Annotated in this window: 49 protein-coding genes (2 of these 49 cut by a window edge); 19 read left to right on the top strand and 30 right to left on the bottom strand. The window is 65.8% G+C overall.

The genetic code is table 11. From position 1 onward, the window contains the following. The 4 genes from C7T96_RS00840 to C7T96_RS00825 form a co-directional block, all read right to left on the bottom strand. Window positions 1–237 carry the 5' end (the start) of an SH3 domain-containing protein gene (locus C7T96_RS00840; RefSeq protein ID WP_146149120.1) on the bottom strand. 690 nt of this gene lie to the left of the window's left edge, so 237 of the gene's 927 nt are visible here — the first part of the coding sequence; it begins with the start codon at window positions 235–237; its stop codon lies beyond the left edge, outside the window. A gap of 198 nt (window positions 238–435) precedes the next feature. Then, window positions 436–621, bottom strand: a complete 186-nt coding sequence (locus C7T96_RS00835) for a DUF3008 family protein (RefSeq protein WP_106569284.1) — start codon at window positions 619–621, stop codon at window positions 436–438. A 74-nt stretch (window positions 622–695) separates the two neighbouring features. Beyond that, window positions 696–1,484: a glutamate racemase gene (gene murI / locus C7T96_RS00830; RefSeq protein WP_106569283.1), complete on the bottom strand. Its 789-nt coding sequence runs from the start codon at window positions 1,482–1,484 to the stop codon at window positions 696–698. Beyond that, window positions 1,477–2,307 carry an RNA methyltransferase gene (locus C7T96_RS00825; RefSeq protein ID WP_106569925.1) on the bottom strand — a complete coding sequence of 277 codons (831 nt, stop codon included), beginning with the start codon at window positions 2,305–2,307 and terminating at the stop codon, window positions 1,477–1,479. The genes murI and C7T96_RS00825 overlap by 8 nt, the downstream gene beginning before the upstream one ends. 105 nt (window positions 2,308–2,412) lie before the next feature. On the opposite strand from C7T96_RS00825, the gene C7T96_RS00820 reads away from it, so the two are divergent. Continuing rightward, window positions 2,413–2,748: a TfoX/Sxy family protein gene (locus C7T96_RS00820; protein ID WP_106569282.1), complete on the top strand. Its 336-nt coding sequence runs from the start codon at window positions 2,413–2,415 to the stop codon at window positions 2,746–2,748. Between the two features lie 22 nt (window positions 2,749–2,770). Here C7T96_RS00820 and C7T96_RS00815 read toward each other — a convergent pair whose 3' ends face one another. Then, the gene (locus C7T96_RS00815) at window positions 2,771–3,676 is read right to left on the bottom strand and encodes an alpha/beta fold hydrolase (RefSeq protein WP_106569281.1); all 906 of its coding nucleotides are present in this window, start codon (window positions 3,674–3,676) and stop codon (window positions 2,771–2,773) included. 167 nt (window positions 3,677–3,843) lie between these two features. Here C7T96_RS00815 and C7T96_RS00810 point away from each other — a divergent pair, with 167 nt between their 5' ends. Then, window positions 3,844–5,055 carry an NADP-dependent isocitrate dehydrogenase gene (locus tag C7T96_RS00810; RefSeq protein ID WP_106569280.1) on the top strand — a complete coding sequence of 404 codons (1,212 nt, stop codon included), beginning with the start codon at window positions 3,844–3,846 and terminating at the stop codon, window positions 5,053–5,055. A 3-nt stretch (window positions 5,056–5,058) separates the two neighbouring features. Then, window positions 5,059–5,700, top strand: a complete 642-nt coding sequence (locus tag C7T96_RS00805; RefSeq protein WP_106569279.1) for a glutathione S-transferase family protein — start codon at window positions 5,059–5,061, stop codon at window positions 5,698–5,700. Between the two features lie 105 nt (window positions 5,701–5,805). Here C7T96_RS00805 and alaS read toward each other — a convergent pair whose 3' ends face one another. The 3 genes from alaS to C7T96_RS00790 all read right to left on the bottom strand — a co-directional run bounded on the left by alaS (window position 5,806) and on the right by C7T96_RS00790 (window position 11,572). Continuing rightward, a complete protein-coding gene (gene alaS / locus C7T96_RS00800; protein ID WP_106569278.1) occupies window positions 5,806–8,463 on the bottom strand; it encodes an alanine--tRNA ligase in 2,658 nt (885 codons plus the stop codon). Window positions 8,464–8,708: 245 nt separating this feature from the next. Continuing rightward, window positions 8,709–9,794 carry a recombinase RecA gene (gene recA, locus C7T96_RS00795; RefSeq protein ID WP_106569277.1) on the bottom strand — a complete coding sequence of 362 codons (1,086 nt, stop codon included), beginning with the start codon at window positions 9,792–9,794 and terminating at the stop codon, window positions 8,709–8,711. 884 nt (window positions 9,795–10,678) lie between these two features. Beyond that, window positions 10,679–11,572: an IS1595 family transposase gene (locus tag C7T96_RS00790; protein WP_106569276.1), complete on the bottom strand. Its 894-nt coding sequence runs from the start codon at window positions 11,570–11,572 to the stop codon at window positions 10,679–10,681. Window positions 11,573–11,780: 208 nt separating this feature from the next. Here C7T96_RS00790 and C7T96_RS00785 point away from each other — a divergent pair, with 208 nt between their 5' ends. Further along, window positions 11,781–12,755 (top strand): PfkB family carbohydrate kinase, encoded by a 975-nt coding sequence (locus C7T96_RS00785; protein ID WP_106569275.1) that lies wholly within the window; start codon window positions 11,781–11,783, stop codon window positions 12,753–12,755. Continuing rightward, a complete protein-coding gene (locus C7T96_RS00780) occupies window positions 12,752–13,675 on the top strand; it encodes a pseudouridine-5'-phosphate glycosidase (protein WP_106569274.1) in 924 nt (307 codons plus the stop codon). Before C7T96_RS00785 ends, C7T96_RS00780 begins: the two co-directional genes overlap by 4 nt. Window positions 13,676–13,681: 6 nt before the next feature. On the opposite strand, the gene C7T96_RS00775 is transcribed toward C7T96_RS00780, so the two are convergent. Beyond that, window positions 13,682–16,264 (bottom strand): PAS domain-containing sensor histidine kinase, encoded by a 2,583-nt coding sequence (locus C7T96_RS00775; protein ID WP_106569273.1) that lies wholly within the window; start codon window positions 16,262–16,264, stop codon window positions 13,682–13,684. A 291-nt stretch (window positions 16,265–16,555) separates the two neighbouring features. On the opposite strand from C7T96_RS00775, the gene C7T96_RS00770 reads away from it, so the two are divergent. Then, the gene (locus C7T96_RS00770) at window positions 16,556–17,356 is read left to right on the top strand and encodes a flagellar biosynthetic protein FliO (RefSeq protein ID WP_106569924.1); all 801 of its coding nucleotides are present in this window, start codon (window positions 16,556–16,558) and stop codon (window positions 17,354–17,356) included. Between the two features lie 126 nt (window positions 17,357–17,482). Here C7T96_RS00770 and dksA read toward each other — a convergent pair whose 3' ends face one another. Beyond that, entirely contained in the window at window positions 17,483–17,899 is a 417-nt protein-coding gene (gene dksA, locus C7T96_RS00765) for an RNA polymerase-binding protein DksA (RefSeq protein WP_106569272.1), read from the bottom strand. A 222-nt stretch (window positions 17,900–18,121) separates the two neighbouring features. Here dksA and C7T96_RS00760 point away from each other — a divergent pair, with 222 nt between their 5' ends. From C7T96_RS00760 to C7T96_RS00745, 4 genes are all read left to right on the top strand, one after another. Then, on the top strand, window positions 18,122–18,631 hold the full coding sequence (locus C7T96_RS00760; protein WP_158264277.1) for a histidine phosphatase family protein: 510 nt from the start codon (window positions 18,122–18,124) through the stop codon (window positions 18,629–18,631). A gap of 85 nt (window positions 18,632–18,716) precedes the next feature. Continuing rightward, a complete protein-coding gene (locus C7T96_RS00755; protein WP_106569270.1) occupies window positions 18,717–20,180 on the top strand; it encodes a YcjX family protein in 1,464 nt (487 codons plus the stop codon). After that, entirely contained in the window at window positions 20,177–21,271 is a 1,095-nt protein-coding gene (locus C7T96_RS00750; RefSeq protein WP_106569269.1) for a TIGR01620 family protein, read from the top strand. Before C7T96_RS00755 ends, C7T96_RS00750 begins: the two co-directional genes overlap by 4 nt. Before the next feature lie 139 nt (window positions 21,272–21,410). Further along, on the top strand, window positions 21,411–21,950 hold the full coding sequence (locus C7T96_RS00745) for a hypothetical protein (protein ID WP_106569268.1): 540 nt from the start codon (window positions 21,411–21,413) through the stop codon (window positions 21,948–21,950). Between the two features lie 103 nt (window positions 21,951–22,053). On the opposite strand, the gene folK is transcribed toward C7T96_RS00745, so the two are convergent. The 3 genes from folK to folP are packed head-to-tail and all read right to left on the bottom strand — an operon-like array spanning window position 22,054 to window position 23,786. Continuing rightward, on the bottom strand, window positions 22,054–22,569 hold the full coding sequence (gene folK / locus C7T96_RS00740) for a 2-amino-4-hydroxy-6-hydroxymethyldihydropteridine diphosphokinase (RefSeq protein ID WP_106569267.1): 516 nt from the start codon (window positions 22,567–22,569) through the stop codon (window positions 22,054–22,056). After that, on the bottom strand, window positions 22,553–22,912 hold the full coding sequence (gene folB, locus C7T96_RS00735; protein WP_106569266.1) for a dihydroneopterin aldolase: 360 nt from the start codon (window positions 22,910–22,912) through the stop codon (window positions 22,553–22,555). Before folB ends, folK begins: the two co-directional genes overlap by 17 nt. 10 nt (window positions 22,913–22,922) lie before the next feature. Beyond that, on the bottom strand, window positions 22,923–23,786 hold the full coding sequence (gene folP, locus C7T96_RS00730) for a dihydropteroate synthase (RefSeq protein ID WP_106569265.1): 864 nt from the start codon (window positions 23,784–23,786) through the stop codon (window positions 22,923–22,925). A 110-nt stretch (window positions 23,787–23,896) separates the two neighbouring features. Here folP and C7T96_RS00725 point away from each other — a divergent pair, with 110 nt between their 5' ends. Next, entirely contained in the window at window positions 23,897–24,511 is a 615-nt protein-coding gene (locus C7T96_RS00725) for a DUF922 domain-containing protein (protein WP_106569264.1), read from the top strand. A 25-nt stretch (window positions 24,512–24,536) separates the two neighbouring features. Here C7T96_RS00725 and C7T96_RS00720 read toward each other — a convergent pair whose 3' ends face one another. From C7T96_RS00720 to C7T96_RS00710, 3 genes are all read right to left on the bottom strand, one after another. Then, a complete protein-coding gene (locus C7T96_RS00720) occupies window positions 24,537–25,556 on the bottom strand; it encodes an NAD(P)/FAD-dependent oxidoreductase (RefSeq protein WP_106569263.1) in 1,020 nt (339 codons plus the stop codon). A gap of 162 nt (window positions 25,557–25,718) precedes the next feature. Next, window positions 25,719–26,039 (bottom strand): 2Fe-2S iron-sulfur cluster-binding protein, encoded by a 321-nt coding sequence (locus C7T96_RS00715; RefSeq protein ID WP_106569262.1) that lies wholly within the window; start codon window positions 26,037–26,039, stop codon window positions 25,719–25,721. A 124-nt stretch (window positions 26,040–26,163) separates the two neighbouring features. After that, a complete protein-coding gene (locus C7T96_RS00710; RefSeq protein ID WP_106569261.1) occupies window positions 26,164–26,538 on the bottom strand; it encodes an Hpt domain-containing protein in 375 nt (124 codons plus the stop codon). Between the two features lie 272 nt (window positions 26,539–26,810). Between C7T96_RS00710 and C7T96_RS00705 the strand changes: the two genes are divergently transcribed. Both C7T96_RS00705 and C7T96_RS00700 read left to right on the top strand, forming a co-directional pair. Then, window positions 26,811–32,804, top strand: a complete 5,994-nt coding sequence (locus C7T96_RS00705) for a kinesin (RefSeq protein ID WP_106569260.1) — start codon at window positions 26,811–26,813, stop codon at window positions 32,802–32,804. Window positions 32,805–32,878: 74 nt separating this feature from the next. Next, window positions 32,879–33,670, top strand: a complete 792-nt coding sequence (locus tag C7T96_RS00700) for a pyrroline-5-carboxylate reductase dimerization domain-containing protein (RefSeq protein WP_106569259.1) — start codon at window positions 32,879–32,881, stop codon at window positions 33,668–33,670. Window positions 33,671–33,795: 125 nt separating this feature from the next. Here the strand turns inward: C7T96_RS00700 and C7T96_RS00695 are convergent, their stop codons facing one another. The 4 genes from C7T96_RS00695 to C7T96_RS00680 form a co-directional block, all read right to left on the bottom strand. Next, window positions 33,796–34,419: an ABC-type transport auxiliary lipoprotein family protein gene (locus C7T96_RS00695; RefSeq protein WP_106569258.1), complete on the bottom strand. Its 624-nt coding sequence runs from the start codon at window positions 34,417–34,419 to the stop codon at window positions 33,796–33,798. Window positions 34,420–34,483: 64 nt separating this feature from the next. After that, entirely contained in the window at window positions 34,484–36,007 is a 1,524-nt protein-coding gene (locus C7T96_RS00690; RefSeq protein WP_106569257.1) for an MlaD family protein, read from the bottom strand. Continuing rightward, window positions 36,007–36,870, bottom strand: coding sequence for an ABC transporter ATP-binding protein (locus C7T96_RS00685; protein ID WP_106569256.1), 864 nt, complete (start codon window positions 36,868–36,870; stop codon window positions 36,007–36,009). The genes C7T96_RS00690 and C7T96_RS00685 overlap by 1 nt, the downstream gene beginning before the upstream one ends. Before the next feature lie 4 nt (window positions 36,871–36,874). Then, complete coding sequence (locus C7T96_RS00680; RefSeq protein ID WP_106569255.1) at window positions 36,875–38,062, bottom strand: ABC transporter permease; 1,188 nt, start codon at window positions 38,060–38,062, stop codon at window positions 36,875–36,877. 86 nt (window positions 38,063–38,148) lie between these two features. Between C7T96_RS00680 and dgcA the strand changes: the two genes are divergently transcribed. After that, window positions 38,149–39,132 (top strand): N-acetyl-D-Glu racemase DgcA, encoded by a 984-nt coding sequence (dgcA, locus tag C7T96_RS00675; RefSeq protein ID WP_106569254.1) that lies wholly within the window; start codon window positions 38,149–38,151, stop codon window positions 39,130–39,132. 38 nt (window positions 39,133–39,170) lie between these two features. On the opposite strand, the gene C7T96_RS00670 is transcribed toward dgcA, so the two are convergent. Then, window positions 39,171–39,989 (bottom strand): UDP-2,3-diacylglucosamine diphosphatase, encoded by an 819-nt coding sequence (locus C7T96_RS00670; RefSeq protein WP_106569253.1) that lies wholly within the window; start codon window positions 39,987–39,989, stop codon window positions 39,171–39,173. Window positions 39,990–40,139: 150 nt separating this feature from the next. Between C7T96_RS00670 and C7T96_RS00665 the strand changes: the two genes are divergently transcribed. The 4 genes from C7T96_RS00665 to C7T96_RS00650 all read left to right on the top strand — a co-directional run bounded on the left by C7T96_RS00665 (window position 40,140) and on the right by C7T96_RS00650 (window position 45,599). Beyond that, window positions 40,140–40,919 carry an SDR family oxidoreductase gene (locus C7T96_RS00665; RefSeq protein ID WP_106569252.1) on the top strand — a complete coding sequence of 260 codons (780 nt, stop codon included), beginning with the start codon at window positions 40,140–40,142 and terminating at the stop codon, window positions 40,917–40,919. Window positions 40,920–40,960: 41 nt separating this feature from the next. Then, complete coding sequence (locus C7T96_RS00660) at window positions 40,961–41,803, top strand: fumarylacetoacetate hydrolase family protein (RefSeq protein WP_106569251.1); 843 nt, start codon at window positions 40,961–40,963, stop codon at window positions 41,801–41,803. A 186-nt stretch (window positions 41,804–41,989) separates the two neighbouring features. After that, window positions 41,990–44,293, top strand: coding sequence for an NADP-dependent malic enzyme (locus C7T96_RS00655; protein WP_106569250.1), 2,304 nt, complete (start codon window positions 41,990–41,992; stop codon window positions 44,291–44,293). Window positions 44,294–44,399: 106 nt separating this feature from the next. Continuing rightward, window positions 44,400–45,599, top strand: a complete 1,200-nt coding sequence (locus C7T96_RS00650; RefSeq protein WP_158264276.1) for a DUF2865 domain-containing protein — start codon at window positions 44,400–44,402, stop codon at window positions 45,597–45,599. Here the strand turns inward: C7T96_RS00650 and gltX are convergent. From gltX to C7T96_RS00605, 9 genes are all read right to left on the bottom strand, one after another. Beyond that, window positions 45,517–46,890, bottom strand: coding sequence for a glutamate--tRNA ligase (gene gltX, locus C7T96_RS00645; protein ID WP_106569248.1), 1,374 nt, complete (start codon window positions 46,888–46,890; stop codon window positions 45,517–45,519). The genes C7T96_RS00650 and gltX overlap by 83 nt on opposite strands. Next, on the bottom strand, window positions 46,887–48,131 hold the full coding sequence (locus tag C7T96_RS00640; protein ID WP_106569247.1) for an MFS transporter: 1,245 nt from the start codon (window positions 48,129–48,131) through the stop codon (window positions 46,887–46,889). The genes gltX and C7T96_RS00640 overlap by 4 nt, the downstream gene beginning before the upstream one ends. Before the next feature lie 233 nt (window positions 48,132–48,364). Continuing rightward, a complete protein-coding gene (locus C7T96_RS00635) occupies window positions 48,365–50,032 on the bottom strand; it encodes an NAD+ synthase (protein WP_245414030.1) in 1,668 nt (555 codons plus the stop codon). A 58-nt stretch (window positions 50,033–50,090) separates the two neighbouring features. Next, window positions 50,091–50,804 (bottom strand): DNA-3-methyladenine glycosylase I, encoded by a 714-nt coding sequence (locus C7T96_RS00630; protein ID WP_106569245.1) that lies wholly within the window; start codon window positions 50,802–50,804, stop codon window positions 50,091–50,093. A 126-nt stretch (window positions 50,805–50,930) separates the two neighbouring features. Further along, window positions 50,931–51,518, bottom strand: a complete 588-nt coding sequence (locus tag C7T96_RS00625; protein WP_106569244.1) for a hemerythrin domain-containing protein — start codon at window positions 51,516–51,518, stop codon at window positions 50,931–50,933. Between the two features lie 60 nt (window positions 51,519–51,578). Next, window positions 51,579–52,397 (bottom strand): class III extradiol ring-cleavage dioxygenase, encoded by an 819-nt coding sequence (locus tag C7T96_RS00620; RefSeq protein ID WP_106569243.1) that lies wholly within the window; start codon window positions 52,395–52,397, stop codon window positions 51,579–51,581. Window positions 52,398–52,526: 129 nt separating this feature from the next. Beyond that, window positions 52,527–54,212, bottom strand: coding sequence for a hypothetical protein (locus tag C7T96_RS00615; RefSeq protein ID WP_158264275.1), 1,686 nt, complete (start codon window positions 54,210–54,212; stop codon window positions 52,527–52,529). 117 nt (window positions 54,213–54,329) lie between these two features. Then, the gene (locus C7T96_RS00610) at window positions 54,330–55,709 is read right to left on the bottom strand and encodes a 3-deoxy-7-phosphoheptulonate synthase class II (protein ID WP_106569241.1); all 1,380 of its coding nucleotides are present in this window, start codon (window positions 55,707–55,709) and stop codon (window positions 54,330–54,332) included. A 136-nt stretch (window positions 55,710–55,845) separates the two neighbouring features. Further along, window positions 55,846–56,457 (bottom strand): gamma-glutamylcyclotransferase family protein, encoded by a 612-nt coding sequence (locus tag C7T96_RS00605; protein WP_245414029.1) that lies wholly within the window; start codon window positions 56,455–56,457, stop codon window positions 55,846–55,848. A 129-nt stretch (window positions 56,458–56,586) separates the two neighbouring features. On the opposite strand from C7T96_RS00605, the gene C7T96_RS00600 reads away from it, so the two are divergent. Beyond that, window positions 56,587–57,340, top strand: the 5' portion of a protein-coding gene (locus C7T96_RS00600) for an alpha/beta hydrolase (RefSeq protein ID WP_106569240.1). 236 nt of this gene lie beyond the right edge of the window; 754 of the gene's 990 nt are visible here — the first part of the coding sequence; its start codon is at window positions 56,587–56,589; its stop codon lies off the right edge, out of view.

Here is a 57,340-nt window from a genome sequence, read left to right as displayed (position 1 = left end):
CAGCGCCAATTTTCCGGGATAGGCGCCCGTATCGGCCGATGTCGGCTCGCCCGACATCGCGATAATGCCGACGGCAAGCCCGGCCCCGATCAAAACGGTGGCAAACAGCGCCGGCAGCGCAAGCCCTTTTTGCCCGCCAAATACGGGCTGGGACTGGAAAACGGTAATCGGTTCGTCAAAGGGAGACGGCGCGATAGGCCCGCCCCTGTCGGTGTCGTTCAAAGTGTAACGCGTCACTCTCCGGCCTCCACGCGAGATTCGCTCCGCTTACGCGGCGATCATCGTGCGCCCCCGCCAGTCTGGCATTTGCTCGCATCTGGTTGCGAGACGATCACGGTCCGATCCGCCGAACGGTCCGAACCGATAATCACTATCGACACAGAATGTGGCATTGATTTGATCATGCCAGGCCCGGTCGGGCCGAAGGCGACGCGTTCAGTCGCCTTTCTTGTCCGGAAGGCCCTTGCGGGCTGTCGAGGCGAGGTCTTCCAGCTCGGCTTCGCTCATCGTCTCGAACATCTCCTTCGACGCTCCGACCAGTTCGTCGGGCGCCATGTCGCCGCGTTTGGCGGCCAGTGCGGCCCCCGCCGCCTTCTGCTGTGCCTTCGATGTCGCCGGCATGGTATGTCTCCTTATGCTTGCGCAAGGACAATGCCCGCATCGCCCGCCCGGTTCCCGAAGCGGCTGGAAACGCCTTAGATCAGCGCCAGTCCGAAACCCTGGATCAGCCGGCGGATCGCCGGGTCCGGTTTGGCGGCGGTAAAGACGGCAGGGTCGGGCCCGGCCGGGACCCCGTTGCCCTCGCCGGGGCCCAGCAGCGAAACGGCGCGCCGGGCGATCGCCTCGGCCGGGTCGATCCAGTCGACCGGCCAAGGCGCGGTCTTGCGCATGCGGTTTGCCAGAAACGGGTAATGCGTGCAGGCGAGCACGACGATGTCGGTGCGCCGCCCGTCCATGTCCACGAAACAGGGCGCGATTTCGGCCCGCACGGCCTCCTCGTCGACAAAACCCTGCCGCAGATAGGTTTCGGCCAGCGCCGCGAGCCCGACGCTGCCGACGAGCCGGACGTGGCATCGCGAGGCCCATTGGGTGATCAGGTCGCGGGTATATTGGCGCTTGACCGTACCGGGCGTGGCCAGCACCGAAACCAGGCCCGAGCGCGTGCGCTCCGCCGCCGGCTTGATCGCCGGCACGGTGCCGACGAAGCGGCGTCCGGGATAGGCTTTGCGCAGGGCCTCGATCGCCAGCGTTGAGGCGGTATTGCAGGCAATAACCGAAATTTCGGGGTCGAATTTGGCCAAAAGTCGGCCGAACAAGCCGATAATATGGGTTTTCAGCGCCCGTTCCTCCCAATTTCCGTAGGGAAACGCCGCGTCGTCGGCGACATAGACGAAACGCCGGTCGGGCATCAGCACACGCGCCTCGCGCAGCACCGTCAGCCCGCCAATGCCGGAATCGAAGACCAGAACCGGCCGTTCAGCCATCCTCGCCCTCGCTCTTCGCCCCGCGTGTCCGGCGCGCCGGCGCGCCGCCGCCGCGCGGCTCGGTCGGCGAATATCTTTCAAGCGAGGAGATGACGCCGCGCAACAGCTTGATTTCGGCATCGGTGAAGGCTGGCCGGGTCAGGACGGAACGCAGGTTCGACACCATTTTGGGCCGCTTTTCCGCCGGCCGGAAATAGCCGCGCGCCGCCAGCGCCTCTTCCAGATGATCGAGGAAACTGTGCAGGGTGCGTTTTTGCGCCGGCTCCATCTGCGGGCCTGAAAACGCGGTCTGCGCCTCGCTGGCCAGGCCCGACTTCATCCATTCATACGACATCAGCAGCACCGCCTGGGCGATGTTGAGCGACGAAAAGGCCGGGTTGACCGGAAAGGTGACGATCTCGTCGGCCAGCGACACTTCCTCGTTCGACAAGCCAAATTTCTCGCGGCCGAACAAGATGCCGGTCCGCTGGCCGGCACGAAAGCGCGTTCGCAGGAACCGCGCGGCTTCCACCGGCGCGCGCACCGGCTTGAAGCCGTCGCGTGCCCTGGCCGTGGTGGCGTAGACGAAGCCGAGATCGGCAATCGCATCCTCGGTGGTGGCATGAACCGTGGTGCGCTCGATGACGTGGTCGGCCCGGCTCGCCGCCGCCCGCGCCTTGTCGCTCGGCCATCCGTCGCGCGGGTTGACCAGCCGCAGCTCCGCCAGGCCGAAATTGGCCATGGCGCGGGCCACCATGCCGATATTCTCGCCGAGCTGCGGCTCGACCAGGATGACGGCCGGCCCCTCGGCGATCAGCGGCCTGTCGCGATTGTCGTCGGCCATCGTCCCGGGCCCCGTTCGTGGATCAGAAAAATCGGTCAAATTGCGCGCGCGCAGCGTCCCTGCCATATTCGTCCGGCAAAGAGAAGCGTTTCGAGGAGGCCTGTCATGACAACGGTCCTCGCCGAGCGGGTGCGCGCCCTGATCGCCGACGATCCCAATACCGGCGAGATCCGCATGTTCGGCGGTATCTGCTTCACCTTGAACGGCCACATGCTGTGCGGAACGATGAAGGGCGGCGACGCCATGTTCCGGGTCGGTTCCGCGCAGGAGGCCGATGCCCTGTCGCGGCCCGGCGCCCGGCCGATGGATTTCACCGGGCGCCCGATGCGCGGCTTTGTCATCGTGTCGCAGGCCGGGCTTGCCGACGACCGGATGATCGGCGAGTGGATCGCGATCGCGACGCGTTTTGTCGGCGCGCTGCCGCCCAAGCCGAAAAAATAGCCGCATCCGGCCGCGGCCGGGCTCAGGCGGCGTCCGCCGCCAGAAACTCCGCGATCGCGCCGGCCACCCAGCCGGGCCTTTCGTGCAGGATCCAGTGGCCGCAATCCGCCGCGCGCCGGATTGTGGCGGCCTCGGCGTAACGGGCCAGCCCGTCGAGGCAGGCCGGTCTCAACGCCTCGTCCGCCTCGCCCCAGAGCACCAGATGCGGCATGCCGACCCGCATCGCCTCGTCGGGCAGGGACAGGATCGGGCTGTCGGGCGCCGGCGCGCCCGGTTCCGGCACGATGATCGGCGAGGCCCGATACCAGTTGAGCATCGCCGTCATCGCGCCCGGCTGCGACCAGGCGGCGATATAGCCGCGTTCCTCAGCCGACGTCATCCAGTGCGTGGTGGAAAAGCCGGCGATCATCTTCAAGGTGCGGCGATAATTGTCGGCCGCCATCCGCGCCTCCGCGCCGGGCGCGCGCAAGGTGTTGATATACTGGCTTGCCGCGCGCTGACCCTCATCCTCGAAGATCGCCCGCTGGAAGGCTGCCGGATGAACGCCGTTGGCGATCACCAGATGGCTGAGCCGCTCGGGCCGAAAAAAGGCGTAGGCATAGGCGACCGACGCCCCCCAGTCATGGCCGGCAAGCACGAATCGCCGCGTCGGCGACAGCGCGGCGGCCAGCCGGTCGAGATCGGCCACCATGTTGCGCACCCGGTAGGCCTCCACGCCTTCGGGCTTGGACGACAGGTTGAAACCGCGCTGGTCGGGGGCGACGAGATGATAATGCGCCGCCAGTTCGCCCATCACGTCGCGCCAGGCAGCCCAATATTCGGGAAAGCCGTGCAGGCAAACGATCAGCGGCCGGCCGCGCACGCCCATTTCGGCGCAATGCAGCCGGATATCGCCGGCGTCGAACTCGAAAAACCGTGTCTGACCCACCCTGGCCTCCGCTTGACGGACCAACGCAGGGTGGCCGCGCGTGCAGGCAATGGCAAGTTAGACTTTGGCGCGTTTGCGCGGGCGCAGGCGCTTTGATATAGGGGCCGCGACCCCTTTCCGATACGGGCGGCCGACCGGCCGCCGATCCCAGAAAACGAGGACTTTCCATGGCGAAGATCAAGGTGGACAACCCCGTCGTCGAACTTGACGGCGACGAGATGACCCGCATCATCTGGCAGTTCATCAAGGAAAAGCTGATCCACCCCTATCTCGACATCGATCTGAAATATTTCGATCTCGGGATCGAGCATCGCGACGCCACCGACGACCAGGTGACGGTCGACGCGGCCAATGCGATCAAGCAATACGGCGTCGGCGTCAAATGCGCCACCATCACGCCCGATGAGGCGCGCGTGGAAGAATTCGACCTCAAGCGCATGTATCGCTCGCCCAACGGCACGATCCGCAACATTCTCGGCGGCGTCATCTTCCGCGAGCCGATCATCGCCAAGAACGTGCCGCGCCTGGTGCCGGGCTGGACCAAGCCGGTCATCGTCGGCCGTCATGCGTTCGGCGACCAGTACCGCGCCACCGATTTCAAGTTCCCCAGCAAGGGCAAGCTGACGATCAAGTTCGTCGGCGACGACGGAGAGGTGATCGAGCACGAGGTCTTCGACGCGCCCTCCTCCGGCATCGCCATGGCGATGTACAATCTCGACGATTCGATCCGCGATTTCGCCCGCGCCTCGCTCAATTACGGCCTGCAGCGCGGCTACCCGGTCTATCTTTCGACCAAGAACACAATTTTGAAAGTCTATGACGGGCGTTTCAAGGATCTGTTCCAGGAGGTCTACGAGGCGGAGTTCGAGCAAAAGTTCAAGGATGCCAAGATCTGGTACGAGCACCGGCTGATCGACGACATGGTCGCCGCCAATCTGAAATGGTCGGGCGGTTATGTGTGGGCGTGCAAGAACTATGACGGCGACGTGCAGTCCGACACCGTGGCGCAGGGTTTTGGCTCGCTCGGCCTGATGACCTCGGTGCTGATGACCCCGGACGGCCAAACGGTCGAGGCGGAAGCCGCGCACGGCACGGTCACCCGCCACTATCGCCAGCACCAGAAGGGCGAGGAGACTTCGACCAACTCGATCGCCTCGATCTTCGCCTGGACGCGCGGGCTCGCCCATCGCGCCAAGCTCGACGACAACGCCAAACTGGCCGATTTCGCCGCGACGCTGGAAAAGGTCTGCGTGCAGACGGTCGAAGCCGGCTTCATGACCAAGGACCTGGCGCTGCTGATCGGCCCCGACCAGCCCTGGCTGTCGACCACCGGCTTCCTCGACAAGATCGACGAGAACCTGCAAAAGGCCATGGCCTAACCCTTGGCCGGCAAGCCGCACCTGTTCGGCGCCGACTACAGCGTCTATGTGCGCATAGCGCGGCTTGCCCTTCTCGAAAAAGGCGTCGACCACGAGCTGGTGCCGGTCGACATTTTCGCCGACGGCGGCGTGGCCGACTGGTATCTGGCCCACCACCCGTTCCGGCGCATTCCCGCCTTCGAGCATGGCGATCTGCGCCTGTTCGAGACCGCGGCGATCACCCGCTATGTCGACGAGGCGTTTTCCGGGCCGCCACTCCAGCCGCAGGATGCCGCCCGGCGAGCGGTGATGAACCAGATCATCGGCCTGCTCGACGCCTACGCCTATCGCGCCCTGGTATGGGGTGTTTACGTCGAGCGGGTTTCAAAACCCCAACAAGGAAAAATGCCCGACGAGGCGCTGATCGCGGCCTCACTGGAAACGGCGCGCACCTGCTTGTCGACCCTGACGCGGCTTCAGGACGGCCACGCCTTTCTCACCGGCGATGCGCCGAGCCTGGCCGATCTGCACGCCGCGCCGATCCTGGCCTATTTCACCCTGGCACCGGAGGGCGCCGCGCTGCTGGCCGATTATCCCGCGCTGGGTCGCTGGTGGACTGGCCTGACGGCCAGGCCCGCCTTTCGGGCCACCGAACCGACAGGCTGAGCGTCGCCGGCCGCCGGGGTTCCCGGACGTAACTGGCCCCCGTTCACCACCTGACCCGGTCCCCGCATGCGCTGGCCGCGCTCGAAAACACCGGATCGGGCCGGCTCAGCCGGCCATCGCCGCCTTGACCGCCTCGATCGCCGCCTGCGCCTTCGCGCCGTCGGGCCCGCCGGCCTGGGCCATGTCCGGCCGGCCGCCGCCGCCCTTGCCGCCGAGCGCGGCCGAGGCGACGCGCACCAGATCGACGGCGCTGAAGCGCGACGTCTGGTCTTCGGTGACGCCGACCACCACGCTCGCCTTGCCGTCCTCGCCCGTGCCGACGAAAACCACCACGCCCGAGCCGAGCGCGGTCTTGCCCTCGTCGGCCAGCGGCTTCAGCTCCTTCGGCGAAACGCCCTCCACCACACGGCCGATGAACCCGGTTCCGGCGACGCTTTCGGTTTCGCTTTCGGCCTGACCGCCGCCGCCGAGCGCGAGTTTCTTGCGCGCTTCGGCCAATTCGCGCTCGAGCCGGCGGCGCTCGTCGAGCAGGCTGTCCACCCGGGCCTCGACATCGGCCGGGGCCACTTTCAGCGCCGCCGCCACCGCCTTCAGCCGGCGTTCCTGGGTATCGAGATGGTGCCTGGCCGCCTCGCCGGTCAGCGCCTCGATGCGGCGCACGCCGGCGGCGACCGCGCCCTCCGACACGACGCGCACCAGCCCGATATCGCCGGTCGCCGCGACATGGGTGCCGCCGCACAATTCCACCGAATAGGTTTTTCCGGCTTTGTCGCCTTGGAGCGCGGTGCCCATCGACACCACGCGGACCTCGTCGCCGTATTTTTCGCCGAACAGCGCCATCGCGCCCTCGGCGATCGCGTCGTCGACCGCCATCAGCCGCGTGGTCACCGGCGCGTTCTGCACGACGATTTCATTGGCCATGCGCTCGATGCGCTCGATCTCGTCGGGCGAAATCGGCTTGGGATGCGAAAAGTCGAAACGCAACCGCTCCGGCGCCACCAGCGATCCCTTTTGCGCCACATGCGTGCCCAGCACCTCGCGCAGCGCCTCGTGGATGAGATGGGTGGCGGAATGATTGGCCCGGAGATGGGCGCGGCGGGCGTGATCGACATTGAGATGCACGATAGCGCCCGGCGCGACGGTGCCTCGCGCGACCCGGCCGACATGCACGATCAGCCCGTCGACCTTCTTTTGCGTGTCGGTAATTTCGATCTCGAACCCCTCGCCGGCAATCCGGCCGGTATCGCCGAGCTGGCCGCCGGATTCGCCGTAAAACGGCGTCTGGTTGACGACCACGGCGATCTCGTCGCCAGCCGCAGCCGCCTCGACGCGGGCGCCTTCGCGCACCAGCGCCCTTACAACGCCTTCCGCGCCCTCGCTGGCATAGCCCAGAAACTCGCTCGCCCCGACCTCCTCCTTGATCTGGAACCAGACCGTTTCGGTCGCCGCCTCGCCGGAACCGGACCACGAGGCGCGCGCCTCCGCCTTCTGGCGCTCCATGGCCGCGTTGAAGCCGTCGAGATCGACCGAAATGCCGCGCTGGCGCAACGCGTCCTGGGTCAGATCGAGCGGAAATCCATAGGTATCGTAGAGCTTGAACGCGGTTTCGCCGTCGAGCCGGTCGCCGTCGCCAAAACTGTCGGTCGCCTCCGACAGCAGCGTCAGGCCGCGCGCCAGCGTCTTGCGAAACCGAGTTTCCTCCAGCCTGAGCGTTTCGGTAATCAGCGCCTCGCCGCGCACCAGTTCGGGATAGGCCTGGCCCATCTCGCGGGTGAGCGCCGGCACCAGCTTCCACATCAGCGGATCGGCCGCGCCCAGAAGCTGGGCATGGCGCATGGCGCGGCGCATGATGCGGCGCAACACGTAGCCGCGACCCTCGTTCGACGGCAGCACGCCGTCGGCGATCAGAAAGCTCGCCGCGCGCAGATGATCGGCGATCACGCGATGGCTGGCCCGCGCCTTGCCCTCGGCCGGCACCCCGGTCGCCTCGACGGCGGCCGCGATCAATGCCCTGAACAGGTCGATGTCGTAATTGTCGTGCTTGCCCTGCAGCACGGCGGCCACCCGCTCCAGCCCCATGCCGGTGTCGATCGACGGACGCGGCAAGTCGACGCGCTCGTCCGCCGCCACCTGCTCGAACTGCATGAAGACCAGGTTCCAGATCTCGATGAAACGGTCGCCGTCCTCGTCGGGGCTGCCGGGCGGACCGCCGGGGATCGCCTCGCCGTGGTCGAAAAAAATCTCCGAACACGGACCGCACGGACCGGTATCGCCCATCGCCCAGAAATTGTCGCTGGTGGGGATGCGGATGATGCGCTCGTCCGGCAGGCCGGCGATCTTCTTCCACAGGTCGAAGGCCTGGTCGTCGGTGTGGTAGACGGTGACCAGGAGCCGGTCCTTGGCGAGCCCGAATTCCTTGGTGATCAGCGTCCAGGCGAGTTCGATGGCGACATCCTTGAAATAGTCGCCGAACGAGAAATTGCCGAGCATCTCGAAAAACGTGTGATGGCGCGCGGTATAGCCGACATTGTCGAGATCGTTGTGCTTGCCGCCGGCGCGCACGCATTTCTGCGCCGTCACCGCGCGGCTGTAGGGCCGCTGCTCGACGCCGGTAAAGACGTTCTTGAACTGGACCATGCCGGCATTGGTAAACATCAGCGTCGGGTCGTTGCGCGGCACCAGCGGCCCCGACGCCACGATCTCGTGTCCGTTCTTTTTGAAGAAATCGAGAAAAGCCGACCGTATCGCGTTGACGCCGCTCATGGATGTGCCTTCTTGAAAGCCGCCGGAAAACCCGGAATTTGCGAACCGGCTTCTTATCGCCCGCCCGGATGGCTGTCCAGAAACCGTTTTGCAGCCGGCCTTGCCGCCCCCCTCCCCGGCGCGCAATGGGCGGCCAGACGCCCGGCCGCCGCCATCCCACGCACAGGCCAGAAAAAGGCCGCCCCTGCCTGAGCCCGGGCGGCCTGTCGTCACGAACGGCCGGGGTCGCTCGGACCCCGGAAAAACTACATTTCCGCGGCGTCGCCGCCCTCGTCCTCGGGGCGGCCCTCGTCGAGGAATTTCTCCGCGATCAGACCGGCATTCTGGCGCAAAGCCAGCTCGATCTCGTCGGCCGTTTCGGGATTGTCGCGCAAAAACTGCTTGGCGTTTTCGCGACCCTGGCCGAGCCGCTGCGAATTGTAGGAGAACCAGGCGCCGGACTTCTCCACGATGCCCGACTTCACCCCGAGATCGATCAGTTCGCCGGTCTTCGACACGCCCTCGCCGTACATGATGTCGAACTCGACCTGCTTGAAGGGCGGCGCGAGCTTGTTTTTCACCACCTTGACCCGGGTCTGGTTGCCGGTGACCTCGTCGCGATCCTTGACCGCGCCGATGCGGCGAATGTCAAGCCGGACCGAGGCGTAGAATTTCAGCGCATTGCCGCCGGTTGTGGTTTCGGGCGAGCCGAACATGACGCCGATCTTCATGCGGATCTGGTTGATGAACACAACCATGGTGTTGGAGCGCGAGATCGAGGCGGTCAGCTTGCGCAGCGCCTGACTCATCAGCCGCGCCTGCAGGCCCGGCAGCGAATCGCCCATCTCGCCCTCGATCTCGGCGCGCGGCGTCAGGGCGGCGACCGAATCGACCACCAGCACATCGATCGCGCCCGAGCGCACCAGCGTGTCGCAGATCTCCAGCGCCTGCTCGCCGGTGTCGGGCTGCGAAATCAAAAGATTTTCCAGGTCGACGCCGAGCTTGCGGGCATAGACCGGATCGAGCGCGTGCTCGGCGTCGACGAAGGCGCAAATGCCGCCTTTGCGCTGCGCCTCGGCCACCGTGTGCAGCGCCAGCGTCGTCTTGCCCGAGCTTTCCGGTCCGTAAATCTCGATGATGCGGCCCTTGGGCAGGCCGCCGACGCCGAGCGCGATATCGAGCCCGAGCGAGCCGGTCGACACCGTCTCGATCTCGACCACCTGCTCGTTGCGGCCCAGCCGCATGATCGAGCCTTTGCCGAACGCGCGCTCGATCTGCGAAAGCGCCGCATCCAGAGCCTTGGATTTATCCACCGAATTGTCCTCAACCAGCCGCAATGAGTTCTGAGCCATGATACATTACCCTTCGATCGTCAATGAAGCCCGGTCGCTTCTTATTCCTGATTGATTTGTACCCGTTTTGTTCCATTTATGCAAGTTTGTAGATTTTATTTAAAATCAAAGCTTTGAGGGTTATGTTCTTTTTTCGTTCGGGATTCCACCACAGCGGATGTGCCCCGTTCAGACATGTAAAGAAGGTGGATGACGATGGCATTGAGTCGATTCATGATTGACGAATCTGGATTTAGGCGAGGTTCTCAGGCATCGTATGAAGTATGCCTGTTGACATCGCTCTTGGCTCAGGAGAGCCGTCTGTCGCGCTTCCGCTAATGGGGCTTTTCCGTCTGCTACTTCCGCCTGTTTTTGTTTTTGGAAGCCCCGTCCAGCGATCTAAGAATGAAACATGTTCATATTGGCATGTCCCGATTGGGATACGGCGCCGTTTTAAGATCGGACCAGGAGTTTTCCCGCGCGCAGGCGTTTTTCTTGATCGGTATGAGGGGCGAACGGTCGTTGAACGGATAAAATTAAGTTGGGGTGATGCGGTTTTTTCTGACACAGGCGACACGGCAACTTTGATGTCCGACGAGGGGCCTATCCTTGTACCGGTAGCAATTCGTCATGAGGGTGATGATAGAAACGGCTACCTTGTTGACATTAGGCATGTCAGGGGGCGCGAAAAACCATACCCGATACCCCCCGATAGGAAAAAAGTTAAATTTAAGATTAGAGTAAAGCGAGGGAATAAATCTATAAGTAGCCCTCACTTTTATATTTTGAGAGTTCCTGAGGGGGCGAGCAACGGACATTTCGTATGCGAAATTGAATATCAGGGGGATGGAGCGCAATGACGGCTGGCGCCTATGACCGCTTCGACCGTCTCCTAAAGGCTATGCTCACGCGTCCGCCTTTGGTCCGGGACGGGGGAAAGACTGCAAAAGCAGGTCCAGCATCAAATGCGGCTGCTTCCGAAGGTTCTGGCGGAACTCGAATTCCCAAAGATAGGTCTGGAGCCACTTCTTCGACACCGAAACGTAAGTCCCGCACATAGACCGCTTAACGTGCGACCAGAACGCTTCGATGTTGTTGGTGTGAACCTCGCCTGACACGTATTGCTTTTCAGCATGGTTGATTGTGCCGTGCTGATAGCCAAGTTCCGACAGCTCACGGAAGGCACCGGCTTCATCGGTAGCGATGCGCGAACCGGGGCGAACCCATTTGAAGATTGCGGGCAGGACGTGACGGCGGCCCTTACCGGGAAGAACGCGGGTAACGACTTCGCCGCCGCGTTCGATGATGCCAAGCACTACTGACTTGTCATCTTCGCCGCGCTTGTCATAGCCACCGAAGAAGGCCTTGTCGGCCTCGACAATGCCGCTACCGGGGCCGCCGAGGCTGTTGTCGCCATCGACATAGCCCATGTACTGGCGGATCAGGTTGCACATGCGCCAAGCGGTCTTGTACGTCACGCCGATGGTGCGCTGGACTTCCTTGGCGGACACGCCGTTGCGGGAAGTCGTGAACATGAACATGACGTGGAACCAGTCCCGCAGGGATGTGCGGGTGTTTTCGAACGGCGTCCCTGCAGTCGGATAGACCTGATAGCCGCAGAAATCGCATTCGTAGCAGCGGCGCGACCTCACGCGATGGAAGTTGGCGAGCCTGCCGCACTTGGCGCATTCGTGGCGCTTTCCGTAGCGGGTAGCCATCAGATGATCGAGGCACGAATCATCGTCGGGGAACTGTGCGAGGAAATCTTTGAGTGTCGGGGCTTTGGGTTTCTTGCTCATGCTCCGAATATAGGGATTCGCCCTACATGTTTCAAGGGGATACATTCGCACCACAGCGGATGTATCCCCTCTCCCACGGTTTTGCGGCCCCGTCCGAGGGTCGGCGGGGCCGATTCGGCCGGCCCCGTTGCCAGCGCAAATCCCGGCCGGTAATGTCGCCACGCCGGCCGCGCGCCGGCCCGTCTTTTCTTCCCAGTCCGGCGCCACGATGCCTTCAGCTTCCCGCACAATCCTTGCCGTCGGCGGCGCCCATATCGACCGGCGCGGCCGGGTCGCAGGCCCGTTCGTGCCCGGAGCCTCCAATCCCGGCACGATGCGCGAGGAGGTCGGCGGCGGCGTCTTCAACGCCGCACGCGTCATGGCCGGCCGCGGCGCCCGTGTCGCGCTGATGTCGGCGCGCGGCGGCGATGCGGCCGGCGAAGCCGTGGCGGCCGCGATCGCGGCTGCCGGCATCGCGGATCTGTCGGCCGTCTATCTCGACCGCACGACGGCCAGCTACACTGCGATCCTCGACGCCGACGGCGACGTGGTCGCCGCGCTCGCCGACATGGCGCTTTACGACGCCGCCTTCGACAGGCAATTACGCCGCTCGGGCGCACGCGCGGCCGTGGCGGACGCCGACGCGGTTTTGTGCGACGCCAACCTTTCGACCGCCGCGCTCGACCGGCTCGCCGGCCTTGCCGGCGCCAGCCCGCTTTACGCGATCGCGATCTCGCCGGCCAAGGTCGGCCGCCTGGCCCCGGTCGCCGACCGGCTGGCCGGCCTGTTCATGAACCGGCGCGAGGCGGCGGCGCTGACGGCGACCGCGGCGACCGCGCCGCCGCAGGCGCTGGTCGCGGCCCTGCGCACGGCCGGCCTTGCACGCGCGGTGGTGACGGCCGGCGGCGGCGAACTCATCGCCTTCGACGACGAGGCGTTCTACCGCCTGACGCCGCCGCCGCCGCGCCGGATTGCCGACGTCACCGGCGCCGGCGACGCCCTTGCCGGCACGATGGTCGAGAGCCTGACGGCGAAAATTCCGTTCGCCGAGGCCTTGCGCCGGGGCGTTGCCGCCGCCGTGCTGTGCCTGGAAAGTGCCGCTGCGATTGCCGATCACGACGACCAAACCTTCGCACAGACGCTGGCGCGCGTGCCGGCGCCCGCTTTCCTTCCCCTCCCGCAAGACAGAACGGTTTGCCCATGATCCCGCATAGCGCCCAGGCCCTCGTCGACATCGCCCAACCGGTGGCGGACGCGCTCGCCGCCCGCAAGCCGGTGGTCGCGCTCGAAAGCACCATCATCACCCACGGCATGCCCTATCCGCAGAACGACGAGATGGCGGCCAATGTCGAAGCCATCATCGAAGCCGAGGGCGCGGTGCCGGCCACGATCGCCGTCATCGACGGGCGGCTCAAGATCGGCCTCTCGCCGCAGGAGCGCACCACGCTCGCCAAGACCGGCGACGCGATGAAGCTGTCGCGCGCCGACCTCGCCTTTGCCGTGAGCCAGCGCCGGACCGGCGGCACCACGGTCGCCGCCACCATGATCGGCGCGGCCCTGGCCGGCATCACGGTGTTCGCCACCGGCGGCATCGGCGGCGTGCACAAGGGCGCCGAGACCAGTTTCGACATCTCCGCCGATCTCGACGAGCTCGCCCGCACACCGGTCATCGTGGTCTCGGCCGGCGCCAAGGCGATCCTCGACATCGACAAGACGCTGGAAGTGCTGGAAAGCCGCGGCGTGCCGGTGGTCGCCTATGGCAGCGACACGATGCCGGCCTTCTGGTCGCGCCGCTCGCCGCATCCCGCACCGCTGCGGCTCGACACGCCGGAGGCGATCGCGCGGTTTTTTAAGACCCGCGGCGCGCTCGGGCTCGGCGGCGGCATGCTGGTCGCCAATCCGGTTCCGGCCGAACACGAGATCCCGGCAGACGAGATGGCGGGGTTCATCGCCGCCGCCCAAGAGGCCGCCGAAGCCGAAAGGGTGTCGGGCAAGGCCGTCACCCCGTTCCTGCTCGAACGCATCCTGAAACTGACCGACGGACGCAGCCTGGCCACCAATATCGCGCTGGTGGAGAATAACGCCCGGCTGGCCGCGCGCATCGCCGCGGCGCGTGCCGGATAGCCGGCCTCACTCGCCGTTTTCCAGCATCTCCTTGACCACGGTCGCCAACTGCTTGAGCGAAAACGGTTTCGGCAAAAAGCCGAACTTGGCTTCCTCGGGCAGGTTCTTGGCAAACGCGTCCTCGGCATAGCCGGAAACGAAGATGAAACGGATGTCGGGCTGCAGCTTGAGCAGTTCGCCAAGCAGCGTCGGCCCGTCCATTTCCGGCATCACCACGTCGGACACGACGATGTCGACCTTGCCGTCCAGTTCCTTGAAGATCTCCAGCGCCTCGAGGCCCGAGGTCGCCTCGTGCACGGTGTAGCCGCGCGAGGTGAGCGCGCGCATGCCGCCCATGCGCACGGCGTCCTCGTCCTCCACCAACAGCACCGTTGCCGTTCCGGAAAGGTCCTTTTGCGGGACGGCCGCGGCCGGGGCGTCCGCCGTCTTTTCGGCCGCGGCTGCCTCGGCCGTGCCATCCGCGCTGACCTCGACATGGCGCGGCAGGAAGATGCGGAACGTCGTGCCGTCTCCCTCCTGCGAATCGCAGAAGATGAAACCGCCGGTCTGCTTGATGATGCCGTAGACCATCGACAGGCCGAGCCCGGTGCCCTTGCCGACCTCCTTGGTGGTGAAGAACGGCTCGAAAATCTTCTTCAGCGCGTCGGCGGGGATACCGGTGCCGGTGTCCTCGACCTCGACCAGCACATAGTCCGCCGGCGCGAGCTCGCGATAGGGCAGCCCCGCGCAGTCCTCGGTCGCGCAATTGCGGGTGCGCACCGTCAGTTCGCCGCCGTCGGGCATGGCGTCGCGGGCGTTGACGGTGAGATTGACGATCACCTGCTCGAACTGGCCGAGATCGACGCGCACCGGCCACAGGTCGCGGCCATGCTCTATCTTGAGCTTGATCTCGTTGCCGATCAGCCGTGCCAACAGCATGCGCAAATCGGCCAACACGTCGGTCAGGCTCATCACTTCCGGCCGCAGCGTCTGGCGCCGCGAAAACGCCAAAAGCTGCCGCACCAGCGAGGCGGCGCGGTTGGCGTTCTGCTTGATGTTCATGATGTCGGGAAAAGACGGGTCCGATGGGCGGTGATTGGTCAGCAGCAGATCCGAGGCCATGATGATGGCCGTCAGCACGTTGTTGAAATCATGCGCGATACCGCCGGCGAGCTGACCGACCGCCTGCATTTTCTGGCCCTGGGCCATCTGCGCCTCGAGCGCCTTCTGCTCGGTGGTCTCCACGGCGTAGACGATCGCCGCCTCCTCCGCATCCTCGCCCGCATCGGCCACGGCGTTGACGTAAAAGCGCATGTGGCGCTCGTCGTCGCCGGGCAGAACGGTGTCGATGGGGGCGATATCGGCCTGGCGCAGCTTGGCCTTTTCCAGCGCGGCGGCAAAGGCCGAACGGTCGCGCTCGTGGATGACGGTTTCCAGACGCAGCTTGCGTTCGACCGAGGCGCGGTCGACGACCGATCCGAACAACGACAGGAAGGGCGCGTTGGTGCGCAGGATGCGGCCCTTGCCGTCGACGCCGGCGATCGCCATCGGGGTGGAGTTGAAGAAACGCGTGAAGCGCACCTCCGAGGCGCGCAAATCGGCGGTCGCGTCCTCGCCCTTCGCGCGATTGAGCACGATGGTGCGGCTCGCGCCGGGCACGCCGTCGCGACTGGCCATGGTCTTGTGCATGAAACGCACCGGCAGCGCCTCGCCGCCGCCCGTCAACAAATCGAGATCGATGACGGCATTGCGCACCGAGCCCGGCTCCGCCTTCACCGAGCGGATCAGCGCCATGCCGTCGCCGGCGACGATTTCCGGCAAGGTGACGGATCCGGGCGTGAAACTGGCCAGGTCGATGCCCAGCCATTCGGCAAGCGTGGCGTTGACATAGGTCACGCGGTCGTCAGCGTCGGTGGAAAAGAACCCGGCGGGGGCGTGGTCGAGATGGTCGATCGCCTGCTGGAGGTCGAGAAAGAAGCGTTCCTGTTCGGCACGCTCGGCAGAAATATCCTCGATCTGCCAGGACAACAAAGGCTGGCGCTGGGTCGGCGCGGCAAAGCTGCGCGCCCTGGCGCGATACCAGCGCGCACCCGGCTCCGAGCCCGGCCTTATCGACTGCGACATGCGGAACTCGCCCTCGCCGCTCTGCCCGTCGCGCAGCGCCGAGGCGATGCGTTCCACCACCGGCGCGGCATCGGGATTGTCGGACAGCAACCCCTCCACAGAACGCACGTCGGCGGCCGAACTGGCGCCGGTCAGATCGGCATAGGCGCGGTTGGCGTAGCAGACCCGCCCCTTCAGGTCGCTGACGATAAGCCCTTGCGGCATAGAATCGACATAGGCCTTGGCCAGTTCGTCGCCGCTGGAGCGCGGCGCGATCTGCACGAAGCCGATCGCGGTGGCGAACAGATAGCCGATGCCGATCATCGCTAGCACGCCGAGCATGCCGAGCAGAAACGGATCGCCGAAACGGTCGCGCATGAGCACGAACAAGAAGGCGGCGCAAATCAGGACAACGATGAAGACGACCAGACGGGCAATGGTGCCCGGGCGCGCATTCTGGTCGACGATCGGGTCGGGATAGCCCTTCCCCCGGCCTTCTCCTGCCATTGCCGCTCCGTCCTGCCCGATTCCTGTCGATTGAACCCGACCGGTATGAATCACATTCTGCGCGCAGGCGAAAGCCCGTCCGCCCGCTTGCCGGCAAATTCCGGCCTCGCAGGGCGGCTTTGCCCGTCTGCAATGCGGGCGCGGCGTTGCGCGCGGCGCCGAAGTTGGACTGCCGCGTGCCGGCACCCCCGCCGGCGGCCGATATCTGCCGCAAACGGCGCCCGAGACGTTTCCATTTACACATGAAACGTTTTAGTGTTCGCCACCAAAACGCGGGGAAAGGAATCGGCAATGACGGCATGGCTGGAAGGGATGATCGGACCTCAATACGCACCGCTGGTCGGATGGGTCCTGTTGGCCCTCGTCATCATCGTCATCGTGCTGATCGCCCTGCGCCTTCTGCGCGGCATAACGGCGGGGACCTTCATCGCCGGTGGGCGCAACCGCAAGGCCAGGCTCGCCGTCATGGACGCCACCGCGATCGACACGCGCCGCCGCCTGGTGCTGGTGCGGCGCGACGACGTGGAACACCTCATCCTGATCGGCGGCACGAGCGACATCGTCGTCGAACAAGATATCCGCATGATCCACAAGGCCTCGCGGTCGATCACCGACGAGGCCGAAGCGCCGGCGCGCCAGGCCCCGCCGCAGCAACCGCAGCCGGCGCCGGGCAAGGCAGACGCGGCCCTGACCCGGCCGTTTTCAAGCTTGCGGAGCCCGGAACGCCCCGCTCACCCGGCGCGCCCCGCAGCACCGCCGCCTGCCCGACCGGCATCCCCGCCGCCCGCAGCGCCGGCCGCCAAACAGGCTCCCGCCTGGCGCCAGCCGGAGCCTGCCGCCGCTCCCAGGCCCCAGCCGGCGCCGGTTCGCCCCGCAACGCCGGCACCGGCCGCGCCCGTTGCGGCGCCGGCGCCCAAACCGACCCCCAAACCGGCACCGGCCCCGCACGACGACAGCGACCTTGACGACGCGCTGCTGCGCGAACTCAACCAGTCGCTGAGCGCGGACGCTCCGAAAGCACGGGCCAAGGACGGCTCGCTCGACGACGAAATGTCAAAACTGCTCGGCGAGCTTTCACGCGACGACAAATAGAGTTCGCAAACGGCGAGCGCGCGCCGCGGCCGGCCGCTCGAAGCCCGCCCGGCAGACCGTCAAACGAACATGAAAAAAGACGGCCTCGTCAGCCGCCTCATTCCATCCTGCCGCCTGAAGGCCGGTTCAATCGTCGCGATAGACTTTTTCGCGCCGCTCGTGCCGCTCCTGCGCCTCGATCGACAAGGTCGCGATCGGCCGCGCGTCGAGACGCTTGAGCGAGATCGGTTCGCCGGTTTCCTCGCAATAGCCGTAGGTGCCGTCATCGATGCGCTGCAGGGCCGCGTCGATCTTGGAGATCAGCTTGCGCTGGCGGTCGCGAGCGCGCAATTCGATCGCCCGGTCGGTTTCCGACGACGCGCGGTCGGCGAGATCGGGATGGTTGGCGTTTTCCTGCTGCAGCGATTCCAGGGTCTCGCGTGCTTCCCGCAGAATATCGTTCTTCCAGGAGATCAGCTTGGTCCTGAAATAGGTCTTTTGCCGCTCGTTCATGAACGGCTCGTCCTCGGAAGGGACGTAGTTCTGTTCTTTGGTTCCACTCATTCGAGTCACCCCGCACAATGAACCGGCGCTTATATATTCGGGCGAATTTGACGGCACAAGCACAAAGGTCGGAGAAATCACGTCTTTGTCAGAGCCGATTACAGCCTGCCGGCGCCGGGAGGACACGGTACCGGCGCACGCGGCGATATTGCGCCGGCCATGGCGGATGCCTTAGGAACGGGATCGGATACGGTGCGTGTGGCGCCGGACGGGGAGACCACGATGAGCCGCCTCTTTCTGCTGCGCCACGCCAAAGCGGCCTGGGCCGAACCGGGCGGGCGCGATTACGACCGCGCCCTGACCGAGGACGGCCGTGACCAGGCCGTCGCGATCGGCGCGGCGATGCGCGCGGGCGGTCACGTGCCGAGCGTCGTCGTATGCTCGCCGGCACGCCGGGCGCTCGAGACCTGGCAGGGCGTGGCCACGGCGCTTGGGTACAAGCCCGGCCAGGCCCTGATGTCAGGCTCCCTCTACGGGTCGGATCCCGGCGCCTATCTGACCATCATGCGCAACAATGGCGACGCCGACGCGCTTTTGATCATCGGCCACAATCCGATGATCGAGGAACTGGCCTTCGCCTTTGCCCGGCACGGCGACGAGGAGGCCCGCCAGCGCCTGGCTCGCGGCTTTCCGACTGCCGGGCTGGCGGTGTTTTCCTTCGCCAAGCCGCTGTTCGAGGCATCGGCCGCCGACGCGCGGCTCGACGCCTTCCTGACGCCCGAGCGGGCATGAGCGCGCGCCGGGCCGCCGCTCCATTCCAATTCGCAGCCGCGCCGCCTATATCGATGAGGTTTGAGCCCAACCGCACGGAGGCGATTTGGCGTCCCTGACAACCTATGCAGACGAGGCGCTGATCGCGCTCGACACGCTCGCCAGCCGCGCCGCCGGCATCGTTTCCCCGACTATCAGGCTCGGCGTGACCGGCCTGTCGCGAGCCGGCAAGACGGTCTTCATTTCCTCGCTGGTGCACAATCTGATCCATGGCGGGAGACTGCCGCTGTTCGAGGCGCAGAAAACCGGGCGCATCGCGCGTGCCTTTCTGGAGGAACAGCCCGACGACGCCGTGCCGCGCTTCCAGTACGAGGAGCATATCGACGCCCTGGTGAAGGAGCGCCGCTGGCCCGAATCGACCCGCGCGATCTCGGAACTGCGCCTGACGATCGCTTATGAATCGGCCTCGGCCTGGGGACGCATGTTCTCGCGCGGCCAATTGTCGGTCGATATTGTCGACTATCCCGGCGAATGGCTGCTCGACCTGCCGCTGCTCGGCAAGAATTACGCCGCTTTCTGCCGCGAATCGCGCGAACTGGCCACGCTGCCGGTGCGCGCCGATCTCGCCGCCGACTGGCTGGCCGCGGCGAACGCGGTCGATCCGAATGCCGATGCCGACGAGATGACGGCCAAGGCGCTGGCCGACCGTTTCGCCGCCTATCTGAGAGCCTGCAAGGAAGACAGCCGCGCGCTCTCCACCCTGCCGCCCGGCCGCCTGCTGATGCCTGGCGACCTCGACGGCTCGCCGGCGCTCACCTTCGCGCCGCTGCCGCAGGAAAAGACCGGCCGCACCCGCCCCGGCTCGCTCTACGCGATGATGGAGCGCCGGTTCGAGGCCTACAAGACCCATGTCGTCAAACCGTTCTTTCGCGAGCACATCACCCGGCTCGACCGGCAGATCGTGCTGGTCGACGCGCTGCAGGCGCTCAATGCCGGACCGGCCGCGCTCGCCGACCTCGAGCGCGCGCTGACCGACATCCTGTCCTGCTTCCGGCCGGGGCGCGGCAATCTCGTCACCGACCTGCTGACGCGCCGTATCGACCGTATCCTGGTCGCCGCCACCAAGGCGGACCACCTGCACCACGAAACCCACGACCGGCTGCAGGCGATCGTACGCCGGCTCGCCGACCGGGCCGTGGCCAGGGCTCGGCTGACCGGTGCCGAGATCGACGCCGTCGCCATGGCCGCCTTGCGAGCGACCCGCGAAGGCACGGTCCGGCAGGGACGCGAGGATTTGCCGGTGATCATCGGCACGCCGCTGGCCGGCGAGACCATCGGCAAGGAAACATTCGACGGCGAGAGCGAAACCGCGGTCTTTCCCGGCGACCTGCCGGACGATATCGGCCCGTTGTTCGACGCGGCGGCCGACACGACACCGGTCGAGGCGTTGCGCTTCGTGCGTTTCCGCCCCCCGCGCCTGGAGCGCTCCGCCGACGGTCTGTCGCTGGTCCTGCCGCATATCCGGCTCGACCGGGCCCTGCAATTCCTGCTCGGAGACCGGCTGGCATGAACACAAAGCGCACACCCGCCGCCTTCCGCCTGCCGGCGCACGAGGCCTCCTCCAAGCCGGCCACGGCGACCAAGACGGCCGACGCGCCCGCAGACCGAAAACCGCGCCGGCCGCGCGCCGTGCGCGGCGACGATCTGGTCGCCGTCAAGCCGGACGAAAACGACTATTTCGAAGATGGCGCCGATGCCGAGCTGCGGCCGCTGCCGCCCGCCCCGCGTCGCTCACGCCTCGCCGCACTGTTTTTAGGCGCCACCGGCATCCTGATATCGCTCGCCGTCGGCCTATGGGTCGACCGCCTGGTGCGCGAGCTGTTCGCCCGCGCCGACTGGCTCGGCTGGACGGCGATCGGCCTGACCGCGCTCGCCGGCGCCGCGCTCGTCGCGATCCTGATGCGCGAAGTTCTGGCCTTGATGCGGCTGGCCTCGGTCGAGCGCATGCGCAGACGCGCCGACGACGTCGTGGCGCGCGCCGACGCCAAGGCGGCACGCGATCTGACCGACGACCTTTCCGGCTTTCTTGCCGCCAAGCCCGAAACCGCCGCTGGCCGCACCGCGCTCGAGGCATTGCGCGACGACGTCATCGACGCGCCGGACCTGATCGCGCTGGCCGAGACCGAATTGCTGGGCCCGCTCGACGGGCGCGCGCGCCAACTGGTGCTTGACGCAGGAAAGCGCGTGTCGCTGGTCACCGCCGTCAGCCCGCGGGCGCTGGTCGACCTTGCCTACGTGCTTTACGAAACCGCCCGGCTGGTACGCCGGATCGCCGATCTCTACGGCGGGCGACCGGGCACGCTCGGTTTCTTGCGCCTGACCCGCTCCGTGCTTGCCCATCTCGCCGTGACCGGTTCGATCGCCGCCGGCGACAGTCTCGTCCAGCAGCTTGTGGGCCACGGCCTAGCCGCGCGCCTGTCGGCCAAGCTCGGCGAAGGCGTGGTCAACGGCATGATGACGGTCAGGATCGGCATCGCGGCGATGGAGGCGGCCAGGCCCCTGCCCTTCCGCGCGCAAAAGCGCCCCGGCCTTGGCGATTTTCTGTCCGCGCTGACCCGGCTGGTCGGCGATAAGGCGCAAAACCAGCCGCCGTCGTCATGACACGCTGCCAAATCGGTGCTTGAAAGATGGCCGCGAGTTGCGCATTCTGCGACAAAGGCGCGCGGCCTAGACAAAGCATTAACCATTCTGGGGCAAGGATCGGCTGTCGCGTCCAGTATTCCGGTGACCGGGTAGCCAGATGAATCGTGTTCTTCGCACACTCTTGCCGTCGGCAGCCGCGGCATTGTTTCTTTCCCAAGCCACGGCGCTTGCCGCGGATCGCGATCATACGTTCTTCCAGTCGGTGCGCGGCGAATGGGTCGGCCCCGGCGAGATCGTCGCCGGCAAATACAAAGGCACGAAATTCACCTGCACCCTCACCGGCACCGCCCATTCCGGCAAGGTCGGGATGACGCTCGGCGGAAGTTGCCGGGTGGGCGTGTTTTCGCAAAAAATGTCGGCTTCGATCGTGCGCCACGGCAAGGGCTATCGGGGCACGTTTCTTGACGGCGCCAGCGGCAAGGGCCTCGACATAGTCGGCGGCAACGTCAATGGCTCGCGCGCCGTGATGTCGCTCAACCGCGACAAGCTCAACGGCGCCATGCTGGCCCGGATGAAGGGCGACGACGCCATGAACGTCACCGTGTCGGTGCGCGTGAACAAGGAACTCGTGCCGGTCATCGGCATGAATCTGAAGCGGGTCGACGCCACCGCGGTCGGAGCCGTGTCGCGCAGATAGGGTCGATCGGGTAAACCGGGTCCTTCAGTCGAGAAAACCGGGTTCCGGCGTGTTGTCGCCGGCCGGCACCACTCCGCAACAAGCCGTCGTCCAGGAAGCGTTTTCAGCCTTTCCACCAGGCATCGCCTGCTTCGGCGACACTGATGCCGGAGGTATCCGCCCGGGTGAGATAATGGTCGAGGCCGAGCCCCTCGACGGTCAGGTCCGGCGCGATTTCCCGTAAAGGAATCAACACGAAGGCGCGTTGCAGCATGCGCGGATGCGGGAGTTCGAGCCCGTCTTCGCAAAGCGTCGTGGCGCCATGGCAGAGCACGTCGACATCGATCACCCGCGGACCGCCGGGTATGGTGCGCACGCGTTTCAATTCCCGCTCGGCCCCCAGACACAGTTCAAGCAGGGCGCGCGGGGAAAGCGTGGTGCGAATTTCGGCCACGCAATTGAGAAAATCCGGTTGCGCCACCACGCCCCAGGGCGGCGTACGATAGACCGAGGAAACCGCCACCACGCGTGTCGACATATCCGCGTCGACGATACGCAGCGCCGCCGCCATCGCCGTCAGCGGGTCGCCAATATTGCCACCCAGCCCGAGAAAGGCGCGGACCTCATTGCGGCCAGACAAGCGTCACCTCCACATGGTCGAGCACACCCGGCACCGGCGCGTTGGGCTTCCTGACGGTGATTTCGGCCCGCTTGATCTGCGGAAAGCGCGCGCAAAGCTGGCGGGCGACATCGCGCGCCAGCGCCTCGATCAGGAAGCGGCGTTTTCCGGTCACGATCGCCTCGATCACCTGAAACGCCTCGCCGTAATCGACCGTGGCGCCGATATCGTCCTCGTCGAGCGGCTTTTGCGGGTCGACGGTCAGGGCGGCGTCGACATAAAAGCGCTGCCCCAGCATCTCCTCGGCGTCATGTACGCCGTGGCGCGCGAAAAAAGCGCAATTTTTCAGCCGGATGACATACATGTCGGCGCTCTCAGCGTTGCGGGCGGGCGGCCAGCATAGCATCCGCCATCTTCAGCGCATCCACATTGATTGCGACGTCGTGCACCCGAAAAACCGCCGCGCCCTTCATGCGCAGAAAAACGCTGGTCGCAGCCGTTCCCGCCCCCCGCGCGCCGGGCTCGCGGCCGGTGACGTGGCCGATGAAACGCTTGCGCGACGTGCCGGCGAGCAAAGGCCGCCCAAGCGCGTGCAGTTCGCCGAAACGCGCGGCAAGCTCCAGATTGACCGCCGCCGTTTCCTTGCCGAAGCCGAAACCGGGATCGAGCACGATGCGCTCCGCGCCGAGCCCGGCCGAACGCGCGAGGGCAAGCGAGCGCTGCAGGAAGACACGCTGGTCGTCGATGACGTCGGCTTCGAGCGCGCGATCGCGGCTGTTATGCATCAGCACCGCGCCGGCTCCGGTCTCAACGATTGCGGCCGCCATGTCAGGATCGCGTTGCAAGGCCCAGATATCGTTGACGATATGCGCGCCGGCTGCGATCGCCTTGCGCGCCGTTTCCGCACGATAGGTGTCGATTGAAATCAACACATCGGAGCGGCGCGCCAGAGCCTCGATCACAGGCAGAACGCGCGCTTGCTCCGCTTCGGCATCGACCGCACCGGCACCCGGCCTGGTCGATTCCCCGCCAATGTCGACGATCGCGGCCCCTTGCGCCTCCATCGCCAGCGCCGCCTCGAGCGCCGCATCGCGGTTTGCGAACAGCCCGCCGTCGGAAAAACTGTCCGGCGTGACGTTGACGATGCCCATGACCACCGCCTTGGGGCCGAGCGTGAGGCCGCGGTCGTGGGCGAGCGGCCAAAAAACCGGTTCCGTCGTTATCGCGTCCTCGGTCATCGTCCTTGCTCTCCGGGCCCGGCAGCGCCTGCGGCTCACCGGCTTTTTAGTTGCGCCGCCTGCCGGTCTGGCGCATGGTCGTGCCTTGGCCTTAACCGGGATCGGCCGCGATGAGAAGGTCCGTCTTCGTCCTGACGATACTGCTTGCCGGCACGACCGCGGCGGCGGCCCAGACCGTGTCGCGCAGCTACAGCTATTTTTCGATCGGCGGGCGCACGCTCGAGGAGATCGATAGCGAACTGTCCAAGCGCGGCCCCCAGGTCCAAAGCACCGGCCAACGCCATCCCGGCGCCACGCGGATGAAGTTTTCCACCAAGCTGACCCATGCCAGCACCGATCGTTGGTGCGCGGTCGACAAGGTCAGCGTCTCGGTCACGGCCCGCATCATCCTGCCGCGCTGGGTCCAGCGGCGGCGCGCCGACGGCGACACCCGGCTGATCTGGGACACGCTGTCGGCCGACATTAAGCGGCACGAGGAATTCCATGTCCAGATCGCCAAGCGACACGCGCGCGAGCTCGAACAGCGGCTGCGGCGCATCGACCGTCGCCGCGACTGCGCCGCGCTCAAGGAGAAGGTCGACCGCGTGACTGCCTATGTCATGCAAAAGCACGACGAGGCCCAGGAACGATTCGACCGTGTCGAGGGCAAGACCTTCGAGGACCGGATGATGCGACTTCTGACCTATCGCCTGCAGCAAATGGAAAAGCGCCGGCGATCGAAATAGGCCGCCGCAGTCCGGAGCCGGAGCCTCAGGTCACGCCGAGCTTTTTCTGCAGACTTGTCGACGAGGTCGTGTACTGGAAGACCACGCGTTCGCCGGGGTTGCAGATGCGCTTGGCGGCCTGCGTCATCAGCGCCGCCTCGTGGAAACCCGACAGGATCAGCTTAAGCTTGCCCGGATACCAGTTGATGTCGCCGATGGCGAAAATGCCGGGCTCGGAGGTTTCGAACTTCTCGGTGTCGACCGGGATCAGGTTCTCGTGCAGATTGAGCCCCCAATCGGCGATCGGCCCCAGTTTCATCGTCAGGCCGAAGAACGGCAGCATGCGCGTGCAGGCGATCTCGACATCGCCGTCCGGCCCCTTGATCACGGCGGCCTTCAACAGGCCGCCCTCGCCGATCAGTTCCTTGACCTGGCCGACCTGAAAATCGAGCGCCTTCGTCTCCTGCAGCGCATACATCTTGTTGACGCTGTCCGGCGCGGCGCGGAATTCCGGACGCCGATGCACCAAAGTCAGCGTTTTGGCGACCGGTTGCAGGTTGAGCGTCCAGTCGAGCGCCGAATCGCCGCCCCCCACGATCAGCAGGTCGTGGCCGCGAAACTCCTCCATCCGCCGCACGGAATAAAACACGCTCTTGCCCTCAAACGCCTCGATGCCGGGAATCGGCGGGCGCTTGGGCTGAAACGATCCGCCGCCGGCCGCGATGACCACGACCTTGGCCTCGAAAATCTCGTTTTCGTCGGTGGTGACGCGAAAACCGCCCTCTTCCAGTCGTTCCAGGCCGGTGACCATGCGGTTGAAGGTGAAGCCGGGCTTGAAAGGCGCGATCTGCTCCATCAATTTGTCGACCAGTTCCTGGGCCGAAATGACCGGCCAGGCGGGAATGTCGTAGATCGGCTTTTCGGGATAGAGCTCGGCGCACTGGCCGCCCGGACGGTCGAGAATGTCGATCAGATGGCACTTCATGTCGAGCAGACCCAGCTCGAACACGGCGAACAGGCCGACGGGCCCCGCGCCGATGATGAGAACGTCGGTTTTTGTGGTCATAATTGGTCTCGCGCTCCGGCCGCTGGGATCGACGGCACGCTAAAGCCGTTCGGCCCGCGAGGAAAGCCGTTCCCGCTGCGGGGCGAACTCATTTTTCCGCACGGGCCAAAGCTCGCGCGACGGCGGAGGCAATGCGAGCGAAAGCGGGAAAAGTGCCGATGCTCAGGCCTGACGTTCCGGCACCGTCACGACCAGCCCGTCGAGTTCGGACCGCACCGTGATCTGGCACGATAGCCGCGAATTCGGGCGCACGTCATAGGCGAAGTCGAGCATGTCTTCTTCCATCGCCTCGGGCTCGCCGACCGTTTCGGTCCAGGCCTCGTCGACATAGACGTGGCAGGTGGCGCAGGCGCAGGCGCCCCCGCACTCGGCCTCGATGCCTGGAACTGCGTTCTTGATGGCGTTTTCCATCACGGTCGAACCGTCTTCGGCGTCGACAACGAACTGCGTTCCGTCATGCGCGATATAGGTGATCTTGGTCATGCAGGCGATCCCGACAGGAAGTGACCTGCCGACTTAACCGCTTGACCGCATGTGTCAACCACGCCGTGCTCGCATCGTGGCTCGACCCTGCCTATTCCCGCCGGCCGGGCGGCGGCAACGCGGCTCAGCGACTGATCGCAGCGACGAAATCGCGCACGTCCTCGATCGCCCTGGCAAGCCTGTCGACGGCGCGCTTGTCGTCCGGATCGGTCTCCAGCGCGTCGGCCAGCTCGGCCACGATGAAGGCGCCGACGCCGCGCGCCGAGCCTTTCAGGCCATGCGCGAGAAACCGACGCTGCGCGGCGTCGGAGCGGCCGATCTGCTCGCGCACGCTCTGGGCCTGCTGGACGAACATCGACAACACGTCCTGCTCGAGCGCCCTGTCGCCCATCGTCTGCCTGGCCAGATGCACCAGATCGACCGGCCGGCGCCGCGAGGGAACGCATGTCTCGCCGCCCGGCATCGCAAACGGCACAACCTCTACGCTCGGATACGCCATACTCTTCACCCGTTCTGTCCCAACACCCCAAACCCTAATTCACGGGCGTGGATAACGGGTTAATCGAAACTGCCGCTTTGTGACCGATTTTGGGCCAAAACCGTGAAGGCGCGTTAACCCTATGTTTAAACTTTTAGGTATGCGCACAAATGCGTGTTTTCTTTACCCCTGTGTGCCACTACGATACGCCCAGCAGAATTGTGTGGCGTATACGGGGCGTAGCGTGCGGACGCGAGGCGGATCCGCACGTTGAATAACAGGGTACCAGCGGCATGGCGCGTAAAACAACGACGACCAAGAAGCTTGAAAGCGATGTCGAAAAGGATCTCGCCGACTCTCTCGAATTCGACCTGAACGACCAGGAAATCGATCTTTCGGCTTCGATGGCCGAGCTGGAGGCCCAGATTTCGGCCGCCGCCGAGGAACTGGCGCGGGAAGGCCGCGGCGACGAAAAGCCCGCGAAGGCCGACACCGCGCCGAAACCCGAGGAAAAGCCGGCCCCTGCTGCCAAGGCCGAGGCGGAAGCCGTGCCCGCGGCTGCACAAAAATCCCGAGCCGATCTGCGTCCCGCCACGCCCGAGACCGCCGCGAACGCGGCGCGCCCGTCCTTTTCGCCGGCCAATGACGACCGCCAGAAAAACTACACCAGCATGCTGGCCACCCTCAACCGGCGGCCGTCGGGTACCGTGTACTGGATGGCTGCGACGCTGTCGGTGCTGTGGATCGCGGCCGGGCTGGCGCTCGGGCACTATCTGTTCGCCCCCGCTATCTGGCAGGTGCGCAGTTTCGACCAATTGCTGGCCACGCCCGGCGCCATCGCGATCGCCGCCGGCATCGTCGTTCCGGTGCTGCTGTTCTGGGCCTTCGCGGCGATGGTGCGCCGCGCCCAGGAAATGCGCCTGGCCGCCCAATCGATGACCGAAGTCGCCTTCCGCCTGGTCGACCCCGAGGCCCTGTCCCAGGAACGCATCATGACGGTCAGCCAGGCCGTGCGGCGCGAGGTTCAGGCGATGGGCGAAGGGATCGAGCGCACCCTGGCGCGCGCGGTCGAGCTGGAAACGCTGGTTCATACGGAGGTCAATGAACTCGAGAACGCCTATTCCGAAAATGAAAGGCGTATCAGGCTATTGGTCGACGGTCTTGGAACGGAACGCGAAGCCGTCATCAGCCATGCCGAGCGGGTGCGAGCCTCGATCGCCGGCGCGCACGAACTGATCCGCGACGAGCTCAACAGCGCCAGCGACCTGATCCAGGACACGGTTTCCAACGCCTCCGGCACGCTCAATTCCACCATAGCCAACGCCGGCGAGACGCTACTCGCGCAGATCGGCGAGCGCGGCGACACGCTGCAGGGCGCGATCGACGAGCGCGTCGAAACCATCGCCAGCCGCATTTCGGTGTCCGGCGAAGCGTTCGCGAGCCTGCTCGACGAGCGGATCGTGTCGTTGACCGAAAAGACCGAGACGGCGGCGCGCTCGCTGTCGGACCTGCTCGACGAGCGCACCAGCGGCATGGTTTCGCTGCTGGGCGCGTCCACCGAAACCCTGACGCGCGAATTCGACGGGCGCCTGCAGGAGATCGAGCGCACGCTGGCCGAGCGCGGCCAGTCGCTGATCAGCGAATTCGAGACCAGGGCCCAGGCGGTCGACACCGGCGCCGAAAAGCTGAACGCCGCGCTCGAGGCGCGCGCGCGCCAGATCAACGAAACCCTGGCCGAGCGCTCGCGCGAGCTCGCCGACGCCTTCCGCACCGGCCGCGACGAAATCTCGACCGCCGTCGACGAGGGCAAGGCGCGCGTCGGCAGCCAGATGTCCGAGCTCGTTCAGTCGACCGCGACCATGCTCGACGATCGCGCCGCCGCCTTCGGCGAGAAGCTGGAGGCCGGCCGCAACCGCATGTCGGAACTGCTGGAGGCGGATCTGCAACGCCTGCAGAGCGAGCGCACGAGCATCGACGATGTCGTGTCCGGCTATGTCGACAAGCTGGCCGAAGGCCGCACGCAGCTCACCGCCGCGCTCGATTCCGACCTGCAGCACCTGGCCGAGGCCCGCACCGAGATCGACGGCGTGGTCGCCGGTCATATCGGCAAGATCGCCGAAGGCCGCAAGCTGTTCCGCCAGGCGCTCGACGACGATCTGTCCCACCTGTCGCAGACCCGCACCGAAATCGACGGTGTCGTCTCCGGCCATCTGGAAAAGCTCCAGCAGGGCCGCGCCGAGATCACCCGCGCGCTCGACGAGGATATCGCCCGCGTCGAGCAGACGGTCGCCACCCAGATCGACAAGCTGTCGGAAAACCGCACCTTCTTCCGCCAGGCGCTCGACGACGATCTCCAGCACCTGTCTCAGGCGCGCGCGGAGATCGACGGTGTCGTGTCCGGCCATCTGGAACAGATCCAGCAGGGCCGCAGCGAGATCACCCGCGCGCTCGACGAGGATATCGCCCGCGTTGAAGGCGTGGTTGCCTCCCAGATCGACAGGCTGTCGGAAAACCGCACCGTGCTGACGCAGGCCTTCGAAGGCGAGGCCGAGCGGATGGGCGCCCTGGTCACGGGTCAGCTCGAACGGCTGAACGACGGCCGCGAGCGGCTGACCCAGGCGCTGGAGGCCGATCTGCTGCAGCTCACCGAGGCCCGCGCCGAGATCGACGGCGTGGTCGTCAGCCATATCGGCAAACTCGCCGAAGGCCGCAAACTGTTCCGTCAGGCGCTTGATGACGATCTCGGCCGGCTGGCCGACACGCGCGCCGAAATCGATTCGGTGGTTTCGCAACATGTCGACAGGCTGGTCGAGGGCCGCGGCGCCCTCACCCAGGCGCTGCAGGACGACCTGTCCGGCATCGAATCGGTGGTCCAGACCCAGATCGACAGGCTGGCCGAGCACCGCAACGCGATCACCGACACGGTCCAGCGCGACATCGCCCATGTCGAGCAGGCGGTCGCAGCCCATCTCGACAAGCTGGCCGAGGGCCGCAGCACGATATCCGGCGCGCTCGACGCGGATCTGCAAAAACTCTCCGAGACGCGGGCGGAGATCGACGGCGTGGTCATGAAGCATCTCGGCACGCTGTCGGAACGCCGCAAGCTGTTCCGCCAGGCGCTCGACGAGGACCTTTCCCGCCTGACCGACGCCCGCTCCGAGATCGACGGCGTGGTCACCGCCCATGTCGGCAAGCTCGCCGAGGGCCGCAATATCCTGTCGCAGGCGCTCGATGCCGACATGCAGCAGATCGAATCGACCCGGTCGAACATCGAGGCGATGGTCAGCGAACAGCTGACCCGGCTGTCGGAGGGCCGCGACCAGGTCGCCGCTTCCATCGAGGCCGACCTGGTGCGACTGTCGGAGACCCGCGGCATGATCGACCAGGCGATCGCCGACCACGTCGCCCGTCTCGCCGACGGCCGCAATGTGCTGACCCAGGCGCTCGAGGACGACCTGTCGAAACTCTCCGACACGCGTGCGCTGATCGATTCCGTGGTCAACGAACACCTCGAAAACCTCGCCGGCCGCCGCCACGAATTGTCGCGCGCGCTCGACGAGGACCTCAACAAGCTCGCCGAAGCCAATCGCAACATCGATTCCTCGGTGACGGCGCATGTCGGCAAGCTGGCCGAAGGCCGCAACATCATGGCGCGCGCCCTGGAGCAGGATCTTGAAAAACTTTCCGAGACCCGCTCGATGGTCGACGCCGCGGTCCAGGCCCATGTCGATCTTCTGTCGCGCAGCCGTGGAGAAATCACCCATGCGCTCGCCGGCGACGTCGAAAAGATCGAGGAGACCTTCCGCCGCCAGACCGGCGTGATCGAGGAGCGCACGGGCACCATGCAGCGCGCCCTCGACGTCGGCGTGGAAAATGTCCGCGCCACGATCGAAAACACCGCCATGGTCGTGGCCGGATCGCTGCGCGACAAGGTTCTCGAGATCACCGCCGCGCTTTCGGACGGCGCCGGCAAGGCCTTCGAGGATGCCGACGAGCGCATCGCCAAGCGGGTCGAGCAGACCGCGACGACGCTGCTCGGCCGGGCCGAGGACGTCACCCAGGCCTTCGACGAGGCCGGACGCAATCTCGACCAGCGCGTCGCGGCAACCGGCGAAAAACTGTCGCAGCGCGCCATTGCCCTGTCGAGCGCCTTCGACGCGGCCGACGACAAGCTGGCAGCACGTGCCGGCGAGACGTCGAAGACATTGACCGAACGCGCCGAGGCGATCTCGCGCGTGTTTGAACAGGCCGACGAAAAGCTGGCCGCGCGCGCCGAAAGCTCCGCCAGGACACTGCTCGAGCGCTCGGGCGGCATCGTGCGCGCCTTCCAGGAGGCCGACGAGCGCATCGTCCAGCGCACCCAAGAGACCTCGGGCGAACTCGCCAAGCGCGCCGACCAGATCGCCGCGACGCTTTCCGATGTCGAGAAGCGGCTCGGCGACGGCGCCGATTCGATCGTCAGCAAGGTCGGCGGCCAGATCCAGAATGCCGAGGACCGGCTTGCCGGCAGCGCCGAGCGGATCGGCGAAAAGCTGGTCGAGCAGGTGTCCAAGACCGAGACCCAGCTGGTGTCGCGCGCCAACGTGATCGCGGAAACTTTCTCGGCGGTGAACCAGCATATCGGCCAGCGCACGGAGGAAGCCGCCAAGACGCTCGACGAGCGCACCCGCGAGCTCAACGACCTGCTGGCCAGCCGTTCTACGGATATCGCCCGCATTATCGACGAAAAGGCGCGGCCGCTGATCAAGAGCTTCGAGGATTCGGGCGGCGAACTGCAGAAAAGCCTGGAGACAGCCACTCAAAAGGCGACCGAGCGCCTGCGCAGCGAAAACGCCGCGCTGGTCAACGCCATCGCCAGCCGCACCGCCGAATCGCTGTCGGCCATGGAAGGCGCGCGCGAGACGCTGGCCGGAAAGGTCAACGAACTGCTCGATCGCCTGTCGCAGTCCAACGGTCGGCTTGGTGACTTGATCGAGGGCGCCACCAGCAATCTCGGCGCGGTCGACGAACGCCTGACCGGCGCGACGCAGAACTTCGCCGCGTCGACGGAAAAGGCGGCCCAGACCTTCGCCAGTTCGGCGCGCATGATCGACACCAATGTCGGCCGCCTGTCGGAATTGTCCTCGCAGACCCTCAACGAGATTGCCGGGATCGCCAGCCGCTTCGACGATCACAGCAAGTTGCTGGCACAGGCGCAGGACCTGATCGGCTCGGCCCAGTCCAACCTCACTTCCACCCTGGAGGATCGCCAGAAGGCTCTCGAGGAACTGGCCGTCGGCCTGGTCAAGAAGTCGGAGGACATCGAGGGTCTGATGCGTTCGTTCGAGAACGTCGTCGGAAACGCCATCGAAAAGGCCGAGGGCCGCACGATCGCGACCACCGACCAGATCCGCAACGCGATCTCGGAAGTGATCGACGCGGCGACCGCGCGCTTTGCCGACGCCACGCAGGAAATCCGCAGCACCGCCGGCGCCATCCGCGCGGAGTTGGAGGAAACCCGCTCCGAACTCAAGCGCGGGGTGCTCGAAATGCCCGAGGAGGCGAAGGAATCGACCGGCGCGATCCGGCGTGCGGTGTCCGAACAGATCGCCGCGCTCAAGGAACTGGCCGATATCGTTGCCAAGTCGGGACGCATGTACGACGTGTCGGACCCCGCCACCTCGCCCGACCCGGCACCGGCGCCCGCACCGCGTCCCGTCGAGGCCGCACCGCAGCCCGCGCGCAAGCCCCAGCCTGCCCCGGCCCCACAGCCGCGCGCACGCGCCAGCGCTGACGAGCCGGCCCTGCGCGGCAGTATCAACCCGGCCGAGGCCGATACCGCCGAGCGCAACGAGGCCGATCTGGCACAGGAAGGCGGCTGGGTGAAGAACCTGCTGCGCCGCGCCTCGCAGGAAGAGGAAGTGCCTGCGCCCGCCTCGCGCGCCGCGCCGCGCTCGGCGCTGCACGTGGTCGAATCGCTCAACTCGCTGTCGGTCGACATCGCCCGCGCCATCGACCACGAGGCCTCGGTGGAGCTGTGGCAGCGTTATCGGCGCGGCGAGCGCAACGTCTTCACGCGCCGGCTCTACACGCTGAAAGGCCAGCAGACCTTTGACGAGATTCGCCGCAAATATCAGGTCGACGGCGAATTCCGCGCTGCGGTCGACCGCTATTGCGAGGATTTCGAAAAACTGCTGCAGGACGTCTCGCGCAATGACCGCGACAACATGGTGACCGAGACCTACCTGACCTCCGATACCGGCAAGGTCTACACCATGCTCGCCCATGCGAGCGGGCGGCTGCGGTAAGACCGCACCCGGCCGGGCGCACAATCAGCGTCCGGCCGCGACTTCTGCCAGCTACGCAGAAGAGGCCACAGCCCATGCACACCGACGCAACGATCGGCATTATCGGCGGCAGCGGCGCGCTCGGCGGCGCGATCTGCCAGGCGCTTTTGCGGACCGGCACCGCTGCGAAAACGATCCGCATCGCCAACCGGTCGGGCAAAACGCCCGATTTCGCCCGCACGGCCGGCATCACGGTCACGACCGACGCGCAGGCGCTGGTCGACGTGAGCGATCTGATAGTGCTGTCCCTGCCGCCGGCGCTGTTTTCCGCGCTTTCCGTCACCATACACGACCAGCTGACCGTATCGGTGATGGCCGGCATCACCGCACGACGGATCGCGCGTCACACCGGTGCGGCCAAGATCGTGCGGGCCATGTCGAGCCCGGTCGCGGCGCGTGGGCTGGCCTATTCGCCCTGGTTTGCCACCGACACGGTCTCAAAAGCCGAAAAGGCGGCGGTGCAGCGGCTGTTTACGGCATGCGGGCTTACCGACGAGATCGCCGAAGAAGGCCAGATCGACCACTTCACCGCCCTCACCGGCCCGGTCCCCGGTTTCGTCGCCTATCTCGCCGACTGCATGATCGGCCACGCGCGAGACCAGGGCATCGCGCCGGAGATCGCCGAGCGCGCGGTACGCCAGCTCTTCAAGGCGAGCGGTGTCGTCCTGTCCGAGAGCCCGGAAGCGCCGAGCGCGCATGTGCGTGCGATGCTCGACTATGCCGGCACGACCGCGGCGGGGCTGGAGGCTATGCGCGCCTCGTCGCTTGCCGAAAACATCGCCCGCGGCTTGGCGGCGGCGGCGAAGAAGGCGCGCGACCTCGGCTGAAAGCGCCTCCGGTTTAGGCCGGTTCCCGAGAGTGTGCGATTTCTGCGTGTACGCAAGCGCCGCTTCAAACCCGTTTGTATCGCCGCAACGGACCGAAGGAGCCGCAATCGCCGGCGGCACATGGGTCAGATCGAGGACACCGTCCAATCGACGATATCGGTGGCGACGCTGCCGAAAGCGGCGTCGAGCGCGGCGGCGAAGCCGTCATTGCCACTGCCGGCGACCGGCACTTCGGCAGAAAAGCCGCGTGCCGCACGCACCACGCCATTACGGTCGTTCAAGATGCGCACGAACAGTTCCGCCCGCGCGCGCTGGCCGCCGCCAACCACGATGTCGAAGGCGCGGATTTCAACGATGATCTGATAGTCGATCGCCAACCCTTCGCCGGGTTTGCCGACGCCGCCGAAACGCCCCGAACGCTGGAATGTCTCGGCCAGTCGCGCCTGCACGACCTTGGGCAGGCGGTCGCTCCATTGCGCGCCCTTGAGGAACTCCACCGATCCCGGACCCGGCTTGACGACGATGTTCTCACCGTCGAGCGGTTTCAACGCCGATGGTTCGGCAATCAGAATCTGGGTGCGCGCCTGGCGCCGGCCGGCAGGATCGATCGCCGGCGCGCTCAATTCATAGGTGTCGAGCGGTGCGGGCGACCCGCCCGGCAAAGCAGCGCACCCGGTGAGAAACGCGGCAACCACCCATACGCCAACCGAACTGCGACCGCGCCTCAAACACTTGCTCCCGCCCGACATTACACGGCAGGTCCCTGCTGCCTCGCTTTTGTGCCCTTGTTCTTGATGCGCTCTGGGGCGGATGTCAACGGCGCACGCGCCCGTCATACTGGCGCACGCCGCCTTCTCCCCCGGTCAGAATGCGCTGCGGATTGCGCTCCAGCGCGGTGATCGCCTGCTCAATGCGGTTGATGGACCGTCGGCTGTCACGGATCAGCGCTTCGACGTCGCGCAGCCCCTGGCCGGAGAACCGGGCCAAACCGTCGGTGATCGTGCCGATACGCGCGTTGAGCGTTTCGGCGACCTTGCGGAATTCCTTCACCGTCTGGCCGGCTTCGGCGATCACGCCTTCGGTATTTTCCGAGCCGAGCAGCGAATCGACCTTGGCCAGCACACCGTCGACACGCGTCGAAGCCTGGTTGAGCCGCTCCGAGATTTCGCGCGCATTGACGATGATCTGGTCGACGTCGTCGCCACGCTGGCTGAACCGGTCGGCAAGCGCGGAGACGTCCGCGGCCGCCTTGCGCGCATCCACCGTCGCGCCCTCGATATTGGCCAGCGCCGAGCGGACTTTTTCGGGATCGACGCCGTCAAGCACCTTGTCGACCCTGGCCAGCGTTTCGGAAGCCCCGTCCCCGACCTTGCCGATCGAGGCGACCGCGCTGTCGATGCCGGTCGTCGCGCTGTCGGCGATCCGGTCGATCGAGGCCACGGCCGTGTCGACCCCGCCCTTCACGTCCTCGAGAATGCCGTCGACCCTGGCCAGCGACTTGCCGGCATTTTCCGACAATTCACGTACCGAACGCGCGCTGGCATCGACGTTCTTCATGATACCGTCGAGGTCGGCGCTCGCCGTATCCAGCCGCTTGGTGAAGTTTTCGACATTGGCGACGATGGTGCCGACCTTGTCGCGGTCGACCGCGTCGAGCAGTTCCTCGGCCGAGGCGAGCGTGGAATCCAGCCGGCCGGACACCTTGTCGATCGTCTGCGACAAGTCCGATACGCTGGCCAGGAAACCGTCGACGCCGTCCGCGTTGCGCGACAGGGCCTCAGAGAAGGTCTTGGCATTGCCGATCGTTTCGGTCAGCGGCGCGCGCACTTCCATAACGAAACCCTCAAGCGCGTCGAGCACGGAGTTGGTGCGCGAAAAAATGTCCTGCGCGGTCTGCAAAAGATTGGTCACCGCCGAGGGATTGGCCGTCAGTTCGGCGATGCGGTCCTCCGCTTCGGCCTGTTCGAGCAGATTGGGTTCGGACAAATCGCCGCCCTTGAGTTCGATATTGGCCTGGCCGGTCAGGCCCGCCAGACCGATATCGGCGCGCGTGGAACGGGTGATCGGCGTCAGACGGTCAATCTGAGTATCGGCGACCACGACATCGGGGTTCTTCACGTCGATGAAGACCCGGCGCACGTCGCCCACCTTGACGCCGTTGAACAGCACCGCGCTGCCGCGGCCGAGCCCGGATGCAGAGCCGGGAATGCGGATGCGCAATTGCGCGGTCTCGCCACCCTCGCCGAACCCGGACTTCCAATAGACCAGCCCGAATCCGGCCAACACCAGCACCAAGGTGAAAATGCCGACGGCGACGTAATTGGCTCTCGTTTCCATCAGCGCATCATTCCCGCGGCCAAGCCGCTTCCATAGGTTGCCGGGTCGATCTGGCGCGCCCGCTTGCCGCGGAAATAGGATTTGACCCACGGGTCCTCGACGGTCAGCATCTTGCTGACGGTACCTTCCACCAGCACCCGACGCTTCCCCAGCACCGCAACGCGGTCGCAGACCGAAAACAGGCTGTCAAGGTCGTGTGTGACCATGTAGACGGTCAGGCCCATCGTGTCGCGCAGCTTGGCGACCAGTTCGTCGAATTCCGCCGCCCCGATCGGGTCGAGGCCGGAGGTCGGCTCGTCGAGAAAGACGATGTCGGGATCCAGCGCCAAGGCGCGCGCCAAGGCGGCGCGCTTGATCATGCCGCCCGACAATTGTGAAGGAAATTTGTTCGCCGCCGTCGCCGGCAGGCCGACAAGCTCGATCTTCAGGCGCGCCAACTCGTTCATGAGCGGCTTGGGCAGGTCGAGATATTCGCGCATCGGCACCTGGATGTTTTCAAGCACCGTCAGCGCCGAGAACAGCGCGCCGTGCTGGAACAGCATGCCAACGCGCATATCGAGGCGCAGCCGTTCGGCCTCGCTCGCCCTGTCGAGATCGACATCGAACAGGGTGATCGTGCCCGCCTGTTTCCTGTTCAGGCCCAAAATGGTGCGCAACAGCACCGATTTGCCCGATCCCGACGCGCCGACAAAACCCAGGATTTCGCCGCGATAGACATCAAGCGACAGGTCTTCCAGAACGACCTGTTCGCCGAAGGCGACGGTGATACCGCGCGCCGAAAGTACGATTTCCCGCTCCGCCGGGGCTTTGTCCGTGTCGTTGGCGTGCTTTTGCACGGCGTGTTCCGTCTCCAGTCCGCTCATGGCGTCAAAACCCGATCGCGGCGTAGAACATGGCGAAAATGCCGTCGACGACGATCACGACGAAGATCGCCTTCACGACCGCGGCGGTGACGTGGCTGCCGAGCGATTCCGCGCTGCCGCCGACCTTGATGCCTTCCACCGAAGCGATCACGCCGATGATAAGCGCCATGAACGGCGCTTTTATGAGGCCGGCAAAAATCGTCGACAGGTCGATGGCGCTTCGCATGCGGTCGATGAAGGCGCTCGGCGCGATGCCCGAATAATAGTAGCTCACCGCCATCGCCCCGCCGACGGCTGCGAAATTGGCCGCGATCGTCAGGCATGGCAGGGCGATCAACAGCGCGACCAGGCGCGGAAAGACCAGCACGCCGACGGGATTGAGCCCGATCACGGTCAGCGCGTCGATTTCCTCGCGCATCTTCATCGAGCCGATCTCGGCCGTGATCGCGCTGCCGGACCGGCCGGCGATCATGATAGCGGTCAACAACACGCCCATCTCGCGCAAAACCAGGATGCCGACCAGGTCGACGACGAAAATCTCGGCCCCGAAATAGCGAAGCTGAAAAGCGCCCTGCTGGGCGACGATCGCGCCGACGATCGCCGACATCAACAAGATAACCGGAATCGCGCCGACCCCCATCCTGTCGATCTGATGCACGATCGCGGCCGGATTGACGCCGTGGCCGCGACCCCGCTTCATCTGCGCGCCCGAGATGGTGGCGCCGAGAATATGCATGCCGAGCAAGAACTCGTCGCGGAAGGCGTAGACCAGCCGGCCGATTCCCTCGAGCGCCGCCAGAACGCCCCAGCGCCCGCCTTCGGCGTCGGTCGGGATCTCCTGACGAATCGCGTCTTCGACGGCCGCTAAAAGCACGCTGTCGGTTTCGCCCTCCCCGGTGATCTCGATCCGGGCGCCAGCCTGTTCCTGCACCGCGGCGAGCCGCTTGATGACCCAGGCCCCGGCGGTATCGAGCCGCGAAACGTCCGTGAGGTCGATCTGCAGATCGCTCACCCCCTCGCGCGCCGCCAGACGGCGCATCTCGGCATCGACGAGCCCGACCGTGTGCGTGGTCCACGGTCCGGCCAGGGCGACGTGCAGCACGCCCTGGCGCGCCTGGGTATCGATAGACGGAACCGCGCCGCTGTCGCCAGGCCCGGCCGCACTTGCATCGTTGCGCTCTTTGGTCAACATGACCGCGATTCTTAGACCATGGCCTCGACGGAGGCCATGCCGATTTGGCAACAAGTTCGGCCCGTCGAAACAGGAGCATAACTGCCATGGCCCGTTCATTTCGCGTCGATGTCGAACGCTTTCCGATCGCCGGCGGCTTTACCATCTCGCGCGGCACCAAGACCGAAGCCGAGGTGATCACCTGTTCGATCGGCGAAGCCGGTTATGTCGGGCGCGGCGAATGCGTGCCCTATTCGCGCTACGATGAAAGCGCGCAGAGCGTGCAGGCGACACTCGAGCAAATCGCCGGCGACATCGAAAACGGGCTGAGCCGCGAGGATCTGCAATCCGCGCTTCCTGCAGGCGCGGCGCGCAACGCGGTCGATTGCGCCCTATGGGACCTGGAAGCGAAAATGGCCAGCCAACGCGCCCATCATGCCGTGTGCCGCATCCTGCCCCGTCCGGTGGTGACGGCCTACACGATCTCGCTCGGATCGCCGGAGGACATGGCCGCCCAGGCCCGCCAAGCCTCCCATCGGCCGCTTTTGAAGGTCAAGGTCGGCACCGAGGACGACTATGCGCGCATCCATGCCGTGGCCAGCGTGGCTCCCAACAGCCGCATCATTCTCGACGCCAACGAGGGTTGGACGAACGACAATATCCGCGACCACCTGCTCGCCGCCGCGCAGTTCCACATCGCCCTGGTGGAGCAGCCGCTGCCGGCCGGCCAGGACGAGATCCTGCGCGAGATTCCCCATCCGGTACCGATCTGCGCCGACGAAAGCGTCCATACCGCCGACAGTCTGGACGCGCTCGCCGGCCTTTACGACGCCGTCAACATCAAGCTCGACAAGACCGGCGGCCTGACGGCCGCGCTCGACCTGCGCGATCAGGCGCGCAAGCGCGGCTTCGGCGTCATGGTGGGCTGCATGGTGGGAAGCTCGCTGGCGATGGCGCCGGCGGTGCTGCTTGCCCAGGACGCAGACTATGTCGACCTCGACGGCCCCCTGCTCCTGGCGCGCGACCGCTCGCCCGGCCTGACCTATTCCGGCTCGCTGGTTTCGCCCCCCGAACCGGCCTTGTGGGGGTGATCAGCAGGGACGCGGACGCGCGCCTCCCTGGCCCGTCTTCAAGCGGCCTCGGCCGCTTTTTTGCCCTTGAACGGCACGACCGTTTCGGGCCTGTCCTGTGTGGCGCCGCGCGCCTGCGTCCAGGTGATGATCTCGAACGAGCCGTCCTCGTTCTCGCCCACCGCCGTGCAGCTTTCGACCCAGTCGCCGGTGTTGATGTAGTCGATATCACCCATCCGGGTGATGGTCGCGTGGTGGATGTGTCCGCATACCACGCCCTCGACGCCGGAGCGACGGGCTTCCTGCGTCACCACCTCCTGGAAGGCGCCGATGAAGTTGACCGCCTGCTTCACGCGCACCTTGGCCCAGGACGAGAACGACCAATAAGGCATGCCGAACAGCCGCCGGAAGACGCCGACGGCGCGGTTGACCAGGATGGCGACGTCGTAGGCCTTGTCGCCCAGATAGGCGAGCCAGCGCGCATTGTGGACGATGGTGTCGAACTGGTCGCCATGAATGACGAGAAAGCGACGCCCGTCAGCGGCCTGGTGGACGGCACGGTCCGCCACCACGATGCCGCCGAAATGCACGCCTTGAAAGGCACGCAGGAATTCGTCGTGATTGCCGGCAATGTAGACGATCTTCGTGCCCTTGCGCGCCTTACGCAGCAATTTTTGCACCACGTCGTTGTGGGCCTGGGGCCAATGCCACGAACGCCGCAGGCGCCAACCGTCGACGATGTCGCCGACCAAATAGATCGTTGCGGCATCGTGATGGCGCAAAAAGTCGATCAGCAGCTCGGCTTTGGCCGGTTTCGAGCCCAGATGGATGTCCGAGACGAAAAGCGTCCGGAAGGTGCGGATCTGTTCACCGGCCATGAAACGCCCACCTCTTGTTGCCGGCCTTCCAAAACACGATTCATGTCACAGCCATGTGACGCCGGCGGCGCGGGCGCTGCGGCTTTTGGGGGAGTTTTCTCAAGAGCGTTCTGACACTACTGTGCGGCCGACAAACGAGAGGAAACACAGATGGATCTGGGAATTCGGGGCAAGTCGGCGATCGTCTGCGCGTCGAGCCGGGGCCTCGGGCTCGGTTGCGCGAGCGCCCTGGCCGAAGCCGGCTGCACGCTGGTCGTCAACGGCCGCGACGCCGACGCGCTCGCCGAGACCGCAGCGGCGCTGCGCGCACGCTACAAGGTCGCGGTGAGCGAAATTGCCGGCGACGTGTCGAAGGCGGACGTCCAGGAGGCGCTGCTGGCCGCCTGCCCGGCGCCGGACATTCTCGTCAACAACAATGGCGGCCCGCCTTTGCGCGATTTCCGCCAACTCGATCGCGAGGCCCTGCTTGACGGCGTGACGCAGAACATGGTGACGCCGATCGAACTGATCCGCTCCGTCATCGACGGCATGGCAGATCGCGGGTTCGGGCGCATCGTCAACATCACCTCGCTGTCGGTCTATCAGCCGATTCCCGGGCTCGACCTGTCGTCGGGCGCCCGCGCCGGGCTGACCGCCTTTCTCGCCGGCATCGCCCGCACGGTCGCCGGGCGCAACGTAACCATCAACAATATCCTGCCGGGCAAGTTCGACACCGACCGCATCCGCAACACGCTGGTGTTTGCAGCCGAGAAATCCGGCATGAGCGTGGAGGACCAGGCCAGGAAGGTCGCCGCCGACATTCCTGCCGGCCGCTTCGGCACGACGGAGGAATTCGGCCAGGCCTGCGCGTTTTTATGTTCGACCCATGCCGGTTACATCACCGGCCAGAATCTGATCCTCGACGGCGGGCTTTATCCAAGCGCGTTTTGAACGCTGTTTGAATCCATTTTCGAAAAACAAGGAATAAACCATTGAAACTGGTGCGTTTTGGCGAAAGAGGCAACGAACGACCCGGACTGCTGGACACCAACGGGACGATCCGCGACATGTCCGGCGTGGTTCCCGACTACGGACCCGAGTCGCTCTCGCCGGCGCTTGTCGAAAAACTCGCCGCAGCCGACCTGTCCTCGCGCCCGGCCGCACCGGCGGGCGCACGCCTCGGCGCGCCGCTTAACCGTGTCGGTCATTTCATCGCGATCGGCCTCAACTATGCCGACCATGCCGCGGAGACCGGCGCGCCGATCCCCACGGAACCGATCGTATTTTCCAAGGCGCCGAGTTCGCTGTCAGGGCCCAATGACGACGTGCTGATCCCGCGCGGGGCGCAGAAGCTCGATTGGGAGGTCGAGCTTGCAGTGGTGATCGGCAAGCGCTGCGACTATGTCGGCAAGCACGAAGCGCTGTCGCATGTCTTCGGTTACGCCCTGTGCAACGACGTGTCGGAACGCGCCTATCAGGCCGAGCGCGGCGGGCAGTGGATCAAGGGCAAGAGCGCGCCGACCTTCGGGCCGCTGGGTCCGTTTCTGGTCACGGCCGACGAGATCGCCGACCCGCAGGCTCTCGGCATGTTCCTCGACGTCAATGGCCAGCGGCGCCAGACCGGCAACACGGCAACGATGATCTTTTCGGTGGCCGAAATCATTGCCTACCTGTCGGAGTTCATGGTGCTGGAACCGGGCGACGTCATCACCACCGGCACGCCGCCGGGCGTCGGCCTCGGTTTCAAGCCGCCTGTGTTCCTGCGCGACGGCGACACGATGCATCTGGGCATCGACGGTCTCGGCGAACAGCGCCAGACGGTGGTGGCACGCTGATCCGCGGTCGGCCTGCGCGCCCGCCGCGCACCTCGGCGCCGGGCCGGTCGCAAGGATCCGGCTACCGCGATCGAAACCGCGCTCGGCCGCAGGCGCTGCCGGACGCGAAACAGCTTCAAGCCGACCGCTCCCCATGACGGGATGCGGCGTGCTAGTTTGGCCGTTCAGGCATTGGACAATCACGACATGACCCACAAACAGGACAAGACCGAGCGCAGCGAGTTCGACGAGGCGGCGCTGTTCTTCCATCGCTATCCCGCGCCCGGCAAACTCGAAATCCAGGCGACCAAACCGCTCGGCAATCAGCGCGACCTGGCGCTGGCCTACTCGCCGGGCGTGGCCGTTCCCTGCCTTGCCATCCACGACGACCCGGCGAGCGCGGCAGACTACACCGCGCGCGCCAATCTGGTCGGCGTCGTCTCCAACGGCACCGCCGTGCTCGGGCTCGGCAATATCGGCCCGCTCGCCTCCAAACCGGTGATGGAAGGCAAGGCGGTTCTGTTCAAAAAATTCGCCGGCATCGACGTGTTCGACATCGAGATCGACGCGCCCGGCATCGAACGCATGGTCGAGACCATCGCCGCGCTCGAACCCACGTTCGGCGGCATCAATCTCGAGGACATCAAGGCGCCGGAATGTTTCGAGGTCGAGGAACGGCTCAAGCAGCGCATGGCCATTCCCGTCTTTCACGACGACCAGCACGGCACCGCAATCATCGTCGCCGCGGCGGTGCTGAACGCACTCGAACTGGCCGAAAAGGACATCGCCACGGTCAAGATCGTCACCTCGGGCGCAGGCGCGGCCGCGATCGCCTGCCTTAACCTGCTGGTCTCGCTCGGCGCCAGGCCCGAAAACATCTGGATCACCGACCGCCACGGCGTCGCCTACAAGGGCCGCACCGAGGAAATGGACCGCTGGAAGGAACCATATCTCAAGGAGACCGATGCACGCGCGCTCGCCGACGTGATCGGCGGCGCCGACGTCTTTCTGGGCCTGTCGGCGGCCGGCGTGCTGAAACCCGAGTTGCTGGCGGAAATGGCCGAGCGCCCACTGATCCTGGCGCTCGCCAATCCGGTGCCGGAGATCATGCCGGAGGTGGCGCGTAAAGCGCGTCCCGACGCCATGATCTGCACGGGGCGGTCGGATTTTCCCAACCAGGTCAACAACGTACTATGTTTTCCTTACATTTTTCGCGGGGCGCTCGATGTCGGCGCAACCGCCATCAACGAGGATATGAAGATGGCCGCGGTCCAGGCGATCGCGGCCCTGGCCCGTGAGGAACCGTCCGACGTCGCCGCCCGCGCCTATTCCGGCGAAACGCCGACCTTCGGCCCCGAATTCCTGATCCCCTCGCCGTTCGATCCGCGCCTGATCCTCAGGATCGCGCCCGCCGTCGCCAAGGCGGCCTGCGAGAGCGGGGTCGCCGGGCGACCGATTTCCGACATGGATGCCTATATCGACCGGCTGAACCGGTTCGTGTTCCGCTCGGGCCTGGTCATGAAGCCGGTGTTTTCGGCCGCGCGCCGGGCCACCGCCAAGCGTGTCATCTATGCCGACGGCGAGGACGAGCGCGTGTTGCGCGCCGCCCAGGTGGTGGTGGAGGAAGGCATCGCCCAGCCGATCCTGATCGGGCGCCCGCACGTGATCGAGGTCCGTCTGCGGCGCTACGGGCTGAGAATCCGGCCGGGCGCCGATTTCGACCTGGTCAATCCCGAGGACGATCCGCGCTACCGCGACTATGTCGACCTTCTGATCCGCGTCGCAGGCCGGCGTGGCGTCACCCAGGAGGCGGCGCGCACCATGGTGCGCACCAACAACACCGTGATCGCGGCACTGGCGCTGATCCGCGGCGAAGCCGATGCGATGATCTGCGGCCTGGAAGGCCGTTTTGAGCGCCATCTGCGCAATGTCGGCCTGATCGTCGGCCACAAGCCGGGCGTGCGCGACCTGTCGGCGCTGTCGATGCTGATCATGCAACGCGGCGTCACCTTTTTCACCGACACCTATGTCAGCGTCGAGCCGAGCGCGGAGGAGATCGCCGAGATGACCGTGCTGGCGGCGGCCGAAATCCGCCGTTTTGGCATCGAGCCCAAGGCGGCCTTGCTGTCCTTGTCGAATTTCGGCTCGCGTGACACGGCCAGTACGCTAAAGATGCGCAAGGCGGCAAGCCTGATCGCCGAACTGGCGCCAGAGCTGGAAGCCGACGGCGAGATGCACGGCGATTCGGCGCTTTCGGAGATGCTGCGCCAGCGCGTCTATCCGCATTCCAGGCTGAAGGGCGAGGCCAATCTTTTGGTCTTTCCCGACCTCGACGCCGCCAACATCGCGCTGACCACGATCAAGCAGTTGACCGACGCGCTGCACGTCGGCCCGATCCTGCTCGGCGCGGCGCGCCCAGCCCATATCCTGACGCCGTCGGTGACCTCACGCGGCGTGGTCAACATGACCGCGCTTTCTGTAGTCGAGGCCTCGCAGGCGACTGAAGCCTGAGGCCGCCGGCCATGAATATGCTAAAGACCGAGTTAACCCGTTGCGGCTAGGCTTGCGAGGTTCGCGACGGCGAGCCGGGACCGACATGGCAAAAACGCAACCATCGATGACGGGCAGTTGGCTTGGCGCGGCACGTCGCGCCGCGTTGCTTGTGGCGCTGGCGACCGGCGTGCTGACCTCCGGTCCGGCCGATGCCGCCTCGCGGCTGTGCCGCGATCTTGAAGCGCGCCTGGCCAGCCTCGGGCAGACGCGCAGCGTCGCCTCGCCTGCCACGCGGCGTTACGCAAAGGCGATCCGCGACCAGAGGGGCCAGATCGACAAGGCCGAGCGCCAGCAGCGTCGCGCCGGCTGCTCCGGCGGTTTTTTCCGCCGCGACGCCGGCAATGTATGCCAGTCGCTCGACAACACGCTCAAGCGCATGCACAACAATCTCGCCGCGCTGGAACGCAAACATGCCGGCCTGTCTCGCGGCGGCGACAACAGGGGCGAACGGCGGCGGCTCATGGCCTCGATCGAAGCCAATGACTGCCGCAGCCGGGCCGTGGCGACGCGCGACGCGCGCCGGGACCAGCGCGGCCGCCCGCTGTTCGAAAAACTTTTCGGCGAACCGGCCGACGCCGATCGGGAAAGGCCCCGTCGCCGCCTTCCGCTCGACGACGGCAAGCGGGTGCGTGCCGTCATCAATCGCGACGGCCCGATCGACATCGCACCGAACGTTGCCGGTCAATTCCGCACCCTGTGCGTGCGCACATGCGACGGCTATTATTTTCCGGTGTCGTTTTCGACTCCGGCAAGCGCGCTCGACCGCGACGAGGCAGCCTGCAAGGCGATGTGTCCGGGTACCGACGTCGCACTCTACCTGCATCGCGTCCCCGATCAGGAGACCGACCAGATGGTATCGCTGGCCGGCACGGCTTATAGCGAGCTGCCGGCCGCCTTCTTGTACCGGCGGCCCGACTACGAGCGGCCGGCAAGCTGCGGCTGCAACCCGGCGCGCGGCTTTTCCATCATCGCCGGCGAAACGGAAGCCTCCGACGAAGACGCGCCCCCTGCCGCCGAACCGGTCTTGCCGATCCCGCAGCGGCGGCCCGATCCGGCCGCCGATCCCGAAACGCTGGCCAACCAGGCGGGCAGCCTCGACGAGGAGATGATCAAGACGGTGCTGAGGCCGGCCGAACCGGCGCTCTCCTCGCCGCGCGAGGACGCCGACGACGACCGCAAGGTCAGGGTCGTCGGGCCAGTGTTTCTTCCCGACCCAGAAGCGGCAATAGATCTGACAGCTCCGGCCCGGACTCAAGCCCGGTAAGAGCAAGCCGCAGCGGCCGGAACAGGGCCTTGCCCTTGCGCCCGGTCTTCTCCTTGACCGCACCCGTCCACGCTTTCCATGTCTCGCCGTTCCAGGGCTCGTCGGGCAGGAGCCCGAACGCTTCGGCAAGAAAGGCCGCGTCGGCTTCGGCGAACGGCACATCGGGGCGATAGTCCTTCGACACCACCTCCCACCAGCGCGCGGCGTCGCTGAGCCGGTCCAGATTGCCGCGCACCGCCAGCCAGAACGCCTCGGCCTGCACGCCGCCGACGCCGAAGGCGACCAACCGGTCGCGCACGGCGGTAAACGGCATCGTCTGAAGCAGCGCCCGATTGAGATGGACAAGGTCGGCGGGATCGAACTTGGCCGCCGAACGCGAGGCGGCGGCGGGGTCGAACTTTTCCGCTAGGTCGCCCATCGACGGCACCGGCTCGATGTTTTCCGACGTACCGGTCAGAACCGCGAGCGAAGCGATCGCCATCGGCTCGATGCCGTCATCGCGCAGGCTGGCGATCGACAGCGCGCCGCTGCGTTTGGAAAGCCCCTCGCCGCTTGCCGCCGTCAGCAAATTGTGATGGCCGAAGGCGGGTGCGTCCGCGCCCAGCGCCTTGAACAGCGCGATCTGCACACCGGTATTGGTGACGTGATCGTCGCCGCGAATGACGTGGGTGATCCCCATCTCGATATCGTCGACCACCGACGGCAGCGTGTAGAGATAGGTGCCGTCGGCGCGTATCAGCACCGGATCGGACAGCGAGGCCAGATCGACCGTTTCCTCGCCGCGCACGATGTCGGTCCACGAGATGTCGGTGCGCCGGGTCTCGGAGGGATCGCGCTGGTAGTTGGGCAGCAGGAAGCGCCAATGCGGCGTGCGGCCTTCTGCTTCGAGCGCGGCGCGCTCCTCCGCGCCCAGCGCCAGCGCCTCGCGGCCATAGATCGGCGGCAGCTTGCGCGACAGACGAATCTTGCGCTTGAGTTCCAACTCGTCGGGCGTTTCGTAGCACGGGTAGAGCAGACCCGCCGCCTTGAGCTTCTCGACGGCGGCCTGATAGCGCTCGAAGCGTCGCGACTGGTATTCCACCTTGTCGGGAAAGATGCCCAGCCAGTGCAGGTCGTAGAGGATCTGGTCGGCGAATTCCTGTTTCGAGCGTGCCTGATCGGTATCGTCGAAGCGCTGCACGAACCGGCCGCCATTCTTGCGCGCGAACAACCAGTTGAACAGCGCCGTGCGCGCATTGCCGATATGGATATTGCCGGTGGGCGACGGCGCGAAACGGACTGTGACTGTCATGCGCGCGGCGTAGCCGAAAGGTCCGCCGCTTTCAAGGCGCGCACCCGTACCCTTGCCGCAACATAGGCCATCAAAAATGATGTCACGAAGCAATAGAGGCCCATCGTGACGATCTGCGCGGGATAGGACACGCCCCGGTCGATCAGGAACCCGGTCAATCCCGGCCCCATCGCGGTCGCAAACACCATGATAGCGACCGTCAACGCGCGGATCGAACCGAGATGTTTGAGCCCGTAGACCTCCGGCCACAAGGCGCCGAACAGCGTGGAGGAAAAGCCGTAGGAAATGCCGAGCAGGCCCATGAAGGCAAACGCGCTCCACTGGCCCTCGAACAGGCCGAGCACGAGACAGGCGGCCCCCAGCGGCACCAAAAATCCCGGCAGGATGGCGACGGCGGAAAACCGGTCGATCAACTGCCCCGACACAAGCGCGAAGGTGACCGTCATCGTGGCCATGAAGATGAAGGAGGTGGCGAAGGCCTCCAGCGACCAGCCGCGCAGCTCGACCAGATAAACCTGATGGAAAAAGATCGTCGTGCCGATGAAACCCGGCGCCATCACCCCCATCAACAGCAGGTAAAACACCGGGTCGCGAACGACCTCGCCGCGCGTCCAATCAGGCGCATCGACCTTTCTGGCGACGGGATCGCTGGCGCGCGGCGCGCGCTCGACGGCAATCAGCGCACCGACCGCCGGCAGCGCCACGAGAACCAGCACCAGCGCCGCCACGACCCAAGAGCCGCGCCAGCCCACCAGCCCGGCGACCAGCACGAACAGCAGCGGAAACACCGCCTCGCCGACATTGTGGCCGAGCGTGACGACCGAGACCGCGCGCCCGCGCTGGGCCGAAAACCAGCGCGCCATGGCGGTGAAGGCGTTGTGGGTCATCATGCCCTGGCCGAAGAGGCGCAGCATGTAGATCGACACGGCCAGCACGGCGATCTGGCTCGACACCGCCATCAGCAACGCCGCCACGGCAAGCAGCGGCACGATGATCAGTGCCACCTTTTGCGCCGAGTACCGGTCGACGATCTGGCCGAGCCTGGGCAGCGTCAGCGCGCTGGCGAGCGTGGCGACCATGTAGAGCGTGCCGAACCCGCCATGGCTAAGCCCGTATTCGGCGCGGATCTGGCCGGCCGACAGCGAGATGAAGAAGGTCTGGCCGAAAGAGGAAAAGAAGGTCAGCAGAAATCCGCCGGCGAGCCAGCGGGCATTGTCCCGCAGGAAGACGAAGAACATCATGGGCGACCGCACCGTGCCAAAACTCAGCGCAGGAAAGCGCAGAACCGCAACGCGAGACAAAGGCTATCTCTATAGGATCGCCGGCAGCGCTTTGATAGGTTTCAGGAGCACTGGTCCAACGCAAAAGCGAACGCCGCTCGGCTGGCGACGGCAGGCCGTGCCCCTCAACGGCGGAGGATTTCAGACGAGACCTGGCGGAGGCGGGAACACAGCCACGTTTTAAAAATAGATGCTTACGATCGATCCCTGAATCGGTTGGTGATCGGATAGCGCCGGTCGCGGCCAAAGTTCTTGCGGGTGATCTTGACGCCCGGCGCGGCCTGGCGACGCTTGTACTCGGCAATGTAGAGCAGATGTTCGATCCGGTGCACCGTCTGGCGGTCGTGGCCGCGCGCGACGATGGCGTCGACGCCCATTTCGTTTTCCACCAGACATTCCAAAATATCGTCGAGCACCGGATAGGGCGGCAGCGAATCCTGGTCGGTCTGGTCGGGTTTCAACTCCGCCGACGGCGCCTTGTCGATGATGTTTTGCGGGATCACCGCGCCGGTGGGCCCGAGCGCGCCCGGCGGGGTGTGGGCATTGCGCCAGCGCGACAGGGCGTAGACCTGCATCTTGTAAAGGTCCTTGATCGGATTGAAGCCGCCATTCATGTCGCCGTAAAGCGTGGCGTAGCCGACCGACATTTCCGACTTGTTGCCGGTCGTGATCACCATCGAGCCGAACTTGTTGGAGATCGCCATCAAAATGGTGCCGCGCGTCCGACTCTGCAGGTTTTCCTCGGTGATACCGTCTTCCGTGCCCTCGAAGAGCTGCGTCAGGGCATGCGAAAAACCTTGGACGGGCTCGAAAATCGGCACCGTGTCGTAGCGGCAGCCGAGCGCGCGGGCGCAATCCTCGGCATCCTGGAGCGAATCTGCGGTGGTGTAGGTGTAGGGCATCATCACCGCCCTCACCCGGTCCTCGCCGAGCGCATCGACGGCAAGCGCCGCACAGATCGCCGAATCGATCCCGCCGGAAAGCCCCAGGACGACATTCTTGAAACCGTTCTTGTTGACGTAGTCGCGCAGGCCCAGCATGCAGGCGCGGTAGTCGGCCTCCTCGGCATCGGGGATCTGCGACACCGGCCCGCCGTCACAGACCCAGCCGTCCGGCCCGCGTTTCCAGGTCGAGACCGAAACCGCTTCCTCGAACTGGCTCATCTGGAAAGCCAGCGACTTGTCGGCGCCAATGGCGAAGGACGCGCCGTCGAAGACCAGTTCGTCCTGGCCGCCGAGCTGGTTGGCGTACAAAATCGGCAGGCCGCTTTCGATCACCTGTTTGATCACCACCTGCTGGCGCACGTCGATCTTGCCGCGATAATAGGGCGAGCCGTTGGGCACCAGCAGAAGCTCGGCTCCGCTTTCGGCGAGCGTCTCACACACGCCGAGATCGCCCCAAATATCCTCGCAAACCGGCACGCCGATGCGCACGCCGCGAAAATCGACCGGACCCGGCATAGACGGACCCGGCTGGAAAACCCGTTTTTCGTCGAATTCGCCGTAATTGGGCAGGTCGAGCTTGTAGCGCTCGGCAAGCAGCTTGCCGCCGTCGGCGACGATGACGGCATTGTGCAGGCCCGACGGGCGCGCGAGCGGCGTGCCGAGCACGATGCCCGGCCCGCCATCGGCGGTCTCGGCGGCGAGTTCGAGCGCGGCGCGCTCGCAGGCCGCCACGAAGGCCGGTTTTAGAACCAGATCCTCGGGCGGATAGCCGGCGATGAACAATTCGGTGAACAGCACCAGTTCGGCACCATGGCGCGCTGCGTCGGCGCGTGCTGCCCGCGCCTTGTCGAGATTGCCGGCGATGTCGCCGACGATCGGGTTGAGTTGCGCGATGGCGATACGAAGTGTCGAAGGCATGCTCATGCCACTGCCTGTAGCGCGGCCGCGCCGATGCGGCAATGGCCGCGCGCCCGGCCTATTCGCCCATATACTCGCGCAGCGCCTCAGCCGAATGGTTCTCGCCGATCGACATGGCCAGGATGCGCGACAGATGGACGTAAGGCAGGCCGGTTTCGGCCCGCCAGGCATTGAGTTGTGCCTGGATGGCGGCGAGGTCTTTTTTCGAGCTCGGGCTTTCGGCGATGTCGAGCCCGGCATCGCGCAACGCGGCCGCCATGTCGCGCGAGACGATAAAGCAGTCCCAGCCGAGCCAGCGCAGCAGATATTGTCCGGTATTGCCGCCGAGCCGGCTGCCGTTCTTGGCCAGGAAAGCCATCAATCCGACCTGGTCATCGGCCGGCCAGTCGGCCAGGAAGCGGCCGAACCCGCCATGTTCGCGTGAAATCCTGTCGACGAAGGCGGCGTTGTCGCGCACCGATCTGATCTTTTGCGGGTTGCGAACGATGCGCGCGTCGCCGGCCAGGTCGTGCCAGAACTCATCCGGCTGGAACAGAAGCCGTCGGGGATCGAAACCCAGAAACGCCTCCTCGAAACCGGGCCATTTCTGCTCGATCACACGCCACACGAAGCCGGCGCAAAACACCCGGTTGGCCATGGTCGAAAGCACGCGGTCGTCGGGGATAGCCGCCACGGCGGCATTCTCGGGCACCGTCGGCAGCAACGTCGCCAGAACGGCTTCGCCGCCCTTGCGATCGGCCGCGCGATCGCGGATTTGGGCGATGGTCTTCATACGGTCCTCCCGCGCATCGCGGCCATGTCAGGCCCAGTCCAATCCGCGATGCGAAAAGAAAATGCGGCACCAGGCCGGGACGCGCAAGCTCTCTGCGGGACGCAGCGCCACCGCTGCTGACAAGGCTCAGGCCACGCCGAGAGCCACCTCGCCACGATCCAGGATCAGCGGAATGATCAAATCCTCCTCGTCGTCGAGATGCCGCGTCAGCATGGCAACGAGGCGCTGATTGGCGTCGGCATAGGCATCGGCGGCGAAACGCCTCCGGTCTTCGTTTTCGTGCAATGCGCGCAAAAACTCGTTCGCCGTCGCCGCGTTGCGTTCGAGGGCGTCGTGGATGGCGTGGTGGTCGCGGTCAAGAATCTCGAAGCCCCGCGCCAGCCGCCTTTCCGCCCGCGCGAAGACCGGAAAATAATGCTGGTCCTCGATGTTGTGGTGCCCGTCGAGATGGCCGAGGAAATAGTTGAGGCGCGGCGCGAACCATTGCGCGAAATCGGGAGCCGTGCGCCCGCCCTCGCGATAGTCGGCGATGCCCGTCGTCAACAGGCCGCCGAGTTCGCGGAACATCGCGTGACGCTGCAGCCAGAATTGCGCCATGCCGCCAATATTGCGGTGCGCGGCCCAGTCGGAGCGCGGATATTTCTCCACCAGAAAGCGCAGATCGTCTGGAAGCCCGGTTCGCTCCAGAAGATCGGATGTCTGACGTTCATTCATCGCATCGTCCCGTCGGCCCGCCTGTTTCGCACGCCACTACCACGCTTTTTTGCGGTCGTCTTACGGGGTCTCGAATGCCTGCGGCCCGAAAAGATAAGCGTCGAAGGCGAAAAAGCCGAACTGCCGCGAGGCGTGCACGCGCCTGCCCGCAGCCTCCGCCCCGGCGGCGCCGAGCGCGAAGAACAGCGGCATCAAATGCTCGTCGCTGGGATGGTTTTCGGCCGGATAGGGTGCCTCGGCCTTCCAGTCGAGCACCGCCTCGATGTCGCCGGCGCCGAGTTTTTCGGCAAACCAGCCGGTAAAAGCCTCCACCTTGTCGACCATAGCCTTGTCAACGGGCGCACCGCCGCGCATGACCGGAAAGATGGCGCGCAGATTATGGGTGATGTGGCCGGAACCGATCATCAGCACCCCTTCCCCGGCCAGCGGCGCCAGCGCCCGCCCGACAGCGTAATGCCAACGCGCATCACGATCCGGATCGACCGAAACCTGGACGACGGGAATGTCGGCCTGCGGATAGGCCAAAAAAAGCGGTGTCCAGGTGCCGTGATCGTAGCCGCGCTGGGGCATGCGGCCGGGCGCCAGGCCGGCCTTGTCCAACAGCGCGGCCACGCGCTGCGCGAGCTCCGGACTGCCCGGCGCCGGATAGACCATTTGATAGAGTTCCGGCGCAAAGCCGCCGAAATCGTAGATCATGCCAGGGTTCGGGTCGGTCACCACCGAAACGCCGCCGGTCTCGAAATGGGCCGACACGATCACGATCGCCTTCGGGCGTCCGACAAGATTGGACAGACCCTTGAGAAAATCGCGTGCCGGCGTGTCGTCGGTCACGATGTTGGGGCCGCCATGCGAGATGAAAAGGCTGGGATTTGCGCTCATGCCGACCGATATAGGGACGAACCCGCCGCCCACGCAATCCACCCGAGGGCGACTAAGCGTTCACTATGACGAAACGATCCAGAAAAAACCGTTCATCTGCATTTGCCGAAATCGGCCGGCTTATGCCGATCAGCGCCGGCAGCCCTCGCAGGCGACGGCAACGAAGCGCGCTCCCGGCGGGCCGATGAGGCGAAAACCGCCCGGATTGGGCTCGAGCTGCGCCCAAGCCCCCTCCTGCATCAGCACCACCACCTTGTCGCGGCCGGCGATCTCGTCCAAGAGCGCGTCCCAGCCGACGATCTCGGGAATGCGGCGTCCGCAATAATACTGGAACACGCCGCTCCAGCGCCCCGGCCGCAGCACAAGCGGGTTCCACCCCGCCTCCAGATAGGGCCTGGCGGCCTCGCAGGCCGGGCGCGTGCTCTTGCGGATGTCGAGGGCCGGCAGGGTGAGCAGGAAATGCGGCAGCGACACCGTCGCCACCGTCAGTGCCAACATCGGCAGCCATCGATCCCAATCGGCCATGCGCCACCGCCACAGGCCGAACGCGAACGGCGCCAGAACAAGGGCCGCGACCAGATTGCCGACGATGAAGAAGTCGTAATAGTTGCGCCAGGCGATCACGATCATCACCGGTACGCCGAGCACAAACAGGCCGGCGACGGTCGAGCGGAACCACGCCGCCCGCCGCGGGCCCAGATCGAGCACCACGCGGCCGGTCAGCACCGCGAGCGCAGGATAAAAGCAGAGCAGGAAATTCATGCTCACGTAACGCAGGAAGGTGAGGACGAGCAGCGGGGCGACGACCGACAACACCAGAAAGGCATAGCCGCCGTCGCCGGCCGTGCGGGCGGCGCCGAGGCGGGCGGGCCGCAAGGCCGACAGCAGCCCCGTCCACGGCAGCACGAGCAGCAGCAGGGTCCACGGCAACCAGCGATAGGCGAGCATAAACACGTAATGCGGCAGGTGGAAATAGAGCCTGAAGGCGTCGGCCATCGTCCGCGTGCCGACATCGCCGGCCAGCGCCTGCAGATAGGCAGCCCCCTGCGCGCGATAAAGCCCGAAGCCGTAGAGCCCCAGTATGGCAGCGAAAACGGCGAGGCCGCATGCGACATCGACACGGAACAGGCGCGACGGTCGCCCCCGCCACACGAGCCAGGCGAGCGCCGTCAAAAGCGGAAACACGAAGCCGACCGGCCCTTTGACCAGCACCGCACAGGCCGCAAAGACGAACGCCGCCACCGTCCAGCCAATAGCCAGCGGGCGCGACAGCGCGATAAAAAACGCACCTAGGCTCCAGGCGATGAACGCGCCGAAATGCGGGTCCATGCGCGGGTAGTGCATGCGCTCGACGAAGAACAGTCCGGTCACAAGCACGATCCCGGCGACGAGCGCCAGCCTGCGATCATCGGGCGCCACGATCCGCGCCAGCCAGACCGTGGCGTTGGCCATCATCACCGCGCCGATCGCAACGGCGAGAAAATGGATCCACGGCGCCTGGGTGCCGGCACCCAGGCTCAGCGCAGCCAGCAGCCAGAAATAGCCGGCCGGCTTGTCCGGATAAAATTCGCCGTTGAGAAACAGCGCCAGCCAATGGCCGTGATCGAGCAATTCGCTCAACACAGCCGCGTGGCGCAGCTCGTCCAGCCACCACAGCTCGCGTGCCCAAAGCGCAGGCACCGTCTGGAGCAGAACGAGCGCGCTGATCGCCAGATAGGGATGCGCCAGCGCCCATCCCCATGCCCGGCCGGCCCATCGGCTTGCGAGGGGCTCCGCCCGGATTTGCGCCGGCCCGCCTGTCGCGCTGCGCTCCACCAAACCGTCCCGTGCCTCGATAAACCCGGATCGCTACCGTCGATCTATCCCGCGCGCCCGGACGCCCGTTTCAACCAAGACGCGGCCGGGACACGGTTCCCGCCCGCGTCAAACGCGTCAAAGGTTGACCACCTGGCGGTCGGACAGTCCGCCGCGGCCCTTTTTCAACAGTTCGGAGACCAGGAAAGCGAGCTCGATCGCCTGATCGGCGTTGAGCCGCGGGTCGCAATGGGTGTGGTAACGGTCGTGCAGGTCCTCCGCCGAGATCGCCCGCGCGCCGCCGGTGCATTCGGTCACGTTCTTGCCCGTCATCTCGACATGGATGCCGCCGGGATGAGTGCCTTCGGCGCGGTGGACCTCGAAGAAAGCCTCCACTTCCTTCAGCACCCGGTCGAACGGCCTGGTCTTGTAGCTGTTCAGGGTGATCGTGTTGCCGTGCATCGGATCGCACGACCACACCACCTTGCGGCCTTCCTTCTCCACCGCCCGGATCAGCTTGGGCAGATGATCGCCCACCTTCTCGGCGCCGAAGCGCGAAATCAGCGTCAGCCGGCCGGGCTCGTTGTTCGGATTGAGCAGGTCGATCAGCTCGATCAGCCCATCCGGCGTCATCGACGGGCCGCATTTCAGGCCAAGCGGGTTCTTGATGCCCCGGCAATACTCCACATGGGCGTGATCGGGCTGACGGGTCCGATCGCCGATCCAGATCATGTGGCCGGAGGTCGCGTACCAATCGCCCGAGGTGGAATCGACGCGGGTCAGCGCCTCCTCGTAGCCCAGAAGCAGGGCTTCGTGGCTGGTGAAAAAATCCGTCTCGCGCAAGGCGAAATTGGTTTCCGACGTGATGCCGACGGCGCGCATGAAGTCGACCGTCTCGGTAATCCTGTCGGCGAGCGCCTGGTAGCGTTCCCCCTGCGGGCTGTCGGACACGAAGCCGAGCATCCATTTGTGGGTGTTTTCCAGGCTGGCGAAACCGCCCTGGGCGAAGGCGCGCAGCAGGTTGAGCGTCGCCGCCGACTGGCGGTAGGCCATTTTCTGGCGCGCCGGATCGGGCACACGCGACTTTTCGTCGAACTCGATGCCGTTGATGATGTCGCCGCGATAGCTCGGCAGCGTCACATCCCCCTTGGTCTCGTTGTCGGACGAGCGCGGCTTGGCGAACTGGCCGGCGATCCGCCCGACCTTGATCACCGGTTGCGAGCCGGCAAAGGTCAGCACCACCGCCATCTGCAGGAAGACGCGGAAAAAGTCGCGGATATTGTCGGCGCCGTGCTCGGCGAAACTCTCCGCGCAATCCCCGCCCTGGAGCAGAAAAGCCTGGCCGTCGGCCACCGCGGCGAGCTGTTTTTTCAGCTTGCGCGCCTCACCTGCAAAAACCAGCGGCGGATAAGTCGACAATTGCTGCTCGGTTTCGGCCAGGCTGGCGGCATCCGGATAGGCCGGAACCTGGCTGATCGGTTTTTCGCGCCAGGAGTTCGGCGACCATTTGTTCGTCATTGCAGCACCCAATCGTCACGGCGGACCCATGGTCCGTAGGCTCCATTCTAGGAGATGCAGCCCTATACAGGAAGGTTTCGGGCTCTTCCACCCCATCCGCTCCGGTTTGGACCGCGGCCGAACGGGCCGGCGCCTATTATCGCCGGGCCTTGAGACGGTCGAACAAATCCTCTTCGGCCGCGCTCAAGGCGACGGCGCGCGGATAGACCGGCGCATGGCGATCCTCGTGGATCGGCGTATCGAACCCCTCCGTTTCCGCGACCAGACGCCGAAGGCCGTCCTCACCATGCTCGACCAAAAATCCCTGCATGACGGCGTCGAGATAGGAGCGCAAGATTTTCGGCGGCTCGGGATGAAGCGGCAGGTCGGGCACGGCCTCGTAAACATAGACCGGGCAATCGCGCGGCAGGACGCCGGCCAGGTCGAGCGCGGCGGGCGACAACGGCACACGGCGATAGCGCGCCTCGCGCGCGTCGACGGCGGCGAGGTTTTCGGCCCTGTCGACGACGAGCAGCCCGTCGCAGGCTGCGTCCGCCTGCGGCCGCACCGTCAACAGCGCGGCGGGAAAGCCCGGCATATCCGGCCGTGCGCGCCAGAACCGACGCCATCCCGCAAGCCGCGCCGGCATCGCGTCGACGATCGCCGTGCGGTGGGTGGCACGGTTGACCAGCGATCCGTAGCCGAAATAGGCAATCAGCGCGCCGTCGCGCGCCCTCCCGTCATCGCTCGACAAAGTCTTCCGCGTCATGGTTCGGGGATAGGCGCTGCGCACCGGCGCCGCAAGCCCGGCAGCGAGAAACGCGCCACGCGACCGATTTGTATGGCCTTATGTGAAATAGCCTACCGACAGGGCAACCGGCGCCGCTTACCGAAGGCTATGATCGCGGCATTTCCCAAGGCGCTTCCGCGCGACCCGGCGCCTCTCCTCCCGTCCCGTCCCGCTCCGGACGGCGGGGTAGACGTCGCCACCGTGCTTTTCCAGGCCGAGGACGGATTTCCCCTGCGCGGCACGCTATACACAAACAGCGCCAAGACCGGCCCCGCCGTTCTTGTGTCGAGTGCGGCAGCGGTCCGCCGGCAGCATTACGGCCATTTTGCCGAGGCCGCCATCGCAGCCGGAGCGGCCGCGGTGCTGACCTACGACTATCGCGGCGTCGGCGGCTCGCGCCTGCCGGACGACTGGCGCGGCAGCGTCGCGATGGCCGACTGGGGCGTCAACGACATGGCCGGTGCCGCCCTGCTCCTCAAGCGTCTTTTCCCCGGCCGCCCGCTGGTCGGCATCGGCCAGTCGATCGGCGGCACGATGCTGGGCCTGTGCCGGCTTCGGACGGAATTTTCGCGCTACGCCATGGTCGCCTCGGCGAGCGGTTATCTCGGCCTCACCGACGAGAGGCTGAGGCTGTTGCTGGCGATGAACCTGATCGGCGTGCCGATAAGCCGGCTGCTCGGCGTCGCGCCGGCCTGGCTGGGAATCGGTGAAACGCTGCCGGGCCCGGTCTTTCGCGACTGGGCGCGCTGGTGCCGCCGGCCCGGCTTCCTGTTCGACGATCCGAGGCTCGCCGCCCATGCCGGCTTCAAATCGATTGGGTATCCGCTGCTGTCGGTGCGCGCCAGCGACGACCGCTGGTCGA

Source organism: Nitratireductor sp. StC3, assembly GCF_003015025.1.
GTDB lineage: Bacteria > Pseudomonadota > Alphaproteobacteria > Rhizobiales > Rhizobiaceae > Mangrovimarina > Mangrovimarina alexandrii.
Note: the sequence above shows the minus strand (reverse complement) of the source record. Positions and strands in the feature narration are given on the sequence as shown.

Excerpts from the sequence above, each read along its gene's own strand:
- recA (WP_106569277.1), bottom strand. The coding sequence starts at position 9,794 with ATGGCTCAGAACTCATTGCGGCTGGTTGAGGACAATTCGGTGGATAAA.
- C7T96_RS00605 (WP_245414029.1), bottom strand. The coding sequence starts at position 56,457 with ATGACGCGGAAGACTTTGTCGAGCGATGACGGGAGGGCGCGCGACGGC.
- C7T96_RS00665 (WP_106569252.1), top strand. The coding sequence starts at position 40,140 with ATGGATCTGGGAATTCGGGGCAAGTCGGCGATCGTCTGCGCGTCGAGC.
- C7T96_RS00725 (WP_106569264.1), top strand. The coding sequence starts at position 23,897 with ATGAGAAGGTCCGTCTTCGTCCTGACGATACTGCTTGCCGGCACGACC.
- folB (WP_106569266.1), bottom strand. The coding sequence starts at position 22,912 with ATGTATGTCATCCGGCTGAAAAATTGCGCTTTTTTCGCGCGCCACGGC.
- alaS (WP_106569278.1), bottom strand. The coding sequence starts at position 8,463 with ATGAGCGGCGTCAACGCGATACGGTCGGCTTTTCTCGATTTCTTCAAA.
- C7T96_RS00760 (WP_158264277.1), top strand. The coding sequence starts at position 18,122 with ATGAGCCGCCTCTTTCTGCTGCGCCACGCCAAAGCGGCCTGGGCCGAA.
- C7T96_RS00700 (WP_106569259.1), top strand. The coding sequence starts at position 32,879 with ATGCACACCGACGCAACGATCGGCATTATCGGCGGCAGCGGCGCGCTC.
- C7T96_RS00690 (WP_106569257.1), bottom strand. The coding sequence starts at position 36,007 with ATGGAAACGAGAGCCAATTACGTCGCCGTCGGCATTTTCACCTTGGTG.
- C7T96_RS00620 (WP_106569243.1), bottom strand. The coding sequence starts at position 52,397 with ATGAGCGCAAATCCCAGCCTTTTCATCTCGCATGGCGGCCCCAACATC.
- C7T96_RS00625 (WP_106569244.1), bottom strand. The coding sequence starts at position 51,518 with ATGAATGAACGTCAGACATCCGATCTTCTGGAGCGAACCGGGCTTCCA.
- dgcA (WP_106569254.1), top strand. The coding sequence starts at position 38,149 with ATGGCCCGTTCATTTCGCGTCGATGTCGAACGCTTTCCGATCGCCGGC.
- C7T96_RS00715 (WP_106569262.1), bottom strand. The coding sequence starts at position 26,039 with ATGACCAAGATCACCTATATCGCGCATGACGGAACGCAGTTCGTTGTC.
- C7T96_RS00640 (WP_106569247.1), bottom strand. The coding sequence starts at position 48,131 with ATGATGTTCTTCGTCTTCCTGCGGGACAATGCCCGCTGGCTCGCCGGC.
- C7T96_RS00630 (WP_106569245.1), bottom strand. The coding sequence starts at position 50,804 with ATGAAGACCATCGCCCAAATCCGCGATCGCGCGGCCGATCGCAAGGGC.
- C7T96_RS00710 (WP_106569261.1), bottom strand. The coding sequence starts at position 26,538 with ATGGCGTATCCGAGCGTAGAGGTTGTGCCGTTTGCGATGCCGGGCGGC.
- C7T96_RS00610 (WP_106569241.1), bottom strand. The coding sequence starts at position 55,709 with ATGACGAACAAATGGTCGCCGAACTCCTGGCGCGAAAAACCGATCAGC.
- C7T96_RS00750 (WP_106569269.1), top strand. The coding sequence starts at position 20,177 with ATGAACACAAAGCGCACACCCGCCGCCTTCCGCCTGCCGGCGCACGAG.
- C7T96_RS00655 (WP_106569250.1), top strand. The coding sequence starts at position 41,990 with ATGACCCACAAACAGGACAAGACCGAGCGCAGCGAGTTCGACGAGGCG.
- C7T96_RS00835 (WP_106569284.1), bottom strand. The coding sequence starts at position 621 with ATGCCGGCGACATCGAAGGCACAGCAGAAGGCGGCGGGGGCCGCACTG.
- dksA (WP_106569272.1), bottom strand. The coding sequence starts at position 17,899 with ATGAGTGGAACCAAAGAACAGAACTACGTCCCTTCCGAGGACGAGCCG.
- C7T96_RS00680 (WP_106569255.1), bottom strand. The coding sequence starts at position 38,062 with ATGTTGACCAAAGAGCGCAACGATGCAAGTGCGGCCGGGCCTGGCGAC.
- C7T96_RS00785 (WP_106569275.1), top strand. The coding sequence starts at position 11,781 with ATGCCTTCAGCTTCCCGCACAATCCTTGCCGTCGGCGGCGCCCATATC.
- C7T96_RS00745 (WP_106569268.1), top strand. The coding sequence starts at position 21,411 with ATGAATCGTGTTCTTCGCACACTCTTGCCGTCGGCAGCCGCGGCATTG.
- C7T96_RS00820 (WP_106569282.1), top strand. The coding sequence starts at position 2,413 with ATGACAACGGTCCTCGCCGAGCGGGTGCGCGCCCTGATCGCCGACGAT.
- C7T96_RS00685 (WP_106569256.1), bottom strand. The coding sequence starts at position 36,870 with ATGAGCGGACTGGAGACGGAACACGCCGTGCAAAAGCACGCCAACGAC.
- C7T96_RS00775 (WP_106569273.1), bottom strand. The coding sequence starts at position 16,264 with ATGGCAGGAGAAGGCCGGGGGAAGGGCTATCCCGACCCGATCGTCGAC.
- C7T96_RS00720 (WP_106569263.1), bottom strand. The coding sequence starts at position 25,556 with ATGACCACAAAAACCGACGTTCTCATCATCGGCGCGGGGCCCGTCGGC.
- gltX (WP_106569248.1), bottom strand. The coding sequence starts at position 46,890 with ATGACAGTCACAGTCCGTTTCGCGCCGTCGCCCACCGGCAATATCCAT.
- C7T96_RS00780 (WP_106569274.1), top strand. The coding sequence starts at position 12,752 with ATGATCCCGCATAGCGCCCAGGCCCTCGTCGACATCGCCCAACCGGTG.
- murI (WP_106569283.1), bottom strand. The coding sequence starts at position 1,484 with ATGGCTGAACGGCCGGTTCTGGTCTTCGATTCCGGCATTGGCGGGCTG.
- C7T96_RS00770 (WP_106569924.1), top strand. The coding sequence starts at position 16,556 with ATGACGGCATGGCTGGAAGGGATGATCGGACCTCAATACGCACCGCTG.
- C7T96_RS00650 (WP_158264276.1), top strand. The coding sequence starts at position 44,400 with ATGACGGGCAGTTGGCTTGGCGCGGCACGTCGCGCCGCGTTGCTTGTG.
- folP (WP_106569265.1), bottom strand. The coding sequence starts at position 23,786 with ATGACCGAGGACGCGATAACGACGGAACCGGTTTTTTGGCCGCTCGCC.
- C7T96_RS00810 (WP_106569280.1), top strand. The coding sequence starts at position 3,844 with ATGGCGAAGATCAAGGTGGACAACCCCGTCGTCGAACTTGACGGCGAC.
- C7T96_RS00705 (WP_106569260.1), top strand. The coding sequence starts at position 26,811 with ATGGCGCGTAAAACAACGACGACCAAGAAGCTTGAAAGCGATGTCGAA.
- C7T96_RS00825 (WP_106569925.1), bottom strand. The coding sequence starts at position 2,307 with ATGGCCGACGACAATCGCGACAGGCCGCTGATCGCCGAGGGGCCGGCC.
- C7T96_RS00670 (WP_106569253.1), bottom strand. The coding sequence starts at position 39,989 with ATGGCCGGTGAACAGATCCGCACCTTCCGGACGCTTTTCGTCTCGGAC.
- C7T96_RS00790 (WP_106569276.1), bottom strand. The coding sequence starts at position 11,572 with ATGAGCAAGAAACCCAAAGCCCCGACACTCAAAGATTTCCTCGCACAG.
- C7T96_RS00695 (WP_106569258.1), bottom strand. The coding sequence starts at position 34,419 with ATGTCGGGCGGGAGCAAGTGTTTGAGGCGCGGTCGCAGTTCGGTTGGC.
- C7T96_RS00635 (WP_245414030.1), bottom strand. The coding sequence starts at position 50,032 with ATGCCTTCGACACTTCGTATCGCCATCGCGCAACTCAACCCGATCGTC.